At 71.5% G+C, this 56,931-nt stretch carries 43 protein-coding genes, 22 tRNA genes and 1 pseudogene (1 of these 66 running past the window's edge); 27 read left to right on the top strand and 39 right to left on the bottom strand.

All coding sequences use genetic code 11. The features are described from left to right. Positions 1-1,271: the 3' portion of a copper resistance protein CopC gene (locus ACQEUR_RS16335; protein WP_433031314.1), read on the top strand. It extends 445 nt beyond the left edge of the window; the window shows 1,271 of its 1,716 coding nt (coding positions 446-1,716); its start codon lies beyond the left edge, outside the window; the stop codon is at positions 1,269-1,271. Between the two features lie 515 nt (positions 1,272-1,786). Here ACQEUR_RS16335 and ACQEUR_RS16330 read toward each other — a convergent pair. Together ACQEUR_RS16330 and ACQEUR_RS16325 are read right to left on the bottom strand one after the other, a co-directional pair. After that, the gene (locus tag ACQEUR_RS16330; protein WP_433031311.1) at positions 1,787-2,416 is read right to left on the bottom strand and encodes an MBL fold metallo-hydrolase; all 630 of its coding nucleotides are present in this window, start codon (positions 2,414-2,416) and stop codon (positions 1,787-1,789) included. Further along, positions 2,416-3,504, bottom strand: coding sequence for an S-(hydroxymethyl)mycothiol dehydrogenase (locus tag ACQEUR_RS16325; protein WP_433031308.1), 1,089 nt, complete (start codon positions 3,502-3,504; stop codon positions 2,416-2,418). Before ACQEUR_RS16325 ends, ACQEUR_RS16330 begins: the two co-directional genes overlap by 1 nt. A gap of 557 nt (positions 3,505-4,061) precedes the next feature. Between ACQEUR_RS16325 and ACQEUR_RS16320 the strand changes: the two genes are divergently transcribed. Continuing rightward, positions 4,062-4,772, top strand: coding sequence for a C39 family peptidase (locus ACQEUR_RS16320; RefSeq protein WP_433031305.1), 711 nt, complete (start codon positions 4,062-4,064; stop codon positions 4,770-4,772). Between the two features lie 402 nt (positions 4,773-5,174). Here the strand turns inward: ACQEUR_RS16320 and ACQEUR_RS16315 are convergent, their stop codons facing one another. The 6 genes from ACQEUR_RS16315 to ACQEUR_RS16290 all read right to left on the bottom strand — a co-directional run bounded on the left by ACQEUR_RS16315 (position 5,175) and on the right by ACQEUR_RS16290 (position 11,315). Then, positions 5,175-5,540: a hypothetical protein gene (locus ACQEUR_RS16315; protein ID WP_433031302.1), complete on the bottom strand. Its 366-nt coding sequence runs from the start codon at positions 5,538-5,540 to the stop codon at positions 5,175-5,177. Between the two features lie 72 nt (positions 5,541-5,612). Next, on the bottom strand, positions 5,613-6,533 hold the full coding sequence (locus ACQEUR_RS16310; RefSeq protein WP_433031299.1) for a hypothetical protein: 921 nt from the start codon (positions 6,531-6,533) through the stop codon (positions 5,613-5,615). Between the two features lie 195 nt (positions 6,534-6,728). Then, complete coding sequence (locus tag ACQEUR_RS16305; protein WP_433031296.1) at positions 6,729-7,790, bottom strand: hypothetical protein; 1,062 nt, start codon at positions 7,788-7,790, stop codon at positions 6,729-6,731. Further along, a complete protein-coding gene (locus ACQEUR_RS16300; RefSeq protein WP_433031293.1) occupies positions 7,787-8,215 on the bottom strand; it encodes a DUF6331 family protein in 429 nt (142 codons plus the stop codon). Before ACQEUR_RS16300 ends, ACQEUR_RS16305 begins: the two co-directional genes overlap by 4 nt. 367 nt (positions 8,216-8,582) lie before the next feature. Next, a complete protein-coding gene (locus ACQEUR_RS16295) occupies positions 8,583-9,320 on the bottom strand; it encodes an excalibur calcium-binding domain-containing protein (RefSeq protein WP_433031290.1) in 738 nt (245 codons plus the stop codon). 393 nt (positions 9,321-9,713) lie between these two features. Beyond that, positions 9,714-11,315, bottom strand: coding sequence for a glucuronyl esterase domain-containing protein (locus ACQEUR_RS16290; protein ID WP_433031287.1), 1,602 nt, complete (start codon positions 11,313-11,315; stop codon positions 9,714-9,716). 1,088 nt (positions 11,316-12,403) lie between these two features. Here ACQEUR_RS16290 and ACQEUR_RS16285 point away from each other — a divergent pair. From ACQEUR_RS16285 to ACQEUR_RS16180, 22 genes are all read left to right on the top strand, one after another. Beyond that, positions 12,404-12,476: transfer RNA gene (locus tag ACQEUR_RS16285), tRNA-Trp, on the top strand. A 179-nt stretch (positions 12,477-12,655) separates the two neighbouring features. Beyond that, positions 12,656-12,728, top strand: a tRNA-Ala gene (locus ACQEUR_RS16280). 83 nt (positions 12,729-12,811) lie between these two features. Further along, positions 12,812-12,883, top strand: a tRNA-Trp gene (locus ACQEUR_RS16275). 73 nt (positions 12,884-12,956) lie between these two features. Beyond that, positions 12,957-13,032: transfer RNA gene (locus ACQEUR_RS16270), tRNA-Gly, on the top strand. Between the two features lie 34 nt (positions 13,033-13,066). After that, positions 13,067-13,507, top strand: coding sequence for an HNH endonuclease (locus ACQEUR_RS16265; protein ID WP_433031284.1), 441 nt, complete (start codon positions 13,067-13,069; stop codon positions 13,505-13,507). Between the two features lie 35 nt (positions 13,508-13,542). Next, positions 13,543-13,615 (top strand) — tRNA-Gln (locus ACQEUR_RS16260). A gap of 83 nt (positions 13,616-13,698) precedes the next feature. After that, positions 13,699-13,770: transfer RNA gene (locus ACQEUR_RS16255), tRNA-Thr, on the top strand. Positions 13,771-13,847: 77 nt separating this feature from the next. Next, positions 13,848-13,916 (top strand) — tRNA-Ala (locus ACQEUR_RS16250). Between the two features lie 5 nt (positions 13,917-13,921). Continuing rightward, positions 13,922-13,994 (top strand) — tRNA-Leu (locus tag ACQEUR_RS16245). Between the two features lie 5 nt (positions 13,995-13,999). Then, positions 14,000-14,075, top strand: a tRNA-Asp gene (locus ACQEUR_RS16240). A gap of 4 nt (positions 14,076-14,079) precedes the next feature. Continuing rightward, positions 14,080-14,167 (top strand) — tRNA-Gly (locus ACQEUR_RS16235). Between the two features lies 1 nt (position 14,168). Next, positions 14,169-14,242: transfer RNA gene (locus ACQEUR_RS16230), tRNA-Ile, on the top strand. Between the two features lie 501 nt (positions 14,243-14,743). Continuing rightward, positions 14,744-14,818, top strand: a tRNA-Arg gene (locus tag ACQEUR_RS16225). A gap of 205 nt (positions 14,819-15,023) precedes the next feature. Next, a tRNA-Pro gene (locus ACQEUR_RS16220) sits at positions 15,024-15,100 on the top strand. 1 nt (position 15,101) lies between these two features. Continuing rightward, positions 15,102-15,175: transfer RNA gene (locus ACQEUR_RS16215), tRNA-Pro, on the top strand. Positions 15,176-15,179: 4 nt separating this feature from the next. Next, positions 15,180-15,266: transfer RNA gene (locus tag ACQEUR_RS16210), tRNA-OTHER, on the top strand. Between the two features lies 1 nt (position 15,267). Next, positions 15,268-15,342, top strand: a tRNA-Glu gene (locus ACQEUR_RS16205). Positions 15,343-15,393: 51 nt separating this feature from the next. Then, a tRNA-Val gene (locus tag ACQEUR_RS16200) sits at positions 15,394-15,465 on the top strand. 80 nt (positions 15,466-15,545) lie between these two features. Further along, positions 15,546-15,635, top strand: a tRNA-Asn gene (locus ACQEUR_RS16195). 101 nt (positions 15,636-15,736) lie between these two features. Then, a tRNA-Val gene (locus ACQEUR_RS16190) sits at positions 15,737-15,796 on the top strand. 61 nt (positions 15,797-15,857) lie between these two features. Then, positions 15,858-15,932, top strand: a tRNA-Cys gene (locus ACQEUR_RS16185). 425 nt (positions 15,933-16,357) lie between these two features. Next, positions 16,358-16,816: a GNAT family N-acetyltransferase gene (locus ACQEUR_RS16180; RefSeq protein ID WP_433031281.1), complete on the top strand. Its 459-nt coding sequence runs from the start codon at positions 16,358-16,360 to the stop codon at positions 16,814-16,816. Between the two features lie 6 nt (positions 16,817-16,822). Here the strand turns inward: ACQEUR_RS16180 and ACQEUR_RS16175 are convergent, their stop codons facing one another. Together ACQEUR_RS16175 and ACQEUR_RS16170 are read right to left on the bottom strand one after the other, a co-directional pair. Then, positions 16,823-17,545 (bottom strand): peptidylprolyl isomerase, encoded by a 723-nt coding sequence (locus ACQEUR_RS16175; protein WP_433031278.1) that lies wholly within the window; start codon positions 17,543-17,545, stop codon positions 16,823-16,825. A gap of 294 nt (positions 17,546-17,839) precedes the next feature. Beyond that, positions 17,840-18,436, bottom strand: coding sequence for a TetR/AcrR family transcriptional regulator (locus tag ACQEUR_RS16170; protein ID WP_433031275.1), 597 nt, complete (start codon positions 18,434-18,436; stop codon positions 17,840-17,842). 54 nt (positions 18,437-18,490) lie between these two features. Between ACQEUR_RS16170 and ACQEUR_RS16165 the strand changes: the two genes are divergently transcribed. After that, positions 18,491-19,255, top strand: coding sequence for an SDR family oxidoreductase (locus ACQEUR_RS16165; protein WP_433031273.1), 765 nt, complete (start codon positions 18,491-18,493; stop codon positions 19,253-19,255). A gap of 298 nt (positions 19,256-19,553) precedes the next feature. On the opposite strand, the gene ACQEUR_RS16160 is transcribed toward ACQEUR_RS16165, so the two are convergent. The 9 genes and pseudogenes from ACQEUR_RS16160 to ACQEUR_RS16120 all read right to left on the bottom strand — a co-directional run bounded on the left by ACQEUR_RS16160 (position 19,554) and on the right by ACQEUR_RS16120 (position 25,463). Continuing rightward, positions 19,554-19,931, bottom strand: a complete 378-nt coding sequence (locus tag ACQEUR_RS16160; RefSeq protein WP_433031270.1) for a hypothetical protein — start codon at positions 19,929-19,931, stop codon at positions 19,554-19,556. A 508-nt stretch (positions 19,932-20,439) separates the two neighbouring features. Then, positions 20,440-20,739 carry a helix-turn-helix domain-containing protein gene (locus tag ACQEUR_RS16155; protein ID WP_433031267.1) on the bottom strand — a complete coding sequence of 100 codons (300 nt, stop codon included), beginning with the start codon at positions 20,737-20,739 and terminating at the stop codon, positions 20,440-20,442. Between the two features lie 3 nt (positions 20,740-20,742). After that, entirely contained in the window at positions 20,743-20,946 is a 204-nt protein-coding gene (locus ACQEUR_RS16150) for a hypothetical protein (RefSeq protein ID WP_433031415.1), read from the bottom strand. 25 nt (positions 20,947-20,971) lie between these two features. Continuing rightward, positions 20,972-21,091: pseudogene (locus ACQEUR_RS16145) on the bottom strand (hypothetical protein); the annotation flags it as partial. A 272-nt stretch (positions 21,092-21,363) separates the two neighbouring features. Then, positions 21,364-21,534 carry an SEC-C metal-binding domain-containing protein gene (locus tag ACQEUR_RS16140; RefSeq protein WP_433031264.1) on the bottom strand — a complete coding sequence of 57 codons (171 nt, stop codon included), beginning with the start codon at positions 21,532-21,534 and terminating at the stop codon, positions 21,364-21,366. 71 nt (positions 21,535-21,605) lie between these two features. Further along, positions 21,606-21,679, bottom strand: a tRNA-Ile gene (locus ACQEUR_RS16135). Between the two features lie 81 nt (positions 21,680-21,760). After that, on the bottom strand, positions 21,761-23,095 hold the full coding sequence (locus ACQEUR_RS16130) for an FAD-dependent oxidoreductase (protein WP_433031409.1): 1,335 nt from the start codon (positions 23,093-23,095) through the stop codon (positions 21,761-21,763). Continuing rightward, positions 23,079-25,241, bottom strand: a complete 2,163-nt coding sequence (locus ACQEUR_RS16125; protein WP_433031261.1) for an MMPL family transporter — start codon at positions 25,239-25,241, stop codon at positions 23,079-23,081. The genes ACQEUR_RS16130 and ACQEUR_RS16125 overlap by 17 nt, the downstream gene beginning before the upstream one ends. A gap of 149 nt (positions 25,242-25,390) precedes the next feature. Then, positions 25,391-25,463, bottom strand: a tRNA-Asn gene (locus ACQEUR_RS16120). Between the two features lie 286 nt (positions 25,464-25,749). Here ACQEUR_RS16120 and ACQEUR_RS16115 point away from each other — a divergent pair. Then, positions 25,750-26,130: a hypothetical protein gene (locus ACQEUR_RS16115; protein ID WP_433031259.1), complete on the top strand. Its 381-nt coding sequence runs from the start codon at positions 25,750-25,752 to the stop codon at positions 26,128-26,130. Between the two features lie 84 nt (positions 26,131-26,214). On the opposite strand, the gene ACQEUR_RS16110 is transcribed toward ACQEUR_RS16115, so the two are convergent. The 3 genes from ACQEUR_RS16110 to ACQEUR_RS16100 form a co-directional block, all read right to left on the bottom strand. Beyond that, complete coding sequence (locus ACQEUR_RS16110) at positions 26,215-27,222, bottom strand: sugar phosphate isomerase/epimerase family protein (protein ID WP_433031256.1); 1,008 nt, start codon at positions 27,220-27,222, stop codon at positions 26,215-26,217. A gap of 396 nt (positions 27,223-27,618) precedes the next feature. Continuing rightward, complete coding sequence (locus ACQEUR_RS16105) at positions 27,619-29,733, bottom strand: ThuA domain-containing protein (RefSeq protein WP_433031254.1); 2,115 nt, start codon at positions 29,731-29,733, stop codon at positions 27,619-27,621. 86 nt (positions 29,734-29,819) lie between these two features. Further along, positions 29,820-32,681, bottom strand: a complete 2,862-nt coding sequence (locus ACQEUR_RS16100; RefSeq protein WP_433031252.1) for a PQQ-dependent sugar dehydrogenase — start codon at positions 32,679-32,681, stop codon at positions 29,820-29,822. Positions 32,682-33,231: 550 nt separating this feature from the next. Between ACQEUR_RS16100 and ACQEUR_RS16095 the strand changes: the two genes are divergently transcribed. Then, positions 33,232-37,242, top strand: a complete 4,011-nt coding sequence (locus ACQEUR_RS16095) for a hypothetical protein (RefSeq protein WP_433031249.1) — start codon at positions 33,232-33,234, stop codon at positions 37,240-37,242. Positions 37,243-37,293: 51 nt separating this feature from the next. Here the strand turns inward: ACQEUR_RS16095 and ACQEUR_RS16090 are convergent, their stop codons facing one another. The 17 genes from ACQEUR_RS16090 to ACQEUR_RS16010 form a co-directional block, all read right to left on the bottom strand. Next, positions 37,294-38,220 (bottom strand): polyprenyl synthetase family protein, encoded by a 927-nt coding sequence (locus ACQEUR_RS16090; protein ID WP_433031246.1) that lies wholly within the window; start codon positions 38,218-38,220, stop codon positions 37,294-37,296. Between the two features lie 136 nt (positions 38,221-38,356). Beyond that, positions 38,357-39,751 carry an alkaline phosphatase family protein gene (locus tag ACQEUR_RS16085; RefSeq protein ID WP_433031243.1) on the bottom strand — a complete coding sequence of 465 codons (1,395 nt, stop codon included), beginning with the start codon at positions 39,749-39,751 and terminating at the stop codon, positions 38,357-38,359. Continuing rightward, entirely contained in the window at positions 39,744-40,991 is a 1,248-nt protein-coding gene (eboE, locus tag ACQEUR_RS16080; protein WP_433031240.1) for a metabolite traffic protein EboE, read from the bottom strand. The genes ACQEUR_RS16085 and eboE overlap by 8 nt, the downstream gene beginning before the upstream one ends. After that, on the bottom strand, positions 40,991-41,887 hold the full coding sequence (locus ACQEUR_RS16075) for a TatD family hydrolase (RefSeq protein ID WP_433031237.1): 897 nt from the start codon (positions 41,885-41,887) through the stop codon (positions 40,991-40,993). Before ACQEUR_RS16075 ends, eboE begins: the two co-directional genes overlap by 1 nt. Beyond that, positions 41,887-42,504, bottom strand: coding sequence for an EboA domain-containing protein (locus tag ACQEUR_RS16070; protein ID WP_433031234.1), 618 nt, complete (start codon positions 42,502-42,504; stop codon positions 41,887-41,889). Before ACQEUR_RS16070 ends, ACQEUR_RS16075 begins: the two co-directional genes overlap by 1 nt. 49 nt (positions 42,505-42,553) lie before the next feature. Beyond that, complete coding sequence (locus ACQEUR_RS16065; RefSeq protein WP_433031231.1) at positions 42,554-43,444, bottom strand: sugar phosphate isomerase/epimerase family protein; 891 nt, start codon at positions 43,442-43,444, stop codon at positions 42,554-42,556. Further along, entirely contained in the window at positions 43,441-44,340 is a 900-nt protein-coding gene (locus tag ACQEUR_RS16060) for an SCO3242 family prenyltransferase (RefSeq protein ID WP_433031228.1), read from the bottom strand. The genes ACQEUR_RS16065 and ACQEUR_RS16060 overlap by 4 nt, the downstream gene beginning before the upstream one ends. Further along, positions 44,324-45,493 (bottom strand): inositol-3-phosphate synthase, encoded by a 1,170-nt coding sequence (locus ACQEUR_RS16055; protein WP_433031225.1) that lies wholly within the window; start codon positions 45,491-45,493, stop codon positions 44,324-44,326. Before ACQEUR_RS16055 ends, ACQEUR_RS16060 begins: the two co-directional genes overlap by 17 nt. Before the next feature lie 900 nt (positions 45,494-46,393). Further along, positions 46,394-47,575 (bottom strand): Gfo/Idh/MocA family protein, encoded by a 1,182-nt coding sequence (locus ACQEUR_RS16050; protein ID WP_433031406.1) that lies wholly within the window; start codon positions 47,573-47,575, stop codon positions 46,394-46,396. Between the two features lie 54 nt (positions 47,576-47,629). Further along, entirely contained in the window at positions 47,630-48,706 is a 1,077-nt protein-coding gene (locus ACQEUR_RS16045) for a substrate-binding domain-containing protein (protein ID WP_433031222.1), read from the bottom strand. 85 nt (positions 48,707-48,791) lie between these two features. After that, a complete protein-coding gene (locus ACQEUR_RS16040; RefSeq protein ID WP_433031219.1) occupies positions 48,792-49,928 on the bottom strand; it encodes an ABC transporter permease in 1,137 nt (378 codons plus the stop codon). After that, complete coding sequence (locus ACQEUR_RS16035; protein ID WP_433031403.1) at positions 49,925-51,436, bottom strand: sugar ABC transporter ATP-binding protein; 1,512 nt, start codon at positions 51,434-51,436, stop codon at positions 49,925-49,927. The genes ACQEUR_RS16040 and ACQEUR_RS16035 overlap by 4 nt, the downstream gene beginning before the upstream one ends. 134 nt (positions 51,437-51,570) lie before the next feature. Beyond that, entirely contained in the window at positions 51,571-52,740 is a 1,170-nt protein-coding gene (locus ACQEUR_RS16030) for an ROK family protein (protein WP_433031216.1), read from the bottom strand. A 117-nt stretch (positions 52,741-52,857) separates the two neighbouring features. Then, on the bottom strand, positions 52,858-53,856 hold the full coding sequence (locus ACQEUR_RS16025; RefSeq protein WP_433031213.1) for a YihY/virulence factor BrkB family protein: 999 nt from the start codon (positions 53,854-53,856) through the stop codon (positions 52,858-52,860). Between the two features lie 114 nt (positions 53,857-53,970). Next, on the bottom strand, positions 53,971-54,780 hold the full coding sequence (locus tag ACQEUR_RS16020) for an ABC transporter permease (protein ID WP_433031210.1): 810 nt from the start codon (positions 54,778-54,780) through the stop codon (positions 53,971-53,973). Between the two features lie 54 nt (positions 54,781-54,834). Then, the gene (locus tag ACQEUR_RS16015; RefSeq protein ID WP_433031207.1) at positions 54,835-55,650 is read right to left on the bottom strand and encodes an ABC transporter permease; all 816 of its coding nucleotides are present in this window, start codon (positions 55,648-55,650) and stop codon (positions 54,835-54,837) included. Further along, complete coding sequence (locus ACQEUR_RS16010; RefSeq protein WP_433031204.1) at positions 55,650-56,582, bottom strand: ABC transporter ATP-binding protein; 933 nt, start codon at positions 56,580-56,582, stop codon at positions 55,650-55,652. The genes ACQEUR_RS16015 and ACQEUR_RS16010 overlap by 1 nt, the downstream gene beginning before the upstream one ends. Between the last annotated feature and the right edge of the window lie 349 nt (positions 56,583-56,931).

Genomic DNA, 56,931 nt, shown 5'->3' with positions numbered 1-56,931 from the left:
ACGACCCGGTCCGCCCCGACGTGCGGATCGCCGTCCCGCTCATCCGGTACGTCGGGTACGCCGGACTGGTCCTGCTGATCGGCCCGACGCTGCTGCTGGCGCTGCTCTGGCCGGCGCGGCTCTCCCGGCGCGGGCCGGTCCGGCTGGTCCGGGCCGGGCTGGCCCTGGTCGCGGCGGGCGCCCTGGCCGGGCTCTGGGTGCAGGCCCCGTACACCAGCGGCGCCGGCCTGTTCGACGTCTCGGCAACCGAGCTGCGCCAGGTGATCGGTTCCGGCTACGGGCTCGTGCTCTGCGCCCGGCTCGGCATCCTGCTGCTGGTCGCGGCGCTGCTCCCGCCACTGCTCCAACCGCAAGGAAGGGCCCCTTCTTATCGCATTCTGTATAGGAAGGGCCCCCTCCTAACCGCCCTGGTGCTGCTGCTCGGCGTGGCCGGGCTGGCCACCTGGCCGCTGGCCGGGCACGCCATCGCCTCCCCGATGCCGCTGGCCAGCGCCGTCGCCGACGTGCTGCACCTGGCCGCCGCGTCGGCGTGGCTCGGCGGGCTGGTCACCCTGGCGGCGTTCCTGCTGCGGGCGGCACACCCCCGTACCCTCGGGGTGATCCTGCCGGTCTGGTCCCGGTGGGCGACCGTCGCCGTGCTCTGGCTGGTCGCGGCCGGTGCGGCGCAGGCACTGATCGAGATCGGCACGCCCGGGGCGCTCGTCGGCACCGACTACGGCCGGCTGGTGCTCGCCAAGGTGGCCCTGCTCGGGCTGGTGCTGACCGGCGCCGCGCTGGCCCGCCGGCTGGTGCGGCGGGGCGGGGCCGGGACGGCACCCGGGCGACTGCGCCGGCTGGTCGGTCTGGAGGTGGCGGTCAGCCTGGTCATCCTCGGGCTCAGCGCCGCGCTGGTGCAGACCACGCCGGGCCGCAGCGCCGGGACCGAGGTCGAGACCGCCGCCGCCTCGGACACCTTCGCCCAGACGCTGGAGAGCCCGCTCTACACCCTGCAGTTCGACATCTACCCGGTGCAGCTCGGCGAGCACAACACCGTGCACGCGTACCTCTACACCCCGGACGGCAAGCCGCTGCCGGCGGTGGAGTGGACGCTGACCACCGCACTTCCCGCGCTCGGGGTCGAGCCGGTGGCGACTCCCATGCTCGGCGTGCAACCGCACCACGCGGTCGGCGCGGTGAACTTCCCGGTCGCCGGCCAGTGGCAGCTGCGCTTCACCGTACGGACCTCCGACATCGACCAGGCGAGCGTCACCACCACCGTCCGGGTGCGGTAGCGGCCCCGGCGGCCGTGGCGAGCGGTCCCGCTGATGACGACGACGCGTTCGCCGGCCGGTCAGGGTCGCCGAGCAGCCAGCCGTTCTCCTCGGCGATCCGCACCGCCTCGGCCGGGTACGCGCCCCGGTCTTGCCGATCGCGGCGGAGAGATGGTTGCGGACCGTCCCCTCGGCCGGCGGGCGTGCGTGCCGGTAGAAGTTGGCGGTCATCCGGACCGTCTCGCCCACGGTCAGGTCCTCGCCGGGCTCGATCCGCAGGCTGAGCCCGGCGACGGCGGTCACCGGACCGTACGTCCTGGTCAGCTCGGTCAGTTCGACGGCGGGCGGCGTCCCGGCCGGGACGGCCGGCGGCCGGGTCGCGGGGATTGTGGTCGGCATACCGGCAATGTTTCGCCGCCCCGGTGCCGTCCGGCCGGTCCGCGCGTCACGTCCCGACCATGACAATTGTCAGCGCCGGCCGGGGTGGGCGGCCCTCGCCGGCCCACCCCGGCCCAGCGGCCCAGCGGCCCAGCGGCTCAGTGGCCGCGGTCCAGCCACTCCGCCAGGTGCGGCGCCTCGTCCCCGACCGTGGTGCTCGGGCCGTGCCCGGTGTGCACCCGGGTGTCCGGCGGCAGGGTCAGCAGCCGGGTACGGATCGACTCGACGATGGTGCCGAAGTCGCTGAACGACCGGCCGGTCGCCCCGGGCCCGCCGGCGAAGAGGGTGTCACCGGTGAAGACCGCCCGCAGCTCGGGTGCGTGGAACGAGCAGGCGCCGGGGCTGTGCCCGGGGGTGTGCCGCACGTGCAGGCCGGTGCCCGCCACCTCGATCACCTCCCCGTCCCGCAGCTCGCCGCCCGGGGCCAGCTCCGGGTGCACCATGTCCCAGAGCACCCGGTCGGCGGGGTGCAGCAGCACCGGGGCGCCGGTCGCGTCCGCCAGCGCCGGCGCGACGCGTACGTGGTCGTCGTGGGCGTGGGTGGCGAGGATGGCGAGCACCCGTCGGCCGCCCACCGCGGCCAGGATCGCGTCCACGTCGTGCGGCGCGTCGACGACGACGCACTCGGTGTCGTCACCGATCACCCAGACGTTGTTGTCCACGTCGAAGGTCTGGCTGTCCAGGGAGAAGGTGCCGGAGGTGACCGCGTGGTCGATCCGGGCCGTCATCAGAAGACCACCACCGAACGCAGCACGTCGCCGTGGTGCATCTTGGCGAACGCCTCCTCGACCTGGTCCAGCGCGATCTCCTCGCTCACGAACGCGTCGAGGTCGAGTCGCCCCTGCAGGTAGAGCGACGTCAGCATCGGGAAGTCGCGGCTGGGCAGGCAGTCGCCGTACCAGCTCGACTTCAGGGCCCCGCCGCGCCCGAAGACGTCCAGCAGCGGCAGGTCGGGCACCTTCATCTCCGGGGTGGGCACCCCGACCAGTACGACGGTGCCGGCCAGGTCGCGGGCGTAGAACGCCTGCTGCCAGGTCTCCGGCCGCCCGACCGCCTCGATCACCACGTCGGCGCCGTGCCCGCCGGTCAGGTCCCGGATCGCCTCGACCGGGTCGGTCTCCCGGGCGTTCACGGTGTGGGTGGCCCCGAAGCCGCGCGCCCACTCCAGCTTCCGGGGGTCGGTGTCGACCGCGATGATGGTGGTGGCACCGGCCAGGGCCGCACCGGCCACCGCCCCGTCGCCGACGCCGCCGCAGCCGATGACCGCGACGGAGTCGCCGCGGGTCACTCCGCCGGTGTTCATCGCCGCGCCGAGCCCGGCCATCACGCCGCAGCCGAGCAGTCCCACGGCCGCCGGACGGGCCGCCGGGTCCACCTTGGTGCACTGCCCGGCGTGTACGAGCGTCTTCTCCACGAACGCGCCGATGCCCAGCGCCGGGGAGAGTTCGGTGCCGTCGGTGAGGGTCATCTTCTGCGCCGCGTTGTGGGTGGCGAAGCAGTACCACGGCCGGCCCCGGCGGCAGGCGCGGCAGTTTCCGCAGACGGCACGCCAGTTGAGCACCACGAAGTCGCCCGGCTCGACGTCGGTCACCCCGGCGCCCACCTGCTCGACGATCCCGGCCGCCTCGTGTCCGAGCAGGAACGGGAAGTCGTCGTTGATGCCGCCCTCCCGGTAGTGCAGGTCGGTATGGCAGACCCCGCACGCCTGTACCCGCACCACGGCCTCCCCGGGCCCCGGGTCCGGTACGACGATGGTGGTCACCTCGACGGACGCTGCCTTGGACCGGGCGATGACGCCGCGCACTTCCTGGCTCACACTGCCTCCTCACGATGGGCGCGATGGCCGCGCTGCCCATGCTCACACGGAACGGCCGGGTTTCGGCAGTGCGGGGTGCGCCGGACCGGGCGGACGGGCCGTCCGGTCCGGTGAGCGGCGTCCGGTCTCTGCCGGACCTGCTCAGCGGTGACGCCCGGAAGGTGACATCGCGATCGAGCGTGATGCCTGTGGGGCATGAATATGCCTCTGAGGCATCACGCTCATTCGCCGGATGTGCCCTCGACCGATCCGGGCGGCGGCGGGTGGCGGGCCCGGGAACACCCGGCGGCCGGCCACGGTTACACCCGGGTACGACCGCAGTAGCGCCCCGGATTGGGGGCGCTTCCGGTAGGGGCTTGTGTGCCCTGCCGTGAGGTGCGGTGCCGGATGTCCGATTTCCGGTCGTGATCGACTCGGTGTGTTGGGCGGTTGGCTGGAATGCCGGACCCCCGCCCACGGTTACACCACCGTACGCCCGGAGCACCCCCGCCCGGGCGTCACGCAATTCTCCCCCCGGCTGCCCGCCTCTGGCGCAGGGTCGGGGTTTCCCCCGGACAATGGAAGGCGACCATCATCATGACTTTCGTGAACCGATGGCTACCGGCCATCACCGACACCCCCGTACGCAAGGCCGCGCTCGGTATCGCCGGGCTGGCCGTGGTCGGCGGCGCGTTCGCCGGACCGATCCACACCACCATCGACACCCCCACCCCGACCACCACCACCGCCGCGGCGGTGCAGGCCGTCGACGCGCGCCCCGCCGCGCAGGCGTCGAAGGTGCTGGGCTACGACTACAAGGCGCAGGAGAGACACTACTGCGCCCCCGCGGCGACCCGGATCGCCCTGTCCGCCCAGGACACACCCCCAGCCAGGACGAGGTCGCCAAGCAACTGGGCACCACCGAGGCCGGCACCAACTCCGCCGAGGACACCACCCGGGTCCTCAACACCGCCGGCGGTAAGGACTACCACACCGTGGCCATCCCGGACCCCGCCGCGAAACCCGAACAGGTCGACCGGCTACAGACCGACCTGGTCCACGCCATCGACACCAACCGGCCCGTGGTAGCCAACATCAAGGGCACCGCCACCGACGTCGACGGCGGCACCCACTCCTACGAGGGCGGGCACTACCTCACCGTCGTCGGCTACGACGACCACGGCCACAAGGTCAAGATCGCCGACCCGGCCGACCCGAACAACAACGAATACTGGATGACCAGCACCACCCTGGCCAACTGGATCGCCGAACGCGGCTACTCCGCATAACCGGCCAACACCAACCGGTCACCACCGACAAGGGCCAGCCCCCACCCGGGAGCTGGCCCTTTCGTCGTACCACCGTCCAGCCCGATCGCCACGCCTCGCGGGGGGCGTACGACACCTGCGCCACCCGGCCGTCGGGGTCGAGGGTGAGGTCACCGACGAGGGTGGTGGTCACCGTTCTGTGCGCGGCGTCCGCCTTCGTGCGCGCCGTGAAGTGGTACGCCCGGGGGCCCTGCTTGGTGATCTCCGCCTCCGCCCGGCGCAGCACCTCGAACAGTTGCTCCCGATCCACCGAGCCGCTCAGCTCCCCGTCCAACAACCACGGGTCGTACCGCAGCCGGTCGTGCCGGCCCTCGTCCCGGACGAACTTCCCGTCCCTGGCGTGCAGGTAACGCACCCCGTCGATCAGCCGCTCCTCCCAGCCCCGGCCGGGGGAACGCAGGTAGACGGTCGCCCTGGCGGGTCGAAGGCACCCTCCGACGTCACGGTGTAACCGGGCGGCGCATGCCCGCCGCCGCTCTTCGTCCCCGTGCCCGTCGCCGTCACCCGGTAGCTGATGTTCTCGCTGGCGGCGATGGCCGAGGCCAGTTCCATCCGGGGCGACGGCGCCTCGGCGGTGATGCTCGGGCCGTCCGGCGCGGACGGCTGGGCGACGGCGGTCGCCGCGACCACCCCGACCGCGAGCACCGCACACGAGGCGCCCACGACCGCCGCCGTACGGCGGCGCCGCGCCCGCACGCCGACCCGCAGGATCCGCTGGGTCGGCGGCACCGACTCGGGCTCACCGTCGAAGGGCGGGTGGACGTTACGGCGGGGGGTGCTCGCTGAATGTTTGTGCTGATGTTACGCATTAGCCCGGCGGAGGCGTTCGGCTGCCTGCGCCCGCAGCGCATCGGCGCCCGCCGGGGTGCCACCGCACAGTGCCAGCTCCCGGGCGTTGTACGCCGCCATCCATAAGCTGGCCGCCCATGCCATCTCCAGCTCCACGGCCGTCAACAGGCGCCCTCGAATGTCTTGGTAAGCCACCAGGAACGCCTCGGAGCTGTCGATCGGCGCCAGCGTGGGCGGCCCGGAACTGGCGAACGACCCGCTCGCCGCTCCCACCAACGCCGCCTCCGGCTGCCATGCCAGGCTGTCCCAGTCGTGCACCGCCCACACCTGCCAACCCTGCCACCGCAGGTTCTGCGCCTCGAAGTCGGCGTGGCCGAGCACGCACGGCAAGCCGGCAGCCAGCAGCCGCCCCCGGGCTCGCTCAGCCGTCTGGACAATGTGCTCGGAGACGCCACTCTGGTCCCGGCCGTCGAGAAAGTCGATCGCCGGCCACACCCCGGAATCGGTGTGGTCCCAGCGCACCCAGGGCGGATTCGGCAGCGGCGGCGCGACGCTCACGCCGGCAAGTTCGGCCATCAGCCCGGCGAACACCTCCGCGCAGCGCATGGCTATGTCCGGCGAGTCCCCGTGCAACACCTCGCCGCCGGGCCGGTACTCCTCGGCGTGCACGGCCAGCGCACCGACACCGACCACCGGCGTGAGCGGCCGGGCACACGCAAACCCGCGCTCGGCCAGCCGAGCCTGCGCCGCGACACACGACCCGGCCCGGCCGTCGTCGGCGCGCGCCTTGACCACGACGTCCCTGCCGCCGGCCAACCGCAGACCGAACACCATCGAGACCTGTTGCGACTGGAACAGCAGCCCGACGGGCTCCCCGCCCAGATGGTCAAGACACCAAGCCGGTAACCAGTCCGGCAGCTCGTCCAACGGCACACTCAGGACTGTGCCATAGGCACCGCACACACCGGCAGTTTCTGCTCTCGCGAACCGGAAACATGCAGGTCACCGCCTCAAGTCGGCCCAAGACCCAGAATGGTGAGCCAAGTCGGGTTCAAGACGAGGACACCGGTAGGCCTGGATCTGGTCCGGCCGCACGGCCGGCTGAGCCCTACCGGGACGACAACCTCGTCACCGACGTGCTTCGAGGAGGGGCCGCAGTCTTCGCTGGAAGGCGGCCTCGTCGATGCCCCGGGCCAGTTTCCGGATGTAGCTCATGCGATACGGGCAGCTCTCCTCGGCGCCCTGTCTGCCCCGGACGCTGAACTCGCCGATCTTCCGGCCGCTGCGCGCCTCCCGCACCGTGACGTGGTAGACGCTCTCGAACAGGTCGAAGGTGAAGGGGTGACCACCGGCCAGCAGGGCTTGTTCACTCGCGTAGTTGCAGGTGACGTCCTGGCGCGAGTCCTGGGTCGCCACCACGCGTACGCAGACGAGGAGCTGCACCTGATCGTGATTCGTGGGGTCGGTGAACCGCTCGTACCGGGGTTCAAAGCCGTCGGGCAGCAGGATCTCGGCGTACTCGATCGACTCCTCGTCGGAATATCCGACCATCGCCATGGGGTGTGGGCCGCGGCCGGCGAAGGGCCGACTGGTCAGGTTGTAGACAAAGAGCTTCGGCGACCGGCACGGGTCGGCGTCGGTGTCGCTGCGGGTCTGTGTCGGCCCGGAGGGCGGCGGAAGGGGTGGGAGCCGTCCGGAGGACGGCGGGCCGCCGGGCCGATCCGGCGGCCAGGTGCACGGCCCGGTCAACGTGACGGTGAACCGCCCACTGTCCAAAGCCATTTCCATGAGCAACTCGGTGCCGTCGTCGTGCTCGCCGGTGATTTCCCGGACGTCGGCGGGGGTGCCAGTCCGCAACCGCTTGGTACGTTCACCAAAGCCCTCGCGGATCATCCAGGTGTCCACGTCGTCGAGGTACTTTTCGGCCTTCTGGCCAGCGGACACCGTCATCTCCGCCCGCGGCCGGACACCCCAACTCGGACCGCCGGCGCGCAACTCCGCGCAACCCACATTCCGGGAGTGGCTGGGCGGGGTGGCCTGTGCTTCGGGTTCCAGCGCCCCGTTCACCGCGCGGGACAGGTGTTCGGTGAGTCGCTGCTCGAACTCCTGGGTGGTCACCACGGGCGCCGGCGGTTCCGGTCCGGTCTCGTCGGTGCAACCGGCGAGCACCAACACCCCGCACAACGTCATACCGAGTCGGCGACTCCACTGGCCAGCCATCGCACCCCCGATTGTTCCGTCGGCACCGCAAGCCGAGAGAAGCGGGATGTTCTGTCCCGGACCCTACCTGTTCGTCCGCACCGTCGGGTGACCATTGAAGAGTACCGCCAGCTCCGTCGCGACGGTGGCGAGGATCGCCATTGCCAGCGACCACGGGTGCCGAGGAATGTCGACGTGACGCGGTGCGAACGGTCCTCGACCACCTCGATCAGCTCGGCGAGTTGAAGCCGAGCCTCGACCACCGCGACCGACCCCACCTGACGGCACCACGCTCCGATGAGGGCGGGATCGGTAGAGACGGCGTCGGTCCCGCAGCACGCACGGACACACTCGACCTCGCCAAAGATGATGCCCTCGCTCAGGGGCGATGGTATTTCGACCGACACATCCGCCATTGCCGCTCCTTCCGCGAGCTCGCCGCAACGATGACGGTCACCGGACCGCACTCCTGCGGCTGTGGTGGCCACCGGGCCGGATCGTCCGGCGACCACGTCGCCGGAGTCATGAGGTTAGGACCTCTTGTTACCGTCGCCCGGGGACCGGCCAACTCCCGACCCGCTGGCTCCCGACCCGCCGGCTCCGGGCCGGCTGGCTCCGGACCGGCTGGCTCCGGACCGGCTGGCTCCGGACCGGCTGGCTCCGGACCGGTCCGGCGAGGATCGTCGCGTGCAGCGCGGGAGCCGTCGGTCGCCCTGCGACACCGGCCGTACGCAGCTCGACGTATCACGACGGTACGCGTTTGCCGGACGATTCTTGATGCCGCTACTCGCAGCCGACGCCGTCACCGTCCCGGTCCAGGTGCCTGGCGTAGCCCGGGTCACCGCGACGGATCGGCGCCGCCCCGGCGGCACGTACCGCCGTGCAGTTCTTGTAGTACACCGGCGTCGTCCCGCCGTCGTCTCCGTCGTCGCCGCCACCGTCGTCACCGATGTCACCGTCGCCGCCGTTGTCACCGTCGCCGCCGTTGTCGCTACCGCCGTTGTCGCCGGTGCCGGGGGCCGCCCCTTCGACGGACTCGCAGGCCCGCCCGTCGCGGTCCCGGTCCAGCGCGGTCCGGTACCCCGGTCGGCCCTCGCGCAGCGGCGCCCGTTCGGCGTCCCGTACCGCTGTGCAGTTGGCGTAGTAGACGGGCTTCGGTGCCGCCTTGCCCGCGGTCGGCGTCGGAGTCGGCGCGGCGGTCATCGCGGCCGGGGTGGGCTCCGGCTCGCCGGCGGTCGGCGGTGGTGGTGCTGGGGGCTGCCCGATCGTCGTCGGCGCCGCCGCCGGCTTCCGGTCCGCCCCGCCGCCGTCGGGGTTGGAGAGCACCGCGACGGTCGGGCCGCCGCAGCAGACGAGGACGAAGAGGCCGCCGAGGCTGATCCCGACCTGCTGCGTGAGGGTGAGCCGGGCGAACCAGTTCGGCGACCGCCGCGGTTGCGGTCGCGGCGGTACGGCGGCCTGCTGCCCGGTGCCGGCAGACGCTGGATAGTGCCAGGGATCCTGCGGTGGTGGGTACGACATGGTCGCAGTGTTTCGCCGCGCGAGCACCGGCGACACCGGGCGATCGGCCGCGTAGCCGTCAGGTAACCGTATGTCGCCTCAACGGGGGTCAGCCGTGCGGCCCCGCTCCGGCGACCGCTTCGGTGGACGTCCCGCCGTCGGGTGTGCGGGCCGGTGCGCCGCACCGCTGACCGACGTGGACACCCGACGGGCCGGCACCACCGGACAGCCACGGAAGATCGGCGTACGGCCTCGGCCACCGGACGGACGACACTGTTCGGAGGCGATCCCGGCCGGGCCCGCGGCGGCTGTGAGCGGGCCGGCATGGCGTCGAGCATCTGCCCGTCCCGGGCCGGCGGGCCCGGTGCGGAGGCTTGTCGCCTCCGCACCGGGCCCTGGAAAATCCCGGAGCAATCAGCTGGCAGAGCAGGTGGGGCTCAACCCCGTGCCGGTACCGGCACCCTGCAAGGCGAACTCGGTCGACTGGCCGGGGGCGATGGAGCCGTTGGAACTGATGTTGGTGAACTGAACCGTGCCGCTGTTCCCGCTGCGGATGACGTTCCAGGCGTTGGTGACGCTGGCGCCTGACGGCAGGGTCAGGGAGACCGTCCAGCCGTTGACCGGCGAGGAGCCGGCGGTGACCCGGGCCGTGACGACGAAACCGCCCGTCCACTGGTTGATCGACACCGATGCCGAGCAGGCACCACCGCTCGGCGGAGTGGTCGGCGGAGCGCTCGGGCCGTCGGAGAGGGTCGGCGTCTGCCAGTCTCTCCACTCGGCCAGGTTGCCGGCCTTCCTGCTGGAGATCCGGAAGGTGCCGGCGGAGTTGCCCGTCTTCAGCAGGAACTTCTGGATGTTCTGCTGCAAGGGGGTACGCCATTCAGACCGCGAGGCGCAGTGGGTGCCGTCCTGGACATCAGACCAGTAGGTGATGTTGTCCCCGGCACCCAGGGCCTTGTAGACCTCCGCCCCGCCCAGGGCCGCCACGCTGCCGGACCTGGCACCCAGCCAGTCGACGTGGGGATTCTCCATGATGAACAGTCCGCGGGGCGCGACCATGCCCACCATCTCGTGCGTGTCCACCGGCAGCGCGTTCGGGTTGCCGGTGAAGGAGCTGAACGCGTCGCCGAGCCACGGTTGTTCGCCGTAGGCGCTGCTCAGGGGCTGGGAGCCGGATTCCCCGGCGATCGCCCGGAGGGCGGGAACGCCAGCCGTACCCGACTCGATCGGCATGGTCAACGCGATGCGCTGGTCGAACACGCCGCTCACGAAGGCGCCCTTGCCGTACCGCGAGCAGCCCGTGACACCTGTCGAATCGGCTTGGAGGATGCTGCCGCCCGACTGCTCGATGACGTCGATGATCCGGCTCACGCCCCAGGCCCAGGCCATCAGCAGGCCCGTGCTGCTCGAGGAGCCGTAGACGCTGTAGAACGCGCCCTGCTTGTTGTTGCGCGGGGTGCCCTCCCGGCCAACCGCGAGGGGGTCGTAGTTGATGACGGCGGCACCGGCGGCCCTGATGGCGGCCGTGTCCGCTCCGAATCCACCCAGGACGACGACCGCCGGGAAGGGCCCGGAACCACTCGGCAGTTGCACGCTCGCCGAGAAGCTGGCGCTTCTGCCCTGGTCCGTCACGTTCACCGTGATGCTGGAATTGGAGACCGTACCCGTGACCGTCGCCGGCTTTGCCGGCTTCTGGCCGTAGACCGATCTCTCCGCCAGTTCCCTGATCTCTGCCCGTCGGCACCGCCAGTCTGACTTGGTGGAGATGCGGGTGCCGTCCAGCTTCCTGAAGGGATCGGGAAGCCGGGAGTTGGAGGTCTGGGGGGCGTTGGGCACCGGACAGTCGGCGCCCTCGTCCTCGACGGAGGCGGCGGCGACCGCGAGGCCGCGGAGGAGGGCGGCCTCGGCGGTCGGGGTGTTCGCTACGACCGATACCGCGCCAGCGACCGCGAGCGCCGCTACCGCCAGCACGACGACCGTGGAACGGATCTTAGAGCGGCCCGAGTCGATGATCACTAGGGCTCTCCTTCCGGGTGGGCGATGGAAGCGACGACAAGGATCGAAGATCACGGATGTCGACATTGATAAGTTTCAAGGAAGCGACTGAAACATGTCAATACATGACGACGCGCAACCCTCCTCGCCGACACCACCTGGTGATCACCGAAGGTGACACGACCGACCAGGGCACCTCGCTCGGCATCCGCCCGATGACCCGGCCGCCCCCTGACCTGCGGCTACCTGGCCCCGGACCGCGCCGGCCGCACCCGAGGATGCCGGGACGGGCCGCCGTATCGGCACCGCGAGATCTCGGAAAGTTTCCGGTAACAGGGGTCTCACTGCCGTCGATGTGGCCAACGCGAGCACCCCGCCGGCCGGGGCGCGGCGGCGCCCGCGACGACCGACCGAGCCTCGGGGCTGCCGTACGGCGTCGCGCGGGCCGAATCCGCGGGCCCGGCGCTGTCGGGCCCGCGCCAGGAGGTGACCGTCGGCGGCGGGCGGCAGCGTCCCAGCGGGGTGACGACCTTGCCGCCTTCCGCGGCTAAAACGACCTCGCCCACCACAACGCGCCGAAACCCCGTTGCCCGTCCCAACATCAACGAACTACTGTTCATCCAAGCAACCACGCGGAGGAGATCAGCGAACATGTTATGGCACACCGGCCTCGAAGCGCAGCGACTGACGTCGCTGTGCGAGGCGAGCATGCCCGGCAGCGGGCGGGTCTCCCCGATTCACAACTGCACGTGGGACAGGTGGCGCGGATAGCCTCCAGCGAGGACACGCCGCCGCCCACCCAGATCGGGACCGGGCGGCTTTTTCGTTATCCGGCAACAACTTCACAGGGGCGTAGCTCAGTTGGTCAGAGCGCCGGCCCCAAGAATGTCATCCCGGCTTGGGAGACCTGCCACACGCCTACGAACCGGTGTCGGCAGGACAACGTCGAGCGAGTCCGCGCGCCACGACTCGCCTGGTACTACGGCAACAAGGAAACCGAGATCGCCACGATCTCCGAGCGGACGAGGAAGTACCGGGAGCGGAACCCGACCGCCACGCAGAGCGGACCCATCGGCGGTACATGGAAGAGAAGGCAAAGAAAAGTGCATAGGGGTGTGGCGCAACTGGTAGCGCAGCGGCCTCCAAAGCCGAAGATTGCAGGTTCGAATCCTGTCACCCCTGCTTTCCCCCGACCTCGGCCGGCGGGACTGGCTCAACTTGAGAACTCCACAGCGGATGGCATACATGGAAGCCCGGCCAGCGGCATTGCTGGCCGGGCGGATCCGGGGCGAGGGAGACGGTTGACCCGCCTGTTCTGGGAACAGGAGACACCGAGTTCGATTCTCGGGTTCCGGACGCATGGGCTTGTGGCGCAGCAGGTAGCGCGCCGCTCTGGCAGGGCGGAGGTCCCCGGTTCGAACCCGGGCAGGTCCACGCACATGCCCTCTTGGCGTAACGCGGCGAGCGCGCCCGGTTGAAGCCCGGGAGGTCTCCGTTCGACTCGGGGAGGGCACCATGGCGAGTTGGGCCAACGGTCAGGCCGCCGGGTTCCAAACCCGGAAACAGGGGTTCGACTCCCCTACTCGCTGCGGGATCGAGGTGTTAGAGCACGCGCCCGGTACGCCCGAGGTGGCCGGTTCGAGTCTGGCCAACGGCTCTCATGCGGTTGTAGCTCAGCAGGTAGAGCACGACGTTGCCAACGTCGAGGTCCCCGGTTCGAGCCCGGGTAGCCGCTCCACACCACCGGCCACAACGACAGAAGGGAGGATCCGGTGGACGTCCTGGTCATCAACGCCGACCTCGGCCCGCTCCACCGGGTCAGTCTCCGCCACGCGGTTCGGATGCTGTGCCGCAAGGTGGCCGAGATCCACGAGGCCGAACCCGACCGGCTGATCGGCGTCTACCCGATGCCGAAGGTGGTCCGCCTCGTCCGGTACGTCGTCACCCGGTGGCGGTTCAGTGCCGGGCCCGCCTGGTCGCGGTCCGGCGTCCTCGCCCGCGACGACCGGCGCTGCGGCTACTGCGGCGCCGAGGCGAGCACCCACGACCACATCCTGCCCCGCTCCCGCGGCGGCCGGAACACCTGGGCCAACACCATCGCATCCTGCTACGGATGCAACCAGCGCAAGGGTGACCGCACCCCCGCCGAGGCGGGCATGGTTCTGCGGTTCGAGCCGGCGGCCCCGTCGTGGGCCGCGCTCGCCCGGCGCTGACCGCGGCCGGGGGGTTCCACCCCGCCGGCCGCCCCTGCGGGCTGGTGCAACTGGCAGCACGCCGCGCTCTGAACGCGGAGGTTGGAGGTTCGAGTCCTCCGCCCGCAGCTCACGCCCTCGTAGCCCAACGGCAGGAGGCACGGTCATGAGGCGGCCGACAGTGCGCGTTCGAATCGCGCCGAGGGCACCGCGCCGGCGAGCCATGGTGGCGCACCGGCCTTGTAAGCCGGCAGCCGCGAGTTCGACTCTCGCCGCCGGCTCCACGCCAGGCAGCACGACGGGTGGTGCACCGCTCTCGTACGGCGGAGGTAGTCCGTGCGAGTCGGACCGCTGGCTCCATGGGGTGAGTGCTGGTGCACAGCGTCGCTTTGCAAGCCTCGCGTGCGGGGTTCGACTCCCCGACACTCCACGCAGGCCCGGGTAGCCCAACGGTAGAGGCCGCCGGTTCAGGACCGGTGTGTTGCAGGTTCGACTCCTGCTCCGGGTACGCATGCTTCGTTAGCTCAGTCTGGTCCAGAGCACCGCCCTGTCACGGCGGAGGTCGTGGGTTCGAGTCCCATACGAGGCGCCGGGGAGGGTTGGCGGAGAGGTCTGTCGCGCCGCCCTGCCAAGGCGGACCGGGTAACTCCGGCGTCGGTTCGAATCCGACACCCTCCGCCACGTCGTCGTGGCCAAGCAGGTCAAGGCACCTCGCTGATGACGAGGAGATCGGTGGTTCGATCCCACCCGACGACACCGTGCCCCCATGGCGCAGTTGGAGAGCGCGCGACGCTACGAACGTTGAACCGAGTACCGTAGTACGGTGACAACTAAGCGATGCTCGAACTGCGAGAAAGAAAAGCCGCTCGAAGAGTTCCACTCGCGACAGATCAAGACTGGCCGCTCGTACTATGCGCAGTGCAAGGTATGTCACCGACGGTACGCCCGCCAGCACTACGCCAACAATAAGGCGGCGTATCTTACTCGGACCAGGGAGCGCAATACCGAAACGACCCGAATAGCCCGGGAGTTCTTGGTGATTTACCTTCGCGCCAACCCGTGCGTTGACTGTGGAGAGCCCGATCTGGTGGTATTGCAGTTCGACCATTGTCGGGGAAACAAGGTGGCGCATGTTAGCGACATGGTGCGCCGCGGTTGGTCTCTGGCAACGATCAAGAAGGAAATTGAGAAGTGTGACGTGGTGTGCGCGAATTGCCACACCCGGCGTACCGCCAGCCGATCCGGGTGGTGGAACTTGGCCCTGTAGCTCAACGGATAGAGCGGCAGCCTACGAAGCTGCGTCATGTGGAGGTTCAAATCCTCTCGGGGCTACATAGGGTGCGCGCTCGCAGTTCGGGCCACACTACTGCCCGTACCGGAGTCGGTGGGCGCGCGGGGCTACCGGGAGAGGTCGTTTCCCCGGCGCCGGCCCGGCGGCAGGGCGGGAGTGATGTACCCGGCGCCTGCCCTCGGTCGCGACGAGGCGGGAGGCTGACGCATCCGGGACCGGGGAGCCCCGACCTTCCGCGGTCCACCTCGGGACGTAGCTCAGCTTGGTAGAGCACGCGGCTGGGAGCCGCGCGGCCGTCGGTTCGAACCCGGCCGTCCCGACCATCGAGTTGTGGCGCAGCTTGGTAGCGCGCATCGTTCGGGACGACGAGGCCGCAGGTTCGAATCCTGTCAACCCGACAGTGGAAGGTACCGGCCCGTGGGGGCCAGCCGGTCTTGAAAACCGGAGGCGTCGGCAACGACGGGCGTTCGACTCGTCTGCCTTCCGCCACGCGTCGTTAGCTCCAGTGGTCTAACCGCCGGCTCTCAACCGGCAGACGGGGGTTCGGCTCCCTCACGGCGCACCACCAATCACCCGGTGGCTCCGGGTCACCCGTTGCCAAAATTCCCCACTACTCGTCCTGGTAGCTCAGTGGGAGAGCACTGCCTCGACACGGCGAAGGCCGGAGGTTCGAATCCTCCTCGGGACACGCGACGCGCGTTCGGCCATGGGTAGTCCCCTGGTCTTCCAAGCTGGTGAGGCGGCTTGGAGTCCCGCCCGCGCGAGCATTCTGGCGTAATCCGTAATGTGGTAGCGGTCCGGACTGTTGATCCGGCGGGTGTAAGCCCTCTACAGGTTCGAGTCCTGTCGCCAGAGCCAGGCAGGTGCCGGCTCGCCACGGACACGTCGTCGGCGGCGGGTACGCCTTCGGCATCGTGCGTCCGATCCTCGTGCGGCGCAGCGCGCCGCCCTACCCGTATAGCTCAGCGGTAGAGCGCCGCTCCTACAAAGCGGATGCCCCAGGTTCGATCCGGCCCTCGCTCGAAGGTTCGGCGTAACTCACCAGGACACTTACTACATTCGCAAGCACTATCAAGGCTTGATCGTGTGCCCGAGTGGTTAGGGCTTCGCCTGCAAAGCGACTGTACGTCGGTTCGACTCCGACCACGATCTCCAATCGTCAGGGAGGTTCGAGTCCCGGCTTCGCCTCGATGCCATCTGCTGTGGATCCGGCAGGCGGAGCGTTGGCTGCTCGATCGCCCCTCATAAGGGCGGGAGGCCCGGGTCGGCACCGGGGCCTGCCACCAGAGGGCGCCATCCACGCGACGGACGCTCCAACTGCTGCCGCGTCACGACATGGGGTGGTCACGGGGCCACCCGAGCGCGCGCATGCTGCCATGCCGGTTCGCGTGCCGACCATGCATGATGTCACGGAACCACTTCTCCGCCGGGGCCGACCACAACGGTTTGACCAGACACGCGGTGACCGAGGAGGCATCCCGTCACGGATGGCACACACCGCAGCTCAACGACCTTGACCACCGGCTCCCTCCGACTCCGAGAGCGCCCAGCCGCTCGCCCGGACAGCTGATGAGGCTCCGATGAAAATCCAGATCCGACAGTCCCAGCGAGGCGCCGAGGCCGAATTCGTGAGAGGGCTTGAGTGGCTCTTCGACCCACCCGGCAGCCGTCCCCCGGACTGGGACCGCGACCGCGCCGTAGAGCGCACCGCGCAGATCCTCGCCCACGAGAACTGCGCACTGTTTGAAGCCCGCTCGCCTCAGGATCAGTTGGTCGGCGTGGCCAGCGTCTACCTGGACATCCTGTCGGTGCGCTTCGGTCGTCGGGCCTCGATCGAGGATCTTGTTGTGCACCCCGAGTGGCGCTCCCGAGGCGTCGGGACCATCCTGCTGACGACCGCCAGGGCGTGGGCGCACGAGCAGGGCGCCGACTACGTCTTTCTGGAGTCCGGCGTCACGCGAACCGAAGCCCACCGCTTCTACCTCCGCGCAGGTGCGACCCACGCGGCCGCGGCGTTCAGGTGGACCACGGATGCCTGAGCGACGCTAGATCGCCAGGCAGATCTCCGTGCGCAGGGCCGGAGCGCCGTCGACCGGGGCCGGCTCCTCGGCCGTCGGCGCCACACCGCCGGCGGCGATCCGGTCGAGGGTACGCAGGCCGAGTGGCCGCACGCCGCCGAAGATCGTGTAGTTCGGTCGCAGCGCCGAGTCGGCGAAAACCAGGAAGAACTGGCTGCCGTTGGTGTCCGGTCCGGCATTGGCCATGGCCAGCACTCCGCGGGCGTAGACCTTCCGCTCGCCGGTCGGGTCGGTGGGCGCGGGCGGCAGGTCCGTCGGCAGCTCGTCCCTGTACCGGTATCCAGGACCGCCCGCACCCGTACCCGATGGGTCGCCGCACTGCAACACCTTCAGCGTCGGGTAGGTGGTGAGCCGGTGGCAGACGGTCCGGTTGTAGAACCTGTGCCGTACCAGGTGCAGGAAGCTCTGCACGGTGCATGGCGCCTGCGCACGGTCGAGGTTCAGCGGGATGAGACCGAGGTTGGTGATCAGAGTGGTCGTCACCGTGCCACGGTCCGGCGTATGCCGGGGATCGCGCGGCAGCGGGACCGGTCGCGCCGCCGGCTCGTCCGGAGTCTCGGTGTACTGGCAGGGCCCCTTCGTCACCTCCGGCGACGCGGCGGCATGTGCCGGAGCGGCGCCAGCGCCGAGAAGCAGGCCGGCAGTGAGCACCGTGACAGCGATACGGTGTGGCGCCACGTTGTCCTCCATTGTCCGGCGGGAGTTCCCCCACCCGGTCTAACGGACATCGATGTACTCGTCAAGGTGCACGGGAGCACGTGATGACCCCCGCCGTCGAGGCGATCGGCCGTGCCAGCTGCACGCCGTCGACGACCAGGTCGTACACCACGAGACCACACCGTAGAGGGCCGTGGATCTTCTGCCGATGACAGTGCGTCGCGAATGTCCGCATCGATCGTCTCTTGTTCGATCCCCGTTGATGTATCGGGGTGCAGTTGTGGTTTGCACCGCGATGCGGTTGATCGGGGCTCTCTCCGGCTACCCCTACCGGATTATCTCGTCGCCGAAGGTCGCCGCTAGCGCCTTCGCGATCAGGTCGGGCAGATCGCTGCGTCCGTCGTCCTTCGCCCATCGCACCAGCGCCGCGTGCATGGCGGCCAGGCAGGCGCTGGCCGCGGCCTCGGCTTGAAAGGCCGCGTCCGGGTCGGCGGCCTCGTCCCCCAGACTGTCCACGATGGCCTGTTGAAGCACGTAGTGGTTGTCCAGGTGCCTGGCGCGCAAGGCGGGCGTCGAGATCATCAGCCGCAGGCGCGCCAGCAGGAACCGGTCGTCCCCTGCGGTCAGCGTCCGCGCCGAGTCGACGAGCGCGCTGCCGATGCGGCGCACCAAGGGCTGCCCGGCGGGCATGGCGGCGATCCGCTCAGCGACCAGTGGGCCGTTCTGATCGACCAGCACGAGGTCCTCCTTCGTCGGGAAGTGCCGGTACACCGTCATCGCAGACACGCCCGCAGCCTCGGCTACGTCGTTCACGGTCGTGCCGTCGTACCCGCGCTCGACGAACAACCGGACTGCATGCACCTGGATCATGCGCTGCGTCTCGGCCCGCCGTTGCTCCCGCAGTGTTGAGTGCTGCTCGATCATATGATAGACACTACCATCCCGGTAGCTGCTAACATCTAGGGAGTAACTAACATTATGGGTGATCTGATCGGCAGGACTGCACTGGTGACCGGCGCTTCGCGCGGCATCGGGCAGGCGATCGCGATCCGGCTGGCAGCGCGGGGAGCGATGGTCATCGCGCACTTCGGCACAGACAAGGACGGCGCGAGGGCGACCGTCGACCAGATCGTGCAGGAGGGTGGAACGGCGTACGCCGTCGGCGCGGAACTAGGCGTGGACGAGGATATCGAGACCCTGTTTACGGGGGTTGAGGCCGGCCTGGCCGGGCAGCCGCTCGACGTCCTCGTCAACAACGCGGCGGCGCCACCCGCGGGCCCGCTCGGCGCCACGACACGGGCAGCCTTCGACCATCTGTTCGCGGTCAACGTACGGGCGCCGTACTTCATCATCGAGCGGGCGTTGCCCCTGCTCCGCGACGGCGGCCGGATCATCATGATCTCGTCCGTGGCGACCCGCATGGCCAACGCCACCCAAACGTCGTTCGCCATGACCAAGGGCGCGGTCGAGACGATGACCCTGACTTTGGCCAACCAGCTCGGCACCCGGGGCATCACGGTGAACGCGGTCGCGCCCGGCGCCACCCGGACGGCGACCAACGGACCAGTCTTCGAGGCAGCGGGCCTGGCCGAGCTGATCACCGGAATGACGGCGCTCGATCGGCTTGGCGGGCCCGGCGACGTCGCCGACGTGGTTGCGTTCCTGGCCTCGGACGCCGCGCGCTGGGTCACCGGGCAGGTAATCGACGCGAGTGGCGGCCTTTTCCTGGGCCCGCGCGCCTGACGACCCGGGCGCCCGCCATCTCACGGCGGGCGCCCGCCGGTCGGCTCAGCGACCCATGAGCTCCAGCGTGTCGATCACCCGCTTCCAGAAGCCGGACCAGCGGTCGACGCTCTTGGAGCCCCCCGTCACATGGTCAAGCCATCGCGACAGGACGCGCGCTCATGCTGCAGATACAGCAGCTCACAGTGCAGCGCTGGTGGTTCAGCACTTTCGCCGTATGCCGCTGCGTCGGTCAGGACGCCGGCCGGTATAACGAACTGCCGCGGCACGGTGTGTCCAAGAGGGGGACCAGCCTGCCTTACCTGGAGCCGTTTGGCGGCTGGTAGCCGCGCCCGCCGGGCTGGGTCTCCTGCCATTCTTCGACGAATGCCCCTCCAAGGAGCGCAACCGGAAGGGTCGAGGTACCGACCACCAGTAATAGGCCGAATGCGGCGAGCAACCAAGCCTGCCCGGTACTTCGAACTCGTCGAGCCCGAGACCACAGCCACACCGCGACGGGATACGCGACGAGCGCCGGCACCCCGAGCCCGAGGACGAGGAACGGACTAGGCCCCGAGTCACCTGAGATGCCGGACAGCACAAAAAACAGGGCGGCTGGCAGCGCGCAGATGCCGAGCGTGCACATGGCCGTAAGCAGAAGCCAACTGGGCAACTGCGACGGCCGGGCGGTCTCCATGCGGCGACCGTACCGACCGCGCGCACCGTTACAACGAACAGCCGCACCGGAGTTCGGAGGGCGAGTCCGGTCAGCGGTCGGCCTCGTATCGGTCATTGCAGGCGGCGAACGCGGTTCACTCATCTGCCGCCGATAAAGCGCGGTGCCGACCGCGACTCCTGGCCGCCGGCCGCATCCGCTGACGCACACCGGCGGAGAGCACCAAGCTCGGGACCACTCCTCCAGGTGGTTGCCACGAGCGATGACCGCAGGATCATGGGCAGCGGGCCGACCGATTAGCCACCGCCCCGAACCGCTCAGGCGACACCTGGTTGCAACGGTTCGGGTAGCGCCACATCCGGTTTCATGTTTCCGCAGCTCAGGCGCTGTTGGTGGGCCGGAGGCATCACCATGCGAACCGCGTCGCCACCATCACTGGTGATCTTCTACCGCTGCGTTTGAGCGGGTCACGGGCGCGAGGAGGTGCCCGATGAACTTCATAGGAGCGCAATCGGGCGCGGTCAGCGACTCAAGCCGCAGCGTCACGCGGCTCAAAACTGACACTGAGGCTCACATCCAACGCCGCCGCCAACCGCTCCAACACCGGCAACGTCGGAACGGTCCCGCCCGCCTCAAACCGAGCAACCGCCGACTGGGTCATCCCCGATGTCTGCGCGAGCTGCGACTGACTCCAACCCCGACGCTCACGAAGCTCCCGCACCGCACGGCCGAGCTCAAACGCCAGCCGCGCCGCGTCGTACGCCTCCTCGGCTCCGGGCTCAGCCATGCGCCGGTCGCGCATGGCGGCCCAGTCTGCCCGTTCATCCATGGCCTAGCCCTTCTCCTCTTCAACGCGGTGCGCCTCGTCGACACACCGAGCCAACGCCCGCCGCGCCCGGTCGACCTCTCGATCGTCGCGCATGCGCGTCTTGTGGAACACCGTCAGCAGGATGATCCGCTTGTCGGACGCGATCCAGTAGGTGACCCTTACCGCCTGCCGCTCGAGGTAACCGCAACTCGCGCAGCTTCCCATCAAGCTGCTTCGTGTACGGCTCACCCAGCAGCGGGCCCTGCTCCGCCAACAGATCGACGTAGAACGCCGCCCTGGCAAACAGTGCAGTTGGCAGGCTTTCCAGCCACTTCTCGACCTCCGGCTCCAGCTCAACGACACCCCAGGTCATAGCAGCAATGCTATACCAACGACGACTCGTAACCAGGCGACGACATCAGCCGAACCAACCGTCGGCTGCGGCGATGGTCCGCATGCCGATCAGAGCGCACTGGGAAGCCGCAGGCCAGAGAGGTATGTGGGCCGGAGGCATCACCATACGAACCGCACGGCGACCGTCGCCGGTAATCCACTTCCGCTACCTACGACCGGGTCACGCGCCAATCGGGGTGTCCTGTGACGAGCCGGAACGGCAGTCGACCCCGTCTGACGCGGGCTGCTCCCTCAGGCCACTCGGCCGCAGCATTTCTTATACTTCGTTCCCGATCCGCACCAGCAGGGGCCGTTGCGTGGCGGCGGCCAGGCGATGACGCCCTGCTCGGCGATCGTCTCGCTGTAGCGAGCCCGACCGCTGCCTGATCTGGCACAGATCTGGCACGTAGAGGGATTCGACACCCAAGACAGCGGTAGCCCTGGTTCCTCGAGATCACTCCCGACCAGGGCTACCGCTATGTCTTCCGCAAGGGTGGGGCGGGCGGGACTCGAACCCGCGACCGAGGGATTATGAGTCCCCTGCTCTAACCGACTGAGCTACCGCCCCGCGCGGGGCGAGCCCGTGCAGGGCGAGAATAGCAACCGGCATCGAAGCCGGGGTGACGCCAGGCGGGCGGCCGGAGCAGGGTCAACCGACCAGCCGGCGGAGGATGGCGCCCGCCGCCTGCCAGCCGCTGGCAAGCGCTCCCTGTACGGAGGGGCTCGCCCGGTGGTCGCCCGCGAGGTAGATCCCGTCGCCCATCGCCACCGCCTTGCGGAGCCGTCCCTGCGGTGCCGGGGCGGCGGGCAGCGCCGCCGGCACGGTGACGGTGGTCAGGTGCTCCCAGTCGTCGGTCGGGCGGCCGTACAGCCGGGCCAGTTCGGCGCGGACCATCGGCTCCGGCGGCGGTGCCGGCCCGGCCACCGAGGTGGCGATCAGGTGTCGCCCGGCCGGTGCGTACGTCGGGGCGGCCCGGCTCGCCACCACCGTGTTCGAGACCAGTTCCCGGCGGTCCCCGTCGAGCAGCAGGACCGGCTCGTCCAGCGGCGGCTCGACCGCGGAGTGGTAGTACGTGGTCAGCCCGTGCATGTGTACCCGGCGCAGGGTTGGCAGCAGGGTGCGCACGGCCGGCGGGTCGACGGCGACCAGCACCGCCCGGCAGCGGATCTTCCCGGCCGAGGTCTGCACCAGCCCCGGCCCCAGCCGCGTCGCCGCCACGTTGAGCCGCAGCAGGTACGCCGGCAGGGGCGCCGCCACGGCCCGGGGCAGCGCCGCGATCCCCGCCGCGGGCAGCCCGATCCGACCCCGCACGAACGACCGGAGCACCATCGCGAAGACGTGGCTGGAGGTGGTCAGCTCCCGCTCGCCGAAGACACCGGAGAGGAACGGCCGGAGCAGTTCCTCGACGATCCGCTCGGAGAGCCCCGCCCGGCACAGCGCCATCTCGGTGCTCAGTTCGGGCCAGGCGAGCAGCCGCGCCGCCGGGTAGACCGCGCAGCGGGTGGCCAGCGCGGCCAGCCGGACCCGGTCGCTGACCCGCCCGACACTGTTGACGGCGCCCAGCCGGCGAGGGTCCGGCACGGCGGTGGGGGGCCGCATGTCGCCGAGGGGTGGATCGGCCCGTCCCAGGCCGGCGGCGTCGGCCAGCCCGGTCAGCATCGTCCGGCCCGCCCCGAGCGGCTCCCGCAGCGGATGCACCATCCGGTGCAGGGTGGCACCCCGGCGTACCAGCACGCCCGGGGTGAACAGGCCGAGTTCCAGGGTGGCCAGGTCGAGCAGCGCGGCGAGGCGCGGATAGGCGGTGTTGACCACCCAGGCTGCGGTCGGCAGTGAGCCGTCCACCGCGTCGGTGGCGACCCGGCCGCCGAGCCGGTCGGCGGCCTCGACGAGCACCCACGGGGTACCGGCCCGGTGCAGGCGGCGGGCCGCGGCCAGTCCGGCCAGTCCACCGCCGACGATCACCACGTCAGTCTCGGTCGGCAGGTCCGGCATGTCCTCCCCCGCCGCCGTCCGGAGGTCCGCTGGTGCGGGCCAGCCGGGAGGGCCACCAGATCGCCGGCCCGATGTCGTAGGCCAGCGCCGGGACCAGCAGCGACCGCACGATGATGGTGTCCAGGAGTACGCCGAGCGCGACCGCCACGCCCAGCTCGATCAGGATCACCAACGGCAGTACGGCGAGCGCCGAGAAGGTCGCGGCCAGCACGATGCCGGCGGAGGTGATCACCCCCCCGGTGACCACCAGCCCGCGCAGCACCCCGGCCCGGGTGCCCCGCCGGACGGACTCCTCCCGCACCCGGCTCATCAGGAAGATGTTGTAGTCGATGCCGAGCGCGACCAGGAAGACGAACGCGAACAGCGGGAACGACGCGTCGACGCCGGGAAAGCCGAAGACGTACCGGAACAGCAGCGCGCAGAGCCCGAGGGTGGCCAGGAAGGACAGCACCACGGTCAGGATCAGCAGTATCGGGGCGAGCAGGGCGCGCAGCAGCAGCGCCAGGATCACCGCGATGACACCGAGCACCACCGGGATGATCAGGTTACGGTCCCGGTCCGAGGCGTCGGCGCTGTCCACGCTGATCGCGGTGAAGCCGCCGACCACCGCGCCGGCGTCCGGTACCGCGTGCACGGCGGCGCGCAGCCGCCGTACCGTCTGCTCGGCCTGTTGGCTGTCCGGCGCGGCCGTCAGGGTCGCCTGGAGCTGGACCACCCCGTCCACCACCCGGGGTGGGCCGGCGGGCGGCGCCGGGATGCCCGGCGCCGCCGGGGCGGCGGGTGCCGCGTCGGCGGCCGGTACGGCCCGGACCTCGGCGACGCCCGGCACCGACCGGGCCGCCGCCGCCACCCGGTCCACGGTGCCCTCCGCGGTGAAGATCGTGGCCGGGCTGCCCAGCCCGCCGGGGTAGTGCCGGTCGATCACCTCCTGGGCGATCACCGAGTCGGTCCGGCCGGTGAAGAGCTCCGACTGGCCCAGCCGGGTGGCCCCGAGCTGGGTCAGCCCGACGGCGAGCCCGATCAGGAACAGGGTGGTCACCACCCAGACGAGCCGGGACCGGCGGGCGATGAAGTTCGCGGCCGGCTTCCACAGCCGGCCGACCGAGGCAGCGTCCTCGGCGTACGGGGAACGGGGCCAGAACGCCCAGCGGCCGCCCAGCAGCAGCAGGGCCGGGAGGAAGGTGAGCATGACCACGAGGGTGGCGCCGATGCCGACCGCGGCGACCGGGCCGAGCGCCTGGTTTGAGGCGAGGCTGGAGAGCAGCAGGCAGAGCAGCCCGGCGATGACGGTGCTGCCGGAGGCGAAGATCGCCGGCGCGGCGCCGCGCCAGGCCACCACCATGGCCTGGACGGTCCCCTTGTGCCGGCAGAGTTCTTCCCGGTAGCGGGCGATCAGCAGCAGGGCGTAGTCGGTCCCGGCACCGAAGACCAGCACGGTGAGAATGCCCTGGGCCTGCCCGTTCAGCATGATCACGCCTTCCTTCGCCAGGAAGTAGACGGCGAGGGAGGCGAGCGCGTACGACAGGCCGGCGGCGAGCAGCGGGATGACCCACAGAATCGGGCTGCGGTAGACGACGAGCAGGATCACCAGCACCACCACGAGGGTGACCAGCAGCAGCGGCCCGTCGATCGAGGAGAAGACCTCGATCAGGTCACTGAGCAGTCCCGCCGGACCACCGACGACGACGGTCTCCCCGCCGCCCCCGTGGCCGGCGATCCGGCGCAACTCCTCGACGACCTCGCGGACCTGGTCCCCCGCGGTGTTGTCGATCGGCACGATCACCTGGAGCGCCTGCCCGTCCTCGCTGGGTATCGGCGGCGGCAGCGGCGCCACCACCCCGGGCACCCGGGCGAACCGCGCCGCGTCGGCCTCTGCGCGCTGCCGGTCGGCGTCGGTGATCCCGCTGTCCCGGCTGTAGACGACCTGCGCCGGGGTGGTCTGCCGCGCGACGAAGCGGTCGGCCAGCTGCTGGGCCCGGGTCGCCTCGGCGTCGGAGGGCAGGAACGCGGCGTTGTCGTTGGTGGCCACCTCGCTCAGCCGTCCCGCGTACGGCCCGGACACCGCGCCGACCACCAGCCAGCCGATGACGAGCAGGGCGGCGACCAGCAGGACGGCACGCCTGCGCGATCCGGCCATTCCCTCACCACCCGCGTGTCATGCCGCACCCGATGCTGCGGCCGCGTATCGGCCCCGGGCGGACGCCCGGGCGACAGGGACCGGGTCATGAGCGGGTCCCAGATACGACGATGCCCGCCGACGGGGCCGGCGGGCGGGATTTGGGAAAGCTCCCCCGTTTGGACTCGAACCAAAAACCTGCCGGTTAACAGCCGGCTGCTCTGCCAATTGAGCTACGGGGGATCGCGGTGTGTCCGGCACTGGATCTCTCCGGCGCCGTGCGACGGCACAAGAGTACAGGACACCCGGGGGTGGTGGGCTACCGGGTTATCGCCCCCGGGGCCGGGGTGTCCGGACCAGCGACGCGGGAGCCCCTAGATATCGGGACAAATAGCGAGGCTTCACGCTCTCGCGCATGAGCTTGGTGGAGGATGGGTACTGAGCTGGGGACAGACGACGCAGGCGCGACACGGCCGACCACCGGGGACATCCGGGGGCACGGTTCGCGTCAAGCACGGAAGGAGCCGCCATGCGCGGAAAGCTGTGGTTCGTCGGCGGGGTGGCTGTGGGCTTCGTCCTGGGCGCCCGCGCGGGCCGGGAGAAGTACGAGGAGCTGGTCGTCAAGGGGCGCAAGGTCCTTGACCACCCCACGGTGCAGGAAGCCGCCGGGGTGGCCCAGGCGCAGGCCAACCGCCTCTACAGCGAGGGCAAGGACCGCCTGAGCCAGACCAGGCTCGCGGAGAAGTTGGGGCAGGACAACGGCACGTCCGCGTTGGGTTCCGACTCCGACAGCAAGCTCGCGGGTACGACCGCCGGATCGGGTACGACGGCTCCGTCGTCGCCCTCGACGCCGACGGGTTCCACCTCCCGGGCGAAGCCCTCCGGCGGAGCCAACGGCACCACCCTCTGACCTATCGACAGGGCCTCCCCCTGATCGCGAAGAGTCCGGCTCGCCACGGCGGGCCGGACTCTTCGCGATCATGAACGGGGGTGCTCAGTCCTTGCTGCTGAACGCGGCGTCGAAGGCGGCGCTCGGAGCGTCGAACGCGAGCCGGCGGACGAACTGCAGGGCCTCCGGCGCCCCGACCAGCCGGTCCATTCCGGCGTCCTCCCACTCGATCGAGATCGGGCCGTCGTAGCCGATGGCGTTCAGCGCCCGGAAGCAGTCCTCCCACGGGACGTCGCCGTGCCCGGTGGAGACGAAGTCCCAGCCCCGGCGCAGGTCGGCCCAGGGCAGGTGGGACGAGAGCCGGCCCCGGCGCCCGTCGCCGGTACGGACCTTCGCGTCCTTGCAGTCCACGTGGTAGATGCGGTCGGCGAAGTCGAAGATGAAGTTCACCGGGTCGAGTTCCTGCCAGACGAAGTGCGACGGGTCCCAGTTGAGCCCGAACGCCGGCCGGTGGCCGATCGCCTCCAGGGTGCGCTTGGTGGTCCAGTAGTCGTACGCGATCTCGCTCGGGTGCACCTCGTGCGCGAACCGCACCCCGACCTCGTCGAAGACGTCGAGGATCGGGTTCCAGCGGTCGGCGAAGTCCTGGTACCCCTTTTCGATCATCGACGGCGGGACCGGCGGGAACATCGCCAGGGTGTGCCAGATCGACGAGCCGGTGAACCCGACCACGGTGTTCACCCCGAGCTTCGCCGCCGCCCGGGCGGTGTCCTTGATCTCCTCGGCGGCGCGCTGCCGTACGCCCTCGGGTTCGCCGTCGCCCCAGATCCGGGCCGGCAGGATGTCCTGGTGCCGCTCGTCGATCGGGTGGTCGCAGACCGCCTGCCCGACGAGGTGGTTGGAGATCGTGAACACCTGGAGGTTGTACTTGGCCAGCGTCTCCCGCTTGCGCTCGACGTACGAGGGGTCGGCGAGCGCCTTGTCGACCTCGAAGTGGTCGCCCCAGCAGGCGATCTCCAGCCCGTCGTAGCCCCACTCGGAGGCGAGCCGGCACACCTCCTCGAACGGTAGGTCGGCCCACTGGCCGGTGAAGAGCGTGATGGGTCGCGCCATGGTCTTTCTCCCTGTCGGTCACACGGGATTCGCGACTGCGCCACGTCGGGCGCCGGTGGGGCGGGGCGAGGATGACCGTCCGGAACGTGGCGACACCCCGTCGGAGAAACCGGCGGGTGCGACGGCACCTGAGCCGCACGGGTTGCGCCTCCCGCCCGACCACCGGCCACCCCCGGGGGTCGCCAACCACACTCTAAGCCGTACCCCCCGCGCCAGGAACCCCCACCACCCCCTCATGATCGCGATGATCAGGGAGTCCTTCCCGCGTGTCGTCGGCGTGTCGCCCCCACCACTCCCTAATCACCGGGATCAAGGAGTGGCGGGGGCGAGCGGCGGGCGGCGGGCCGGCGCGGTGGTGGGGGTGGGGGTCGCGCGCCCGCCCGCCGCCCGCTCATTTCAGGGCAGGGTCCACTTCTGGTTGGCGGCGCCGGCCACGCAGTCCCACAGGTGCACGTCCTGGCCGTCGGCGGAGCTGTTCGCCGAGACGTCCAGGCACTTGCCCGACACCGGGTTGCGCAGCGTGCCGTCGGCCTGGACCGCCCAGCTCTGCGCGGCGGTGCCGTTGCAGGTCCAGAGCTGGACCTTCGTACCGTTGGCCGTGGCACTGCCGGAGATGTCCAGGCACTTACCGAGGGTGCGCAGGGTCTGGCCGGTCACCGTCCAGCTCTGCCGGGCCGAACCGGTGCAGGTGGAGATCTGCGCCTGGGCACCGTCGGCGGTGCTGCCGCCGTCGATCTCCAGGCACTTGCCGGCCAGCCCCCTGACCGGACCGGAGCCCGACGGGGTGGTGCCGCCCCGGACCAGGGTGAACTCGTCGACGTCGTACAGGCCCCCGCCGGAACCGGCGACGGTCAGGTAGACGTTCTGCGCCCCGGACGGTACGCCGGACAGCGCGGTGCTCACCTCCGCGTAGCTCTCCCAGCCACCCGTGTTCGGCACCGTCACCGAGCCGAGCACCGGGCCGGTGGCCGAGCCCGTACGCACCTGAAGGGTGCCGCCGGCCCCGCCGGAGACGACCCGGGAACGGAACGAGGTGACCCCGGTCAGGTCGAGCCCGTTGTACGCCGCCCAGTCACCCGGGTCGAGGTACCCGATCGTCGAGCCGCCGTTGGCGCCGGCCTTGCCGACCACGGTGACCCCGCTCTGCGTGCTGAACGCCTCGGCCTGCACGGTGCTCCCGGGCCCCGGGTCCGGACCGCCGCCCAGCTCCTTGATCCGGATGTTGCGGAACGCCACGTCGTCACCGTCACCGTGGTTCTGGATCCCGATGTGTCCGGCGAGCGAACGCACCGGATCGGTGTTGGTGAAGTCGTTGATCAGCACGCCGTTGAGGTAGACCCGCAGCCGCTCCCCCTCGACCAGCAGCTCGTAGTTGTTCCACTCCCCCGGCGCGTTGAGCGCCGCGTCCCGGGCCGCGATGTCCGCCGACTTGAACGAGTAGACCGCCCCGGTGGTCCGGTCGGCCGCGTCGGTCGCGTCGATCTGGATCTCGTAGCCGTTGTTCACCGCGGAGTTCGGGTCGGTCGACGGCGGGAAGCCGATGAAGATCCCCGAGTTGTCGTCGCCCGCCATCCGCCAGTCCAGCTTCAGGGAGTACGAGGTGAACTGCTTGGCGCTGTACCAGAACAGCCCCATCCCACCGACCGAGGTGAGCGTGGCGTCGGAGTTGGTGAAGTTACCCGGCCCGGCCTGCGACCAGCCGGTGGTGGAGCCGTTGTAGAGGCTGCTGTAGCCGGTCTCCGGCCGGCAGTCGGCCTTGCTGCGACCGGCGGCGTACCGGATGCCGCCGAGCAGGTGTGCCCGGAAGGCCGGCTCGGCGTACGAGGCCTGGGTGTGGCCGCCGCCGGTGTAGAAGGAGCGACCGCCCTCGTACGTCTTGCACCACGCGTGCGGGTGGTCGGCGCCCATCCCGCCACCGGAGTACGACGACTCGTCCAGGGTGGCCAGCACCCGCGCCGTGGACCGGGCGTTGGTCCGGTAGTTGTACCACTCGTCGGTGCGGGTCCAGGTCTGCGGCAGGTGCGCGGTGGCGGCGTGCCCCCGGTGCTCCACCTTGACGTTGGCCTGCTGGATCGCCGGGTGCGAGGCGAAGTACGCCCCGACGAGGTTGCCGTAGAACGGCCAGTCGTACTCGCTGTCGGCGGCGGCGTGCACCCCGACGTACCCCCTGCCGCTGCGGATGTAGGACTCGAACGCGCTCTGCTGGCCGGCGTTGAGCACGTCCCCGGTGGTGTTGAGGAAGACCACCGCCTCGTACTGGGCCAGGTTGGCGGTGGTGAAGGCGGTCGCGTCCTCGGTGGCGGTCACGGTGAAGCTGTTCGCCGCGCCGAGTTCGCGGATCGCCTGGGTGCCGACCGCGATCGAGTCGTGGCGGAAGCCGGCGGTCTTGGAGAAGACCAGGACGTCGTACGGGGCGTCGGCGGCGCTGGCCGGGCCCGCCGGGGTGGTACAGGCGATGACGGCGAGCGCCGCCATCGCCGTACCGAGGACGGGACGGAGCAGTCTGCGCATGGGTGCTCTCCCTCTGAGGGCGGTTAGGAGGGGGCCCTTCCTCTACAGAAAACGATAGGAAGGGCCCCTTCCTTACATCCGGAAAATCAGGGCAGGGTCCACTTCTGGTTGGCGGCGCCGGCGACGCAGTCCCACAGGTGCACGTCCTGGCCGTCGGCGGAGCTGTTCGCCGAGACGTCCAGGCACTTGCCCGACACCGGGTTGCGCAGCGTGCCGTCGGCCTGGGCGGCCCAGTTCTGCGCGGCGGTGGCGTTGCAGGTCCAGAGCTGGATCTTCGTACCGTTGGCGGTGCCGGCGCCGGAGATGTCCAGGCACTTGCCGGAGTTCCGCAGCGTCTGGCCGGTCACCGTCCAGGTCTGCCGGGGTGTGGCGGTGCAGGTGGAGATCTGCGCCTGGGCACCGTCGGCGGTGCTGCCGCCGTCGATCTCCAGGCACTTGCCGGCCAGCCCCTTGATCGGGCCGGAACCGGACGGGGTGGTGCCGCCGCCGGTGTTGATGGTGAAGGCGTCCAGGTCGTAGAGCGCCCCGGTGCCGGAGCCGGCGAACGTGAGGTAGAGCGTGGTGGTGCCGGCCGGCGGCGCGGAGATCGTGCCGGTCACGGTGGCGAAGGTCTCCCAGCCGCCGGTCACCGGAACGGTCGCCGAGCCGAGCACGCTGCCGGTGGCGGAGCCGGCCCGCACCTGGAGGGTGCCGCCGGCGCCGGCCGAGGAGACCCGGGCGCTGAACGAGGTGGCGTTGGCCAGCCGGTACGGCTGGAACGCGATCCAGTCCCCGTTGTTGATGTCGCCGACGGTCTGCCCGCCCTCGGCGGCGGTCTTGGTGAACTTCGCGACCCCGGACGAGCTGCCGTAGTGCTCGGCCTGGCGGTGCTTCGGCGCCAGGACGTGCTGGGTGTGGGTGGTCAGCCCGCCCCGGTCGGTGTACTCCGCGTCGAAGACCGGGAAGATGTTCGCCGCGTCGTCGTGCTCGCCGTCGACGGGGATGGTGATGGTGCCGGAGCAGCCGTTGGCCGAGGTGATCTGGTGGCCGTGGGTGTCGTGGCCCAGCACGTAGGTCATCTTGGCCCGGGAGCAGTCGATCGTCCCCTCCTCCGGGTCGGTGACGGTGATCTGGAACGGCACCGTCTCACCGAAGGCGACGAGCTGCCCGCTGGCCGGGGCGGTGATGGTCACCGTCGGCGCGGTGTTGCCGACCCCGACGGTCACGCTGGCGGTCCCGGTGGCGCCGGCCGGATCCCGTACGGTCAGCATCGCCGTGTAGGTGCCGTTCGCGGTGTACGTCTTGGTCGGGTTGGCCGCCGTGGAGCTGGTGCCGTCGCCGAACGCCCAGGAGTAGCTCAGGGCCCCGCCCTCGGGGTCGGAGGAGCCGGCCGAGGAGAAGGCGACGGTCAGCGGGGCGGCCCCGGAGGTGGGGGTGGCGCTGGCGACCGCGGTCGGGGCCCGGTTGCCGCCGCCGACGTAGTCGAAGCGGTAGAGGGCCGAGTTGGCGTCACCGTTGAAGTAGCCGGTGCCGTAGTCGAGGACGTAGAGGGAGCCGTCCGGGCCGAACGCCGAGTCCATCACCTGCTTGCCGACCCAGGGGAAGGTGTCGATGGTGCCCGGCGATCCGTCGCCGTTGACGTGGATCGGCTTGATCCAGCCCCGGCCGAACTCCGTGGCGAAGAACTGGCCGTCGAAGGACTGCGGGAACTTCGTGGTCGACGGGTTCGAGGCGCTGTACCGGTAGACGGGGCCGCCCATCGGCGACTCCGAGCCGCCGCCGAACTCCGGCGGGGTGCCGGCGTCACCGGCGTACCGGATCCAGGCCGGCCGGGCCGCCGGCAGGGTGCCCTGACCGGTGTTGCGGAACGAGTTGTTGGTCGGCCCGCCGCCGCAGTTGTACTTGCCGCCGGACGGACCGTCCGGGAACGTCCACTCGTTGTACGTCTCGGTGCTGGTGTTGGTGCCGGTGCAGTACGGCCAGCCGTAGTTGCCCGGCGAGGCGATCCGGTTGAACTCGACCTGGCCGCTCGGTCCCCGGTTGGGGTTGGTGGAGCCGGCGTCCGGGCCGTAGTCGCCGACGTAGACCACGCCGGTGGCCTTGTCGACGCTCATCCGGAACGGGTTGCGGAAGCCCATCGCGTAGATCTCCGGGCGGGTGTTCGCGGTGCCCGGTGCGAAGAGGTTCCCGGCCGGGACCGAGTACGTCCCGTTGGCGTTCACCTTGATCCGCAGGATCTTGCCCCGCAGGTCGTTGGTGTTGCCGGCCGAGCGCTGCGCGTCGTACGCGGGGTAGCGGGTGGTCCGCTCGTCGATCGGGGCGTAGCCGGCCGACTCGAACGGGTTGGAGTCGTCGCCGGTGGAGAGGTAGAGGTTGCCGGCGGCGTCGAAGTCGATGTCCCCGCCGACGTGGCAGCACATGCCCCGGTCCGCCGGTACGTCGAGGACGGTGACCTGGCTGCCCATGTTGAGGGTGAAGTCGGCGTTCAGGGTGAACCGGGCCAGCCGGTTGACCCCGGCGAACGGGGCGAACTGCGCCGCGGTGCCGTTCGCGGGCGCGCCGCCGGCCGGGGTGGACAGCGGTGGGGCGTAGTAGAGGTAGATGTGCCGGTTGGTGGCGAAGCCGGGGTCGACGCCGACGCCCTGCAACCCCTCCTCGTCGTGGGTGTAGACCGGCAGGGTGCCGACCACGGCGGTGTTGCCGGCCGCGTCGGTGCGGCGCACGGTGCCGTTGCGGGCGGTGTGCAGCACGGATCGGTCCGGCAGCACCGCGATCGTCATCGGCTCGCCGACCTCGGCCACGCCGCGGGCGAGGGTGACCTGCTGGAAGTCGGCGGCGTTGATCGGGTGCGCCTGGGCGGGGGCGGTGGCGCCGAACACCGCCGGTACGGCGGTCGCCACCAGCAACAGCGCGGTGCCGGTCGCCCGCCATCGCCGGCTGGGCGTGCTTCGATGGTCTGTTCTGGACATACGGTGCCCTTCCCTCCTGACCAGGACTGCCAGGCAGGGCGCGCGCCGTCGCGCCAGATGCCGTAGCGGTGGGGTGCCGACCCGAGCTGCTCGGTGGGCCGGGCGATGGTTAACCGCGCCGCCGGTTACATCGGTGAAACATGTGTGTCTTGGCGACGACACTAATTTCTTCAGGTAGATGTGTCCATACCTTCTGCCACAGCAGATTGGACTTTCGTTTACAGGGAGAAAAGTTGGCCCCATCTGGACGGTCCGGTGCCGGTGGCCGGACGGTGCGGAGCTGGAACAGCCGGCAGGTGGACGGACGATGAGCCGACGATGAGCTTCCGGTGCCCGTCGGACCTACAGTCGCCGCGAGGGCCCCACGACGCTCGCCGTGCGACCGGCCAGCCGGTCAGCCCCGCGCCGAGGACGACAGGAAAAGGCGCCACCGCACCCCACCGGCCGCCCCTGGTTCCCCGGCGCGACCTCAGGATCCCCAGTCTGCGGAGGTACAGGTCATGCGCCAACGGAACGTCCAACCAGGGGCCACCGGCAGGGTGACGGCCCGATGAACCGGCACCGCCGCTTCCCCGCGCCGCTCGCCGCGTTCCTCGCGGCGAGCCTGGTCTTCGGCGGCGCGCCCGCCTCGGCGCAACCACCGGCGGCGGCGAAACCCGCGCCCGGGCCGTCCACGGCGGCCGACCCCGCGAGCCCACCCGACCCGTCGACCGTCGCGCGCCAGCAGCGCGACCAGGTGCTGCCGAAGGGCTGGCAGGCCTCCGCCGACACGGCCTGGACCACCAGCGGCGACAGCACCGGCTTCCACCTGCTGGTCGCCGAGTCGAAGACCGGCTACACCTGGCGCACCGCCGCGACCCTGGTCGAGCCGCTGATCCAGAGCGACCAGTGGATCGGCAACGCCTGCCTCACCGGCTCCGGAGACCGCGCCGTCGTGGTCTACCAGCCGCGTCACTTCACCAACCGGTCCCACCTGTTCGACCGGGGTGCCTTCGCCGCCATCGTCGACCTGGGCACCGGGCGGGTGACCAAGCTCGACCTGACCGTCAGCGTCGCCTACCACAACCCCGGCTGCGGTGCCGGCGAGACCGCGGTGCTGAGCCAGGGCGGCGCGACCGACCTGGGCAGGACCCGGCTGCACGTCGTCGACACCACCCGGGGCAGTACGGTCAGCCGGCACGAACTGGCCGGCCAGGTGACCTCCGCGGTGCCGTTCCGCGACGGTGTCGCCGCCGCCGAGGGCGGCCGCATCTTCGCGCTCGCCGCCGACGGCACCCGTACGACGGTGACCGAGACCGCAGGGGTGGCCGCCTACCTGCGGCCGAACGCCGCCGGCGGGCTGTCGTACCTGGAGATGGCCGACGAGGCGACGACGGTGGTCCGGCACACCACCGGCGGCGGCTCCCGCGAGCTGGCCCGGGGACCGCTGGCCGAGGTCGGCCTCTCCGCCGGCACCGGTGGCCGGGCCTTCATCACCGGCAACCCGAAGAGCGTCGCCGCGACCCTCCCGGCCGGCGTACGGCAGCTCGCCGTGCCGGTCCGGGCGGCGGTCTCCACCCTGGGGCAGGTCGCGGTCAGCGACGCCGGCCCCACCCGGTCCACGGTGGCCGGCGCGGCCGCGCCCCGACCCGCCCCCGGCGACGCCCGGCCGGTCAACCTGGAGGCCCGGGTGCCGGCGACCGGCCGGACCCTCGGTTTCCAGGTCGGGCCCTTCGACCGGACCACCGACCGGATCGACGAGGGCAGGCGGCCGGCGCCGATGTTCCGGGTGGCGGCCGCGACCCGCGGTGCCAGCCCGCTGGCCGCCGGCTCCTCGACCAACCCGGTCGACGACGACCGGTACTGCTCGGTGCCGCGCAACGACGTCCGGTTCCAGGTGGAGCAGCCGCACTGGCAGCAGATCGAGTGGGCCGCCAACCTGGCCGTGCAGCGGGCACTGACCATCCAGCGCCCGGCCAACTGGCGCGGCACCGGGCTGCCGGCCTGGTCGCCGCAGGGCATGTTGCCGCCCCGGGACCTGGCCGGCGGCGGGCGGGTACCCGCCCAGATCATGCTCGGCATCCTGGCCCAGGAGTCGAACCTGTGGCAGGCCTCCTGGCACGCCCTGGAGGGCGTACCGGCCAACCCGCTGATCGGCAACTACTACGGCATCGAGAACGAGGACGGCTGGCTGATCAACTGGGCCGACGCCGACTGCGGGTACGGCGTCGGGCAGGTCACCGACGGCATGCGGCTGGCCGGCAAGGGGCGGCCGGGCGAGGTCATCCGGCCGCTGAACGAGCAGCGTGCCATCGCCGCCGACTACGCCACGAACATCGCCGCCGGCCTGCGCATCCTCCAGGACAAGTGGAACCAGCTCTACAACCTCGGCATCCGGGTCAACAACTCCGACCCGTCGAGGATCGAGAACTGGTTCGCCGCGGTGTGGGCGTACAACACCGGGCTGAACCCGCAGGCGGTCACCGGCGGCACCGGCTGCTCGCCGGGGCCGTCGTGCACCGACGACCGGGGCAACTGGGGGCTCGGCTGGTCGCAGAACCCGGCGAACCCGGACTACCCCTTCAACCGCCTCGGGTTCCTGAACGGCCTGAACGGGGAGGGGTCACCGGGTGACGCCGCACGGCCCAACCAGTGGCCGTACCCGGAGAAGGTGATGGGCTGGGCGGCGTTCCCGATCGTCAAGTCCGACTTCCGGACGCCCGACGACTACTACCCCGGCTACCTCCAGGCGTGGTGGACCAGCCCGGTCGCGCGCACCTCCGCGATCCGGCCGCCGGTGCGGACCTTCTGCACCACCGCCAACAACTGCTCGGTCAACCCGGCCGGCCAGGGGTCGTGCGGCTACAGCGACTTCCACTGCTGGTGGCACTGGCCGGTGGTCACGAAGTCGGTCTGCGAGCAGGACTGCGGCTACGAGAACCTGCGGTTCAGTCCGGGCGCGGCGGAACCGGCGCGGGGCACCCACTATCCACCGGAGTGCGCGGTGAACGGGATCCCCTCGAACGCGCTGATCGTCGATGACCAGCCCGACGACGTACCGGTCATCCGGTCCGACCGCTGCGCGACCCCGACGACCAACCGGGGCACGTTCAGCCTCCAGTTCAGCGGCACCTCCGCCGGGCTGTATCCCTCCAAGGTGGACATGCACCAGATCGGCGCCGGCCTGGACGGGCACTTCTGGTTCGCCCACGAGCAGAACGACGGCAGCGAGGCCGCGTACAAGGTGAAGGTCACCGGCACCTGGCGGCTGGGGCAGACCCTGAACCAGTGGGCCCGGGTCTTCGTGCACATGCCCGGACACGGTGCGGACAGCCAGCAGGCGCACTACACGGTCGACCGGGGCGCCAGCGCCACCCCGGCGGCCAGCCGCTACAAGACCCGTACGCTGCCACAGCGGCAGGGCGACGACCGGTGGGTCCCGCTCGGCGTCTTCCAGTTCAACGGCACCCCCACGATCAGCATGAGCAACGTGACCCGCAACGGCGGCGGGCTGGGGGTGGACAACGTCGCCTGGGACGCGGTGGCGTTCGTCCCGCTGAGCGCCAAGCCGCGCAACTTCGTGGTGGCGCTCGGTGAGTCGTACTCCTCCGGTGAGGGAGCGGCGACGAACGCCGCCCTGGACTACTACCACGACTCCAACCACAACGGCGACGGGATGGAGGACTACCGCAACGGCTGCCATCGCTCCCGGCACGCCTGGTCCCGGAAGGCCTTCCTCCGGGACGACCCGCAGCAGCGCAGCATCGGCACCCGGGCGGACAGTCTCGATCCGAACATGGACTACCACCTGCTCGCCTGTTCCGGCTCGGAGACGGACCACCTGCTGCCGACCGGGGTGAACCCGATCTCCGGCAAGCGGGTCAACGACCCGCTCACCGGGGCACCGTTCCGGAACGCCTGGGGTGATGTCGCCCGGGGCGCCCGGCGGGAGGTCTCCCAGCTCGACAAGGGCTTCCTCGACGAGAACACCACGCTCGTCTCCCTCTCCATCGGGGGGAACGACATCAAGTGGAGCGCGGCCCTGCAGAACTGCATCCTGCTGCCCATACCGTGCCAGGAGGCGGAGATCGACGGGCAGCGGGCGGCGGACTACCTTCCCCGACTGATGCAGTTCGAGATGCGGGAGTCGGTGCTCACGGTGTTGCGGGCCATCGCACAGGAGGCACCCAACGCGAAGATCATGCTGATGGGGTACCCGGAGCTGATGGACAACGACGGCAACTGCGTCGAGTGGCTGGGGTACGGGATCTCGGACTCGGAGGCCGACTGGATCAACCAGACCGGCCGGGAACTCTCGGACGTCCTCGGCGAGATCGCCGCCGCCGCCCGGACGGCCGGGATCCAGGCCCGGTTCGCCGACCCGATCGCCAACATGGACTTCGCCGGGCAGGCGATCTGCGGCAACCCGGAGACCATCCACGGGATCGTCGCGGCGAAGACCGATGGTGAGGTCCCCGACGAACCGCTCCAGCCGTCCCAGCAGTCCTTCCACCCGAAGGTGACCGGCACCACCAACTACGCCAGCACCTTCAACCGGGAACTGCGCAACTGGGGCCTCTGACCGCTTCGCCCGTGCCAGGGCCGGTCCGATCGGGCCGGCCCTGGTCCACCTCTACACCTGCCGGTCGACCGCCTCGCCGGCCAGCGCCGCGAGCACCTCGGCGGTCCCGCCGAGCAGCGGGGCGTCGGCGAGCGCGGTCAGCGCCGCGTCGGCGCGTACCTTGATCATCTGCTCGATCCGGTCCAGGGCACCGGTGTCGACGATGATCTCCCGCAGCTCCGCCGCGCCATCCGGATCGAGATCCGGATTGCCGAAGAGCGCCTTCAACCGCTGCGCCTGGCCCCGGTCGGCACTCCCCCGGGCCAGCGCCATCATCACCGTCGGCTTCCCCTCGCGCAGGTCGTCCAGGATCGACTTGCCGGTCAGCGCCGGATCGCCGAAGACCCCGAGTACGTCGTCGCGGAGCTGGAACGCGTCGCCGAGCGGGTCACCGAACGCGGCGAGCGCGGTCAGCAGCTCGGGCGACCCGCCGGCCAGCGCGGCGCCGATCTGCAGCGGCCGGGTCACCGTGTAGCGGGCCGCCTTCATCCGGATCACGGTCAGCGCGCTCGCCACCGAGCCGTCCCCCACCCCGGAGACCAGGTCCAGATACTGCCCGGCGATCACCTCGGTACGCATGGTGGCGAAGACCCCGTACCCCCGGTGCACCTCGTCCGGGGTCAGCCCGCACTCGTGGAACATCTGGTCCGCCCAGGCGGCGCAGAGGTCGCCGCAGAGCAGCGCGGTGCTCCGCCCGTACGAGGCGGGGTCGCCGCGCCACGCCGACCGGGCGTGCAGGTCGGCGAAGAGCCGGTGCACCGAGGGCTCGCCCCGGCGCCGGTCGCTGCCGTCCATGATGTCGTCGTGGATCAGCGCGAAGGCGTGGAACAGCTCCAGCGCCGCGGCGGCGGCCACGATGGCGCTGCCGTCCGCGCCGCCCGCGCCGCGCCAGCCCCAGTAGCAGAACATCGGGCGCAGCCGCTTGCCGCCGGCCAGCACGAACCGGTGCAGCGTGGTGAAGACGCCCCGGGGCGCCCCGTCCGGCCAGTCCGGATCCTGCCGGTCGAGGAACGCGGCGAGCTGGCTGTCCGGCGCTTCCGCAGCTCGCCGAGATCGATGTCCGGCACGATCGCCGTCACGATCGCTCCCCGGCCAGCCCGGCGAGGCCCAGCAGCAGTTCCTTGACCTCGGTGGCGGCGTACCGGTCCCGGCCCACCGACGGATCCGAGCAGAGCAGCACCGGGGCGTCCGCCGGGTCGGCGGGGAGCCGGCCGTGCGAGCCGCGTACCGCCCGGGCGCCGGCGTCGAGCCCCACCACGCTCATCAGGTAGCGCATCCCGAGCTTCTTGCGCGCCAGCGCCACCGCCGCCCGGCGCTTGGCCGCCCCGGGCGCGGCCGGGTCGAAGAAGAGCTCCGCCGGGTCGTACCCGGGCTTGCGGTGGATCTCCACCAGCCGGGCGAAGTCCGGCGCCTTCGCGTCGTCCAGCCAGTAGTAGTAGGTGAACCAGGCGTCCGGCTCGGCGACCAGCACCAGTTCGCCGGCGCGCGGGTGGTCCAGCCCGTGTTCGGCCTTGCCCGCCTCGTCCAGCACCTCGGCGACCCCGGGCAGCCCGGCACAGAGCTTCGCCACCGCCGGCACGTCGGCCGGGTCCTTCACGTAGACGTGCGCCACCTGGTGGTCGGCCACCGCGAACGCCCGGGACGTCCAGGGGTCCAGGTACTCCATCCCGTCCTGGGTGTAGACCCGCAGCAGCCCCTCGGAGCGGAGCAGCCGGTTGACGTCCACCGGTCGGCTGGCCTCGGTGATGCCGTACTCGGAGAGCGCCACCACTGTCGCGTTCCGGGCCGCCGCCGCGTCCAGCAGCGGGCCGAGAATCCCGTCCAGCTCCGCCGCGGCCGCCGCCGCCTGTGGCGAGGACGGGCCGAAGCGTTGCAGGTCGTAGTCGAGGTGCGGCACGTAGACCAGGGTCAGGTCCGGATCGTGGTCGGCCATGATCTGTTCGGCCGCCCGGCAGATCCAGGCCGAAGAGGGCAGGCCGGCACCCGGACCCCAGTAGGTGAAGAGCGGGAACCCGCCCAGCTTCGCGGTCAGCTCGTCGTGCAGCTCCGGCGGGTCGGTGTAGCAGTCCGGCTCCTTGCGCCCGTCGGCGTAGTAGATCGGCCGGGGCGTCACCGTCCAGTTCACGTCGGCGCCCATCGCGTACCACCAGCAGACGTTGGCGACCGTGTAGTCCGGCCGCTCCCGGCGGGCCGCCTGCCACACCTTCTCCCCGCCCACCAGCGCGTGGTGCTGCCGCCAGAGGAACACCTCGCCCAGGTCGCGGAAGTACCAGCCGTTGCCGACGATGCCGTGTTCGGCCGGCGGCACGCCGGTGAGCAGGGTGGCCTGCGCCGAGCAGGTGACCGCGGGCAGTACGGTGCCGAGTTCGGTCTGGCAGCCGGCGTCGGCCAGCGCCCGCAGCCGGGGCATGTGGGCGAGCAGTCGGGGGGTCAGCCCGACCACGTCGATCACGACCAGTGGATTAGTCATCGTGTCTCCTCAGCAACGGGGCGGGGGCCATCGGGCCGGCGGGGCCGGCAGGGGCCGGGGTCAGACCCAGCGCGGTCAGCTCGTCGCGGGCGAACGCCAGCTCCGCGGCGATCCCGTCGGCCAGCTCCGCGTCCGATCCCGGGCGCTGCGCCGCGGGCAGCACCCCCCAGGTGTACGTCTCGACGTCCAGGTGGTCGCATCCGGCGACCGGCCCGGCGAACAGCTCCCGCAGGGCGTCCCGCAGCACCGGCACCGTCGACTCCAGCGGCGGGGCGGGTGCGGCGTGCAGCGGCACGTGGTAGTGCACCCGCCAGCCGCCCGGCAGGCCGGCGTCCAGGGCCTCGTCCAGGTCGTCGGCGGCGTGCGCCGGGTCGGCCGGATCCACGGCACCGGCCGGACCGGCCGAGCCTCCGCAGGCTTCCGTCCGCGTCTGGTGCAGGAAGCGCGGTTCGACGTACCCGCGCAGGGTGTCCGCGGCCGCGACCGGGTCGGCGGCGGCCAGCGCGGCGGAGACCTGCACCTTCACCACCGGCAGGCCGGCGGCACGCAGCCGGGCCAGCGCCTGCGCCGGTTCCTCCCAGGCGCAGGCGAGGTGCGCCAGGTCCAGGCAGATGCCGAGCCGGTCGGTGTCCATCCGGGACAGTTCGGCGACCGCCTGGGTGGTGGACTCGACCACGCAGCCCGGCTCCGGCTCGAAACCGACCCGCACCGCCCGGCCGGACCGCCAGGCGACCTCGGTCAACCCGGCGGCCAGCTCGTCCAGCACCCGGACCGCCCGCCCGGCCCGCCCGGTGTCCCACGGCTCCCGCCAGGCCAGCGGCAGGGTGGAGATCGAGCCCCGCACGGCGTCGTCGGGCAGCAGGTCGACCAGCACCGTGGCGAGGTTGAGCGTGTAGACCAGCCGGTCCCGGGTGGTCCAGTCCGGCTCGTAGACGGCCTTCTTCACCACCGGCGCCTGGAACGCCTGGTAGGGGAACCCGTTCAGGGTCACCACCTCCAGGCCGCGCGCCTCCAGCTCCGCGCGGAGCCGCCGTCGGGCCTGCGGGTCGGCGGCCAGCCCGGCCGCGACCGGTGCGGCGAGCCACAACCCCAGTCCCAGTACGTCGGTGTCGAGCCGCCGCCGGATCCGCACCGCGTACGTGTCGAGTTGCGCGACGATCCCGGCGAGGTCCTCGGCCGGGTGCACGTTGGTGCAGTAGCTCAGGTGCACCAGCTGCCCGTCGGCGTGCCGCAGCCGCATCAGCTGCCGCCCCGCAGGATCGAGTTCCCCTCGTACGTCGACGGGGGTGGTGGGGCGGCCACCTCTCCCGCCGCCGCCGGCGCCCAGTCGCCCGGCGCCTCCTCGGCCAGCTCCAGCCGGCCGGACTGGCCGTAGAACTCCACCGGGTTGCGCCAGAACACCCGGTCGACGTCGTCGTCGTCGAACCCGGCGGCCAGCATCGCCTCGGCGGTGGCCCGGGTCAGCAGCGGATCCGACCGGCCCCAGTCGGCGGCCGAGTTGACCAGCATCCGCTCGGTGCCGTACCTGCGCAGCAGCTCCACCATCCGGGGCGGGGACATCTTGGTGTCCGGGTAGATGGAGAAGCCCAGCCAGCAGCCGCTGTCCCGGACCAGCGGGACGGTCACCTCGTTGAGGTGGTCGATCACCACCCGGCCCGGGGGCAGGCCCGACTCGGCGATCACCGCGAGGCTCCGCTCGGTGCCCCGGGCCTTGTCCCGGTGCGGGGTGTGCACCATCGCCGGCAGTTCGTGCGCGACCGCGAGGGCGAGCTGGGCGGCGAAGACCGCATCCTCCTCCGGCGTCATCGAGTCGTAGCCGACCTCGCCGACCGCGACCACGCCGTCCTTGTCGAGGTACCGGGGCAGCAGGTCGAGCACCTCCCGGCAGCGCGGGTCGTTGGCCTCCTTGGGGTTCAGCGCGATGGTGGCGTGGTGGCGGATGCCGAACTGGCTGGCCCGGAACGGCTCCCAGCCGACCAGCGAGTCGAAGTAGTCGACGAACGAGGCGGCGCTGGTACGGGGCTGCCCGAGCCAGAACGCCGGTTCGACCAGTGCCCGTACCCCGGCGGCGGCCATCCGTTCGTAGTCGTCGGTGGTCCGCGAGGTCATGTGGATGTGCGGGTCGAAGATCCGCATCACACCTCCCTGGTGCTCAGTCGGTCCAGCAACGCGGTCGCGTCGGCCGGCATGTCCCGCCCCGCCGCCCGGCGTTCCTGCGCGAGGCCGGCCAGCATGATGGCCAGCTCGCCGTCGGCGCGCGCGTCGAGGCGGTACACGACGGACAGGGGGATCCCCGTGAAGACGCACTTGAGCACCGCCTGCCGCCAGGCGGGCTGGTCGAGCCGGTCGGCGTACGGGCCGAGCGCGGCGGCGACCAGCCGGGTGTCGTTGGTCCGGATCGCGTCGTGCAGCAGCGGCACCCCGGCGTCCCCGATCGGCAGCAGCGGCAGTGCCCGCAGCACCGCCCGCTTCTCGGCCGCGTCGCCGTACCGGTAGAGGGCCTCGACCTGCCCGGCCGCGTCGGCCGCCGGCAGGGCGGTCAGCAGCAGCACCCGGGCGGCGTCGTCGGCGGTCCAGTCCGGCAGGTCCGGCAGTGGGCTCCGGCCACACCTCCGGCCGGCCGCCGCGAAGAGCCGGCCGACCGCCGCCGGTTCGGCCGCCGCCCGGCGCAGCGCCTCGGCCAGCCAGCCCCGGTCGGGCAGCCGCTCGTCCGGTACGGCCTCCAGCGCCGCCCGTAGTCGTTCCGGTTCCATCGGTCCTCCCCAGGCCGTTGATCCTCGTGAGACGGTCCGTTCCCCCGCTTCACCGCCGGTCGGGCGGGCTCAGCGCGGCGGCGCGCAGAAACTCGATCGAGTGGGCCGCGACGCTCGGCGCGGCGTGCGAGTGCCGGGGCAGCTCGACGGCGACCAGCCCGGCGTAGCCGGCGTCGGCCAGGGCGCGCAGCACCGGCGGGAAGTCGATCTCCCCCGTGCCGAATTCCAGGTGCTCGTGTACGCCCCGACGCATGTCGTCGATCTGCACGTTGACCAGGTGCGCGGCCACCTGCGCGACGCACTCGGGCACCGGGGCCGGCTCCAGGCAGCGGCAGTGTCCGATGTCGAGGGTGATGCCGAAGCGCGGCGGGGCGCCGAGCGCCTCGTACAGCCGCCGCCAGTCGGCGATGTCGGCCACCAGCATGCCCGGCTCGGGCTCGAAGCCGAGCACCACCCCGGCGGCGTCGGCGACGCCGACCAGCTCGGCGGAGCCGGCGACCAACCGGTCCCAGGCGGTCGCCGGGTCGACCCCGGCCGGCCGTACCCCGGACCAGTAGGAGACCGCCTCGGCGCCCAGGTCGGCGCCGATCGCGACGGCCCGGCGGAGGAACTCGACCCGGAGCGCGGAGTCGTCGTGCAGCAGCGTCGGCGCGTGCTTGTGCCAGGGGTCGAGCAGGTACCGGGCCCCGGTCTCGATCACCACCCCGAGGCCGAGTTCGGTGAGGCGCCGGCCGACCGCCGCCACCCGGGCCGCGAGGTCCGGGCCGAACGGGTCCAGGTGGTCGTGGTCCAGGGTCAGCGCCACCCCCTGGTAGCCGAGGTCGGCGATCACCCCCAGCGCGTCGTCCAGCCGGTGGTTGGCGAAGCCGTTGGTGCCGTACCCGAACCGCAGGCCGGGGGTCGCGGGGTCGGGTGTACCGGGACCGGGGGCGGTGGTCATGTCGGGGAGACCTTCCGGGCCAGCCGGCGGCCGAGCGGGGCGGCGGCGGCCACCGCGACACCGAGCACCGCCGCGCCGGCCCGGGCGACGAGCGCGCCCTGCAGGGCCGGCAGGCCGGTGATCCCGGCACCGACCGCCGCGCGTACCCGGGCCGCCCGGGGATCGGCCGCCACCCGGGCCTGGGCGGTGCCGTACTGGAGGCCGTACCAGCCGGCGAGGGCGGCCGGCACCAGCGCCCGCCAGCCGGGCACCCGGCTGCTCGGCGCGGCCCCGGCGGCCAGGTCCCTTCCGGTCCGGCCGGCGACCGCGGCGGCGGCGACGGCGGCCGTACCGGCCAGGGTGGCGGCCGGCAGCGCGCGGGACGCGCCGGAGACCTCCCGCCGGGACAGCGCGGTGACCGTGTACGTGTGCGCGGCCACCGTCAGCGCCGCCGGTACCGCCCGGGACGGGCGGCCCTGGCTGGCCCCGAGCAGCACGTCCAGGCCCCGGCAGGCGGCCATCACCGCCGGCCCGGCGGCGGTGTTCTTCGCCACCAGGTCGTACGCCCAGATGGCGCCGGCCAGCGGCACCGCGGCGGCCAGCGCCCGGCGGCCACCGGTCAGGCCGGCCAGCGCCACCCCGGCGGCGGTCAGCCCGGCGGAGACCCCGAGGGCCAGCCCCGGGGAGATCCGGCCACTGGGGATGGGGCGCTCCGGCCGCTCCCGCGCGTCGAGTTCCCGGTCCGCCCAGTCGTTGGCGGCCATCCCGCCCCAGTAGAGCAGCACGGATGCCCCGGCCAGCCCCGGCACCCGGCGGTCCAGCGCGCCGGCGGCGGCGGCCCCGGCCACCACGTCCCCCGGTACGGAGAGCGCGGCCGGCGCCCGGACCAGCTGCACCAGGTCAGCGAGCGACGGCATCCGGTGTCCCCTCGGTACGGTCGGTGTCGAGCCCCCGGGCGAAGGCGCAGAGCGTGGCCCACTGCTCGGCGAGGGAGTGCGGGACGTCGCCGAGCGGGTCCTTGAAGAAGAACGCCAGCTCGCTCAGGGCACCGGTACGGCCGGCCCGGTGCGCGGCGGCGGTGAGCCGGGCCAGGTCGAGCACCAGCGGCGCGGCGAGCGCCGAGTCGCAGCCGTGCCAGCTGAACTCCATCCGCATGGCGGTGCCGAGGAAGCCGGAGAAGGTGACCAGGTCCCACGCGGTCTTGAAGTCGCCGATGTCGTCGACGTACTCGATCCGGGTGTTGCCCTGCGGGACGTAGCCCAGCGTCTCGCCGAGCACCCGCTGCTTGCTGGCCGACTTGGCCGCGTTCGCCGCCGGGTCGGCCAGGTTCGCGCCGTCCCCGCCGCCGAGCAGGTTCATTCCGGACCAGGTGCGCACCCTGAGGTTGCGCATCGCGAACATCGGCGCCAGCACCGACTTCACCAGCGTCTCGCCGGTCTTGCCGTCGTGCCCGGCGTACGGGACGCCGGCCCGCTGGGCCAGCTCGGCCAGGGCGGGCAGCCGGGCGCCGGTGGACGGGGTGAAGTCGACGTAGGAGCAGCCCGCCGTGAAGGCCGCGTAGGCGTACGCGGAGCTGGGCGGCAGCGGTGTGCCGACGGCGAGCGCGGCGTCCAGTCCGGCCAGGTCGGCGTGTCCGGGGTGGGCCGCCGGGACCGGCTCGGTCGAGGAGACGTTCACCACCACCACCCGGTCCAGCCCGTGCCGCTCGCGGAACCCGGTCAGGTCGGCGACGATCGCCTCGATCACCGCCGCCTGGCGGTCACCGGTCGGCGCCGGTCGCAGGTCCGCCTCGACGGCGCCGAGTTCCTCGGTCAGCGCCGCCACCAGCCGGGCCGGCAACACACCCGCCTCGGCCAGCGACTCGGCCTTCTTCGCCAGTGGGGTGGTGGCCACGTCGTGGCCGCCGAAGACCAGGTCGGCGAGGGCCGGCAGGGCCGCGGCGCGCAGGGCCGGTAACTCCGTCACGCAGCCGGTCGGCTCGGCGAGCCCGGCCCGCAGGGCGAGCGCCCCGATCGTGCTCGTCACCGCCACCGAACCACGTCCGCCGACCAGCCAGACACCCGTACGCATCAGTGCTCCTCCCTCCGGTGCCGGCTCGGGCCCTGGGGCGCCGACCGGGGTGTACGAGGTCGATCCGGGCCGGTGCGGACCAGCTCGTCGAATCCGCCTCTCTTCGACATCCTGCCTGGCGGGACATCCTTTCGCGATCTTGGGGAGTCCGCGATCACGGGAAAAGCGCCCCGTCCGCCCGACCGTCGCGGTGGAACATCCCGTGCGGCAGCGCCGGAGTCGGCGGCAACGGCGCTGCCCGGGTCCGTGACCGTGCGGGCGGACGGGGCTGGTAGGCAGGGCCGGTCGGCGTCTCGGCCCTGCCTCCCCCGCATCCGGTGACGACCGGGGCGGCCGTGCGCTGCCGGCCCCGGTCGCATCTCCCTGTTCAGTTGTGCCGCCACCCCTCGTCGCGGCGGTGCGGCGGGTCGGCGGTCGGCGGTCGGCGGGGGCGTCCGGTGCGGGGTGCCGGCGTGGCCGGCCCGGTGCCGCCCGGGTGGGGGTTCGCGCTCCCGCTGTCGACCGCTCTGCGGTGGCTGTCCGATCTCCCGCCGGGCCGTGGGGACCGGCGGTGCCTGCCGTGGTGCCGCCGGCCGATGCCCGGCCGGCCCGGTTCCGGCGTCCGGCGCGACCGGGGAATCCCGGTCCGGCCGCGCCGGACGGCCGCATTACCTGCCGTACGCGCCACGTCCGGAGGGGGCTCCGGCGCGCGGGCGTACACCCTCCGGGGTGACCTCAATCCGTCCGCGGGGCGCAACCGCGGCCGGACCCTCGCCGGTCACTCCGGAAAGCCTCGGGTCGCCGGCGACCGCCCCGTCCGTGCGGACGGTCCGGCCACCGGTGACGGGTGGACGTCGCCTCCCGGCGGCGCCGGCCACACGCCCCTGGGCGGGACGGCCGGCGTACGCCGGTGACGGGTGGTTACGCGGCCACGGAGGCGAGCGCGGGTTCCACCTCGGTCCAGGACGAGCCCAGCTCCGCCGAGCGCGCCACGGCGTCCAGCACGAGCTGGACCTGGAGCGCGTCGGCGAAGGAGGGCGCGGGGTCCGAGCCGGTGGCGATCGCCTCCAGGAAGTCGCGCATCTCGTGGGTGAACGAGTGCTCGTAGCCGATGATGTGTCCCGGCGGCCACCACGCCGACATGTACGGGTGGTCGCCCTCGGTCACCAGGATCCGCCGGAAGCCCTGCTCCGCCGACGGCTCCGTGGCGTCGTAGAACTCCAGTTCGTTGAGGCGTTCCAGGTCGAACACCACCGAGCCGAGCGAACCGTTGATCTCCACCCGGAGCGCGTTCTTGCGCCCGGTGGCGAAGCGGCTCGCCTCGTACGTGGCCAGCGCGCCACCGTCCAGTTTGGCCACGAAGACCGCCGCGTCGTCGACGGTGACCAGGCCGGTCGGCCCACCACCGCTGGCGCCGTCGGCCGACGCCGCCAGGCCGGAGGACTCCGCCGGCAGCGGACGCTCCTTGACGAACGTCTCGGTGATCGCGCTGACCCCGCTGATCCGCTGACCCGTGACGTACTGGGTCAGGTCGATGATGTGCGCGCCGATGTCGCCGAGCGCGCCGGAGCCCGCCCTGTCCTTCTGCAGCCGCCAGACCAGCGGGAACTGCGGGTCGACGATCCAGTCCTGCAGGTAGACCGCGCGGACGTGGCGGATCACGCCGAGCCGCCCGGAGGCGACCAGTTCCCGCATCAGGCTGACCGCGGGAACGCGGCGGTAGTTGAACCCGCACATCGTCCGTACGCCCGCCGACTGTGCCCTGGCCGCCGCGGCGACCATGGCCCGAGCCTCCTCGACCGTGTTCGCCAGCGGCTTCTCGCACAGGACGTGCTTGCCCGCCTCCAGCGCCGCGATCGTGATCTCGGCGTGGCTGTCGCCGGGTGTGCAGACGTCGACCACGTCGATGTCGTCCCGGGTGACCAGGTCACGCCAGTCGGTCGTGTGCCCTTCCCAGCCGAGCCGGTCGGCCGCGTCGGCGACCTTCGACTCGTCCCGGCCGCAGATCAGGGCCATCCGGGCCCGCACCGGCAGGTCGAAGACGCGGTTCACGGTGCGCCACGCCTGCGAGTGCGCGGCGCCCATGAACGCGTAGCCGACCATGCCGACCCGCAGTTCTCGTTCTACAGTGGACAAGGTGGGTCTCCCCCCGGTGTGTCAGAACCCGAGCTTGCTGTACGCGCTCGCGTTCTCCTTGGTGATCGTCTCCGACGTCAGCGTGATCTCCTTCGGGACCTGCAGCTCGACCAGGTCGGACATGCCCCGGCCCTGGGCGATGAGCCGGGCCAGCGAGATGGCCGAGGAGGCCATCGACGGGCTGTAGGTCACGGTGGCCTTGAGCACGCTGTTGTCGGCCGCGATCGCGTCGATGGCGGCCTTGGAGCCGGCGCCGCCGACCATGATGAACTCGGAGCGGTTCGCCTGCTGGACCGCGGCCAGCACGCCGATGCCCTGGTCGTCGTCGTGGTTCCACACCGCGTCCATCTTGGGCAGTGCCTGGAGCAGCTGGGACGCCTCGGCCTGGCCGCTGTCCGCGGTGAACCGGGCCGACCGGGTGTTGGCCACTCTGAAGCCGAAGGTGGCCAGCTCGGCCTTGAAGCCCGCGGAACGCTGCTGGGTCAGCTCCAGCTCGTCCATGCCGGCGATCTCGCCGATGATCGGGTTGGCGATCCCCTTGGCCCTCATCTGCTCGCCGATGTACCGCCCGGCCGCGACGCCCATGCCGTAGTTGTCACCCATGATCTGCAACCGGTACGCCAGGGCGTCCGGGAACGCCCGGTCCAGGTTGACCACCGGGATGCCGGCCTTCATCGCCTCCAGGCCGAAGGCGTTCAGCTCCTTGCCGTCGTGCGGCAGCAGCACGATCACGTCCGGCTTCTGCGACAGCAGGGTCGAGAGCGCGGCCCGCTGCGCGGCGAGGTCCTGGCTGGCCTGGACCTGCTTGAACTCGACGTCGGTGTAGACCTTCGCCTGCGCCTCGGCGTTCTTGGTGATCGCGGCGAGCCAGCCGTGGTCGGCGGCCGGGGCGGAGAAGCCGACGACGACGCGCTTGCCGGCCGCGCTGTTCGGGTTGGCGGCGCCGTCCGCCTCTTTGACCTGCTCGTTTCCGCCTGCCGGGGTTTCGTTGCTGGTGCAGGCGGTGAGCAGGGCGCCGGCGCCGACCGCGGCTGTGCCGAACAGCAACCGGCGACGCGACAGGTCGCGCACGGGCCGGAGCGGATCGTGCTTGGTCATGACGACCTCCTGGTATTCAACTATCGGTGGGGGTGGATGTGGTGCTGGCGGCCGGGGCCGCCCGGGGGGACTGCCCAGGGGTGGATCAGCTCGCCGAGGTGAGCCGGTTGCGGCTGAGCATCTGGGTGACGGACCTGAACCGGAACTGCTGAGCCAGTACGGCGACGACGATGATGCCGCCCTTGACCATGTTCTGCGCCTCGGTCGAGAGGCCGTTGATCGCGAACAGGTTGGTGATGGTGGCGAAGATGATCACACCGAGCAGGGAGCCGACGATCGTGCCCCGCCCGCCGCTGAGCAGCGTCCCACCGATGATCGCCGCGGCGATCGCGTCGAGTTCGTAGAGGTTGCCCATGGCCGCCTGCGCCGAGTTGGCCTGTGCGGTCAACATGATGGCGGCGATCCCGCAGCAGAGGCCGGAGAGCCCGTAGAGCAGCACCGTGTGCCACTTGACGTTGATGCCGGCAAGTCGCGCCGCCTCCGGGTTGCCGCCGACCGCGACCGTACGCCGGCCGAAGGTGGTCCGGTTGAGCAGTACCCAACCGGCGGCGACCACCGCGGCGAGGATGAAGACCAGGACCGGGATGCCGAACAGCCTCGTGCTGGCGATGCCGTTGATCGTGGTGTTGCTGGAGACCTGGGTCTGCTTGTCCGAGAGCTCGGCGGCGAGACCACGGGCCGCGACCAGCATGGCCAGGGTGGCGATGAACGGCACCAGCCGGCCGTACGAGACGAGCAGTCCGTTGAGGAGCCCGACGGCGACCGCGACCACGATCGCGGTGAAGATCATCCCTCCCGCGCCGTAGCTCTGGGTGGCGACCGTGGTGGCCCAGACCCCGGCCAGCGCGACGATCGCGCCGACCGAGAGGTCGATGCCGCCGCCGATGATCACGAAGGTCATGCCGACGGTGACCACCCCGACCACGGAGGCGAGGGTGAGGATCGACAGGATGTTGTTCCGGACCCAGGCGCCGTCGCCGTAGAGGTCGGGTCGGGTGATGATGCCGATGACGATCAGCGCCACCAGCACGCCGACCAGGCCCAGGTTGCGCCGGAACGATTCCGCCCCGTCCGAGGCCCACCAGCCGGCCCCGCCGCTGGCCGTCCCGGCGCCCGCGTGCGGCACCGTGCCGGCACCGGCCGGCGCCGGCGAGACCGGCGGTGACTGCGCCGGCAGGTCCGCGGCGGGAGCCGGCGCGGCCGTCTCAGTACGTTCACTCATGCTGGCGCGCCCTCCATCAGCGACCCCGCCATCACGAGGTCGAGCACGGTGTCTTCGTCAAGTTCTCCGGCCGGAGCCTCGTGCACGACCCGGCCCTCCCGCATCACCAGCACGCGGTCGGCCAGGCCGAGAACCTCCGGCACCTCACTGGAAACCATCAGTACGCCCACTCCCCGGGCAGCCAGCCCGCGGATGACCTGGTAGAGCTCGGCCCGGGCGCCGACGTCCACGCCCCGGGTCGGCTCGTCCAGCAGCAGCAGCTGCGTCTCGCCGAGCAGCCAGCGGCCGACCACGACCTTCTGCTGGTTGCCGCCCGAGAGGGTCCGCACCGGCCGGCGGACGTCCCGGGGCCGCAGTTCCAGCCGCTCGGCGATCTCCTCCGCCTCCACCCGCTCCCGAGCCGCGTCGGTGAAGCCCAGCCGGGCCCAGCGGGTGAAGGTGGCCAGCGTGATGTTGCGGTAGATGGGCTGGCCGAGCAGCAGCGCCTGGCTCTTGCGCTCCTCCGGGGCCATGCCCATGCCGGCCCGCACCGCCGCTCCGACGCTGCCCGGCCGCACGTTCCGGCCGGCCATCGAGACCGTGCCGGTGTGCGCTCGGCGGGCGCCGAAGATGGTCTCCAGCACCTCGGAGCGGCCGGACCCGACCAGGCCGGCGATGCCGACGATCTCGCCCCGCCGTACGGTCAGCGAGACGTCGGCGAACTCGCCCTCCCGGCTCAGCTCGCGGACCTGGAGCAGCTCCTCGCCCGCCGGTCCGGCGGTGGGGCGCTCCGGGAAGACGTACTCGATGGTCCGGCCGGTCATCCGGCTCACCAGGTCCCGGGTCGGGGTCTGCCGGGCCGGCAGGTCCGCGGCCGTGGTGCGGCCGTCCTTGAGTACGGTCACCCGGTCGCCGATCTCCCGGATCTCCTCCATGCGGTGCGAGATGTAGATGACCGCGATGCCCTGGGCGGTCAGCTCCCGGATGATCCGGAACAGGTTGCCGACCTCGTCGTGCGCCAGCACCGCGCTCGGCTCGTCCATGATGATCAGTCGCGCGTCGTGCGAGAGCGCCCGGGCCATGCTGACGATCTGTTTGCCGGCGGCGGGCAGCGCGCGCACCATCCGGCGGGGCGGGATCTCCGGGTGACCGAGCCGGCCGAGGATCTCCCGGGTGCGCCGGGCGATGTGGCCGCGGCGGACGAAGCCGAGCCGGCGCGGCTCGTGGCCGAGGAAGGCGTTCTCCGCCACGTTCAGGTCCTCGACCAGGTCGAGTTCCTGGTAGATGGTGGCGATGCCGGCCTTCATCGCGGCCTGCGGGTTGGCGAAGCTGACCGGCTCGCCGAGCCACTCCACCTGCCCGGAGTCGGGCCGGTGGGCGCCGGAGAGCACCTTGATCAGCGTCGACTTGCCGGCGCCGTTCTGCCCGAGCAGGCAGTGCACCTCGCCGGCCCGCACCTCCAGCTGCACGCCGTCCAGGGCGCGTACGCCCGGGAATGTCTTCACCACGTCGGTGAGGCGCAGCACCACCTCGCCCGGTACGGCGTCGTCGGGCGCGCTCACCAGCGGCTGCCGCTCGCCGGTGGCTCCGCCGTCGGCGCCGGCCGTGCCGGTGCCCTCCGGTGCCGACCGCCCGTCCAGGCCGGTCGACTCGTCCTGTCCCGTCATGACGCCTCCGCGAATGCCACGTCCGTGGCGAGCACGGCCGCACCGGTGACGCCGGCCCGCGACCCGAGTTCGGAGAGGACCACCGGCAGGTTGCCGGTGGCCAGCGGCAGTGAGCGCCGGTAGACCACGCTGCGGATCTCGGCCAGCAGGATGTGGCCGAGCTGCGCCAGCCCACCGCCGATGACGATCATCGACGGGTTGGCGAAGCTGACCAGGCCGGCGAGGACGCCACCGACCCGGCGGCCGCCGTCGCGGATCAGCCGGATGCAGGTCACGTCCCCCTCGATGGCGCCCTCGGCGACGTCGAGCGCGGTGACCGTGCCCGTCGCGCCCAGCCGTTCGGCGAGCGCCGGCGAGGTGCCGGTACGGGCGGCGACGCTGGCCTCCCTGGCCAGGGCGGCCCCGCTGAACAGCGCCTCCAGGCAGCCGACGTTGCCGCAGGAGCACATCGGTCCGTGCGAGTCGACCTGGATGTGTCCGATGTCGCCGGCGCAGCCGTCGGTGCCCCGGTAGACCTCGCCGGAGAGGTAGATCCCGCAGCCCACACCGGTGCCGATCTTCACGAAGAGGAAGTCGTCCACCGAGTGGGCCACGCCGCCGTGCCGCTCGCCGATCGCCATGATGTTGACGTCGTTGTCCACCACGGCCGGGCAGCCGTGCTCGCGGGTCAGCAGCTCGCGGACCGGGAAGCGGTCCCAGCCGGGCATGATCGGCGGTGAGACCGGCACCCCGTCGCGGAAGCTGACCGGCCCCGGTACGCCGATGCCGACGGCGTGCAGCCGCTCGTAGGCCCCGTCCACCTTCGCCTTGTGCAGCAGTTCGTTGACCCGTTGCAGGATCACCTTGGGGCCGGAGCGGATGTCGGCGCTCTCGGCGTACGCGGCGACCGGTTCGAGCCGGCCGTTGACTATCTCGACGTCGATCGAGCTGGCGCCCAGGTCGACCGCGGAGAACCGCAGGTCGGGGTTGAGTTCGACCAGGGTGGAGCGGCGGCCGCCCCGGGACGCGGCGAGCCCGGCCTCGGCGACGTAGCCGAGGCTGACCAGCCGTTCCAGCTCGGCCAGCAGCCGGGGGCGGGGGATCTGGAGCCGGTCGGCCAGCTCGGCGCGGGACACGGCGCCCTGGTCGCGCAGCAGGCGCAGCAGGCGGAGGTGCAGTGGTTCCATGGTGCCTGGCGTTCACCTCCGTCGGGCACGTGTCACGTCGTGGCAACGCCAGCGTGTTGTGCCCGACACAGTAAAAGCCTTCTGCGCCGGCTGTCTAGAGCTTCATCCAATATGACGCTAACTTTTGTCCAAGAGGACAAAAGTTGATGAATGATCAACGAAGACCGGAGGTCGGTCGTGCTTGCGCAGCTTGCGGTCGTCGCGAAGCTCCACGAACGGCTCCCGATCGGCCGGGCCCCCCGACCGGATGCGGCGTTCCCGGAGCAGCTCCGCACCCAGCTCGGCACCGAGCAGGACCGCCAGGTTCGACAGCCAGAGCCAGACCAGGAAGACGATGACGCCGGCAAGCGAGCCGTACGTCCGGTTGTAGGAGGCGAAGTTGGCCACGTACAGGGCGAAGGCGGCGGAGACCACCGCCCAGGCGAGCACCGCGAAGATGCCGGCCGGGCTGATCCAGCGGAAGCCCTGCCGCGCGTTCGGGGTCGCCCAGTAGAGGATCGCGAAGATCAGGCTGACCAGCAGCACCAGCACGGGCCACTTGACGATGTCCCAGGCCAGCACCCCGGCCGAGCCGACACCGAGGCGCCGGCCCACCTGCTCGGCCAGGCGCCCGCTGAAGACCAGGAGAACCAGGCTGATCAGCACCAGGACCCCGACCAGGGCGGTCACGCCGAGCCGGAGCAGCAGGGTCTTCACCAGCGGGCGCCCCTCCGGCACGTCGTACATCGCGTTGGCCGCCCGCATGAAGGCGCCGACGTATCCCGAGGCGGTCCAGAACGCGACCACCACACCGAGCGCCGCCGCCAGGCTCGCCGCCCCCGCGCTCCCCTGCACCTGGGTGAGCCCGGCGAGCAGGATGTTGCGGGCCGACTCAGCGGGCACCACGTCCCGGATCACGTCCCGCACCCCGCGGATGGCCGCGTCGCCGAGCAGGCCGAGCACCGAGACCAGCACCAGCAGGGCCGGGAAGAGCGACAGCACGCCGTAGTAGGTCAGCGCCGCGGCCCAGTCCGTCAGGTTGTCCGCCTGGGCCTCCCGGAACGTACGCCGGAGCACCCGGCGCCAGTCGGCGGCGGAGAGCCGGCCCGGATGCCCGCTCGACTTCTCGTCGCCCACCTCGATGCTCCGTTCCCGCGACGGCCTCACGGAAAAAGGCGCCGAGAACACCGAGAGTAGTTGCCGCCGAGGTGGCGTTGCCGGCATCCGGACGGATCAGCCAGGTGGCCCTCGCTACTTGCAGAGCAGCCGACCCATCCGGCGGGACGCGACCGCCAGGCCCAGCGCGGTGATCCCGAGCAGGTAGAGCACGTCGAGCACCTGACTCCAGCCCGCGCCGGTGACGGTGATCCCCCGGACCAGCTCCACCGAACGGTAGAGCGGGGTCACCTCCACCACCCAGCGCAGCGCCGAGGGGTACGCCTCGGCCGGCACGAAGGTGCCGGAGAAGAGGAAGAGGGTGAACTGGGCGGAGCCCATCAGGTCGAAGTCCTGCCAGCTGCGCATGTACGTGGAGAGCGCCATGCCCACCGCACCGAAGGCGAAGCCGACCAGCACCGCCGCCGGAAAGGCGGCCAGGGCCCGGCCGGCGCCGGTCAGCCCCATCCCCACCATCACGCCGAGGAAGGCGGCCGAGTAGAGGGTGCCGCGCAGCATCGCCCAGCCCAGTTCGCCGAGCGCGATCTCGAACGGCTGCACGGGGGTGGCCAGGATCCCGTCGTACAGCTTCATGTACTTCATCTTGCCGAAGAAGTTGAATGTCGTTTCGGCCAGCGCTCCGGTCATCGCCGAGGCGGCGAGCATCGCCGGCGCCACGAAGGCCGGGTAGCTGACCACCTCCCCGCCGGGCAGCGTCAGGTCGCCGACCAGCGCACCCACCCCGACCCCGATGGAGAGCAGGTAGAGCAGCGGCTCCAGGAAGCCGGAGATCAACACGATCCAGTACGCGGAGCGGAGCGCGGCGACGTTGCGCTCGGCCACCGACACCGAGCGCCGGGACGCCCCCTCGAAACTGATCAGCCGGGGCAGGACGACGCTGACCACGGAACTCCTCCTCCGGACACACGTTCGCCATCTCTGGTCAGGACCGCACGGCGGTCAGAACACCAGCCGCCGGCGGAACCGCCAACTGGCCAGCAGCCAGCCGCCGACCGCCCAGGCGGCGAGGTAGAGCAGGTGCCCGGGGACCGACCAGACGGGCGCGACGCCGAGCGTGGCGGCCCGGCACAGGTCGACCGCGTGCCACAGCGGCGAGGCGTACGCCAGCCAGCGCAGCACGGCGGGCAGCGACTCGACCGGGAAGAAGACCCCGGCGAAGAGCGTCATCGGGATGACCCCGAACCGGAACAGCAGCGCGAGGTAGCTGTCGCTGCGCACCGACGAGCTGTACGCGAAGACCGGGGTGGCCACCGCCACCCCGAGGAGCAGCACCAGCGGCAGCGTGGCCACCGCCCAGGGTGAACGCAGCGCGCCGAAGAGCGCGGCGACCGCCAGGAACGCCGCGCTGCTGGTGAGCACCCGGAACAGCACCAGGCCGAGGTGGCCGCCGAGGATGTCGCGCACCCGCAGCGGCGCCGCCGCCTGGGCGAAGTAGATCCTGATCCACTCGAAGTTGCCGAGCACCGGCCAGGAGGATTCCCCGATGGCCACCTGGAACGCCGTCGAGGCGATCAGGCCGGGCACGATGAATTCGAGGTAGGGCACCCCGGCGACGTCGGCGTCGACGAAGGCGCCGACGCCCAGCCCGAAGCCGAGCATGGTGAGCACCGGGAGCAGGAACGAGGAGAAGACGCCCGCCCGCCAGGTGCGCCGGTAGGCGACCAGGTGATATTCGAACACCGCGAGCGCGGGCAGCCGGCCGACCAGGGTGGTCGGGGGCCGGTCGGTCCGCGCGGCGCTCTCCAGGGCGGTCATCAGTCCACCAGCGTCCGGCCGGTCAGGTGCAGGAAGACGTCCTCCAGGCTGCTGCGCCGGACCAGGACGCTGGCCGGGGTGAGCGCCCGGGCGTGCACCTCCGCGACCGCCGCGTCCCCGTCGGTGACGTAGAGCAGGATCCGGTCCGGCAGCACCTCGATCCGCTCGCCCAGACCGGCGAGCTTGCCGGCGAAGGCATCCTGGTCGGCGCCGGCGAAGCGCAGCTCGACCACCTCGCGGGTGGAGTAGCGCGCGATCAGCGTGCGCGGCGAACCCTCGGCCGCGATCCGACCGCCGTCCATCACGACCAGCCGGTCGCAGAGCTGCTCCGCCTCGTCCATGTAGTGGGTGGTGAGGACCAGCGTGACGCCCTGCTGCTTGAGCCGGAACAGCCGCTCCCAGACCAGGTGCCGGGCCTGCGGGTCCAGCCCGGTGGTCGGCTCGTCGAGCAGCACGATGTCGGGCTCGTTGACCAGCGCCCGGGCGATGGTCAGCCGCCGTTTCATGCCGCCGGAGAGCGGCTCCACCTTGCTGGTGGCCCGCTCGGCGAGCTGCACGAAATCCAGCAGCTCGGCGGCGCGCTCCCGGGCCACCCGGCGGGGAATGCCGAAGTAGCGCGCGTAGGTGGTCAGGTTTTCCCGGACGGTCAGCTCCGGGTCGAGGTTGTCCAGCTGGGGGCAGACGCCGAGCCGGGCCCGGATCGCCGGCCCGTCCCGCCGGGGGTCCATCCCCATGATCGTCAGCTCGCCCTCGGTCGGCGGCGAGACACAGCCGATCATCCGCATCGTTGAACTCTTGCCCGCGCCGTTGGGTCCGAGGAAGCCGAAGGCCTCGCCGGCCCGCACCTCGACGTCGATCCCACCGACGGCGGTGAAGTCGCCGAACCGCTTCACCAGCCCTCTCGCCCGGATGAGCGCCCCGTCCGCTGCCACGGCGTCGACCCTAGCGGCCCGGTCCGACACGTCCCACCGAGTTTCCACGCCCCGGCCGTGCCGCGCGACCGCGGCCGGTGTCGGCCACGGTCCTCCCCGGACACCGGCCCCCGGCAGCGGGTTTTCCCGCTTCGGAGGACTTTCGGCAGATTGGACAAAACTTTGTTGCACAGTGGCCGAACTTTGATTCGACGCGCCCTATCTTCGGCCCCGCTCCTTCGGTACGGTCCGCTGCAGGGAGATCCACCGCCGGGCGCCGTCGACCGGCCCGGCCGGTTCCCCCGCCGGGACCTCGGCACACGCCGGTACACCCCGCCCGACCCACCGCACCGACCCATGGCGGCAGCTC

Origin of the sequence: Plantactinospora sp. CA-290183, from assembly GCF_050936375.1 — a bacterium.
Lineage (GTDB): Bacteria > Actinomycetota > Actinomycetes > Mycobacteriales > Micromonosporaceae > Plantactinospora.
This window is presented reverse-complemented; position numbering and strand designations above follow the sequence as displayed.

Coding starts and splice junctions, on each gene's coding strand:
- ACQEUR_RS16100 (WP_433031252.1), bottom strand. CDS start 32,681: ATGTCCAGAACAGACCATCGAAGCACGCCCAGCCGGCGATGGCGGGCG.
- ACQEUR_RS16095 (WP_433031249.1), top strand. CDS start 33,232: ATGAACCGGCACCGCCGCTTCCCCGCGCCGCTCGCCGCGTTCCTCGCG.
- ACQEUR_RS16170 (WP_433031275.1), bottom strand. CDS start 18,436: ATGATCGAGCAGCACTCAACACTGCGGGAGCAACGGCGGGCCGAGACG.
- ACQEUR_RS16055 (WP_433031225.1), bottom strand. CDS start 45,493: ATGCGTACGGGTGTCTGGCTGGTCGGCGGACGTGGTTCGGTGGCGGTG.
- eboE (WP_433031240.1), bottom strand. CDS start 40,991: ATGCGGCTGCGGCACGCCGACGGGCAGCTGGTGCACCTGAGCTACTGC.
- ACQEUR_RS16105 (WP_433031254.1), bottom strand. CDS start 29,733: ATGCGCAGACTGCTCCGTCCCGTCCTCGGTACGGCGATGGCGGCGCTC.
- ACQEUR_RS16165 (WP_433031273.1), top strand. CDS start 18,491: ATGGGTGATCTGATCGGCAGGACTGCACTGGTGACCGGCGCTTCGCGC.
- ACQEUR_RS16015 (WP_433031207.1), bottom strand. CDS start 55,650: ATGACCGCCCTGGAGAGCGCCGCGCGGACCGACCGGCCCCCGACCACC.
- ACQEUR_RS16115 (WP_433031259.1), top strand. CDS start 25,750: ATGCGCGGAAAGCTGTGGTTCGTCGGCGGGGTGGCTGTGGGCTTCGTC.
- ACQEUR_RS16320 (WP_433031305.1), top strand. CDS start 4,062: ATGGAAGGCGACCATCATCATGACTTTCGTGAACCGATGGCTACCGGC.
- ACQEUR_RS16300 (WP_433031293.1), bottom strand. CDS start 8,215: ATGGCGGATGTGTCGGTCGAAATACCATCGCCCCTGAGCGAGGGCATC.
- ACQEUR_RS16070 (WP_433031234.1), bottom strand. CDS start 42,504: ATGGAACCGGAACGACTACGGGCGGCGCTGGAGGCCGTACCGGACGAG.
- ACQEUR_RS16125 (WP_433031261.1), bottom strand. CDS start 25,241: ATGGCCGGATCGCGCAGGCGTGCCGTCCTGCTGGTCGCCGCCCTGCTC.
- ACQEUR_RS16085 (WP_433031243.1), bottom strand. CDS start 39,751: ATGACTAATCCACTGGTCGTGATCGACGTGGTCGGGCTGACCCCCCGA.
- ACQEUR_RS16295 (WP_433031290.1), bottom strand. CDS start 9,320: ATGTCGTACCCACCACCGCAGGATCCCTGGCACTATCCAGCGTCTGCC.
- ACQEUR_RS16075 (WP_433031237.1), bottom strand. CDS start 41,887: ATGCGGATCTTCGACCCGCACATCCACATGACCTCGCGGACCACCGAC.
- ACQEUR_RS16155 (WP_433031267.1), bottom strand. CDS start 20,739: ATGGATGAACGGGCAGACTGGGCCGCCATGCGCGACCGGCGCATGGCT.
- ACQEUR_RS16180 (WP_433031281.1), top strand. CDS start 16,358: ATGAAAATCCAGATCCGACAGTCCCAGCGAGGCGCCGAGGCCGAATTC.
- ACQEUR_RS16175 (WP_433031278.1), bottom strand. CDS start 17,545: ATGGAGGACAACGTGGCGCCACACCGTATCGCTGTCACGGTGCTCACT.
- ACQEUR_RS16305 (WP_433031296.1), bottom strand. CDS start 7,790: ATGACGTTGTGCGGGGTGTTGGTGCTCGCCGGTTGCACCGACGAGACC.
- ACQEUR_RS16045 (WP_433031222.1), bottom strand. CDS start 48,706: ATGACCAAGCACGATCCGCTCCGGCCCGTGCGCGACCTGTCGCGTCGC.
- ACQEUR_RS16040 (WP_433031219.1), bottom strand. CDS start 49,928: ATGAGTGAACGTACTGAGACGGCCGCGCCGGCTCCCGCCGCGGACCTG.
- ACQEUR_RS16110 (WP_433031256.1), bottom strand. CDS start 27,222: ATGGCGCGACCCATCACGCTCTTCACCGGCCAGTGGGCCGACCTACCG.
- ACQEUR_RS16050 (WP_433031406.1), bottom strand. CDS start 47,575: ATGGTCGGCTACGCGTTCATGGGCGCCGCGCACTCGCAGGCGTGGCGC.
- ACQEUR_RS16330 (WP_433031311.1), bottom strand. CDS start 2,416: ATGACGGCCCGGATCGACCACGCGGTCACCTCCGGCACCTTCTCCCTG.
- ACQEUR_RS16065 (WP_433031231.1), bottom strand. CDS start 43,444: ATGACCACCGCCCCCGGTCCCGGTACACCCGACCCCGCGACCCCCGGC.
- ACQEUR_RS16060 (WP_433031228.1), bottom strand. CDS start 44,340: ATGCCGTCGCTCGCTGACCTGGTGCAGCTGGTCCGGGCGCCGGCCGCG.
- ACQEUR_RS16030 (WP_433031216.1), bottom strand. CDS start 52,740: ATGGAACCACTGCACCTCCGCCTGCTGCGCCTGCTGCGCGACCAGGGC.
- ACQEUR_RS16160 (WP_433031270.1), bottom strand. CDS start 19,931: ATGGAGACCGCCCGGCCGTCGCAGTTGCCCAGTTGGCTTCTGCTTACG.